Origin of the sequence: Pseudoalteromonas sp. G4 (assembly GCF_028875915.1) — a bacterium.
In the GTDB taxonomy this organism is placed as follows: domain Bacteria; phylum Pseudomonadota; class Gammaproteobacteria; order Enterobacterales; family Alteromonadaceae; genus Pseudoalteromonas.
Genome location: NZ_JAPEHW010000015.1, coordinates 1 through 57,671, shown reverse-complemented (window position 1 = coordinate 57,671; position 57,671 = coordinate 1). Strand labels below are relative to the sequence as shown.

Sequence of the window (57,671 nt, the reverse complement as noted above, 5' to 3'; positions counted from 1 at the left end):
GAAATATCGCAATCGCTAATGCAGCATTTGTACGAGAAAGTTTATTCGTCGTCGCTGCAAATAAGCTGCCTAACAGGGATAACACAGGTATCCACATTAATGACATAGTTTTATCCTTTGGCTTTTCCCTATTTTTACAACAAGGTTAAAGCATGAGTTATGCTAGCAAGTAAGTTGCGTAGCCGCGCATGATTGCGCTATGCATACATTCTTCTATTTATACTTTAGAAACGACTATCATGTCTAGATTAAGCGTATGTAATTGAACACAAAACGAGCCATTTCATGGTTTTAATAAATATAGTGTAAATAGTGAATAAAGACTATTGAAAAACCGTGTAAATCTATTAACTACAAGTTGTTACCGTTTAGCATTGCTTGTGTTAACCAGGTTTTATACAAATTCGGTAATGGTAAGTCTAACAACTCTAAATTTGACGTTATTGAAACGGGTTTATATGCCTGCCCTTTTGCATTATCGCAGGTATTTGTTTTATACCAATCTTGCCCATCAAAAGAAATTCGCTCTGCTGCATTATCTGGATTTGGCAATACCACAATGTTTTTGGCAATTCGCGTTTTCTTCTCAACATTACACACACGCTGAGCCAGCGCTTTTTTTAGCGGGTATTCGTCTATAAAGCCATATAAGTGCATTAATTCATGCAGTAATACACGCTCTGATTGCAAGTAACTCATATGCAGCTGATTTGCAAAGGCATTAGCAATCCCCTGTTTACTAAAGAAGGCTAATTTATCGTAAGAAAAACGCTCTAATACCATATTGTTGGTTAACACGCAGCGAATACGTGTTTTAGGGTTATTTGAGCATTTAATCTTTGTCGCATCAAAATAAACTGGTTCACTTAAACATATTGGTAAATCAAACGTTATCTCAAAGCGTTTTTTAAGCGCTTTAACGTGATTAAAACTGCTTAAATCGCTAACCACTAGCATTACTTTTTCAGCACAGTTTTTTGATGTGTAAATTAAGGATGCTTCACGCGCTGTGTCTCCAATCGCCTGTCTTAACGACATTGCTGCTTCAGTGTGTAATTGTTCGGGTAGTGACCAAGGAAGCTTCTGAATTTCTGGCCATTGGCCTGTTGATTTTAAGTAATCTTCAAGCTTTCGTTTTGCAAGCGTCGAGCTATTTTTACCCGCAGCTAATAAGGTGCTTTGGTAGAGGCTTGCATTTTCAATAAAGGCTTGTGCTAATAAAGCCTCTGCATCTGGGTTGTTAAAATTAGCATACACTCGAAGGTGATCAGTTGAGTCACGAAAGTTAACAACATCGGGCAAAATTGCAAAGTGAGCTAAGGTAGCATAAAGCTGGCTTGGATAAGCAGAAAACGCCTGTAATAGGCGTTTTTCATTAAAACAGTAACTTGATGAAAGTAAGCTACTTAAAACAACAACAATTAACCACTTCACTGGACTTCGTCAGGTGTTTGATCATCGCTATAAAGTAAACGTAATTCTAATCGTGCATATTTATATTCAACAAACTCATAAACGTTAGTAGCCATTGCTAAATTAAAATAGTCTTCAGCTTTTAAAGGCTTATTTTCAGATACCGCATCTTTAGCAAGGTAGAAATAAGCTTCGCAAAGACGCTCAAGGTATTCACGATGACTGGTTAAATCTTTTTGCAGATTAAGCAATAAATCACGCTCAGAAAGCTCGCCTAAAAAGTACTGCACCAATTGATAAGACCAACGCGTTTGATCAAGTTCAACTGCATGTTGCTTTAATTCATTATATGCACGCTCTGCATCTACTTTACGCGTTGCTAAATAAACCCATACTGCACGGTAAGAGTCGGTTTTATCTGCTGCGAGGAATTTCTTTAAATCATGTTCAGCGAGATCGGGACGCGAACCGTAATAAAGTGCAATACCACGGTTAAGATAGGCATATTGATGGTCGGGCAGCAATTCGATTACCGCATCAAAACTTTCATATGCTTGGTTATATTGCATGCTTAACGTGTAATAAATACCTGTAAAGTTATACACTTCAGCAAAATCAGGTTTTAGTTTTAAGGCGTAGTTAAAATCAAGGCGAGCTAGCGTTGATAAACCAACACTATCATATAAGGCGCCACGTTTATGATGCAAACCAGCTCGTTGCTCAGTGGTGATATCAACATTATTTAGTGCTTGATTGATACGGGCAATTTCCAACTCTTTACGAAAGTCATGTTGCAATGGGCCTGCAAATGGAACGTTTACAACCGGGTGATCTCCCGTTTCAGTCTCATTTGTTGCCTGACAACCAACAAGGCTTGCGCCTATCGCTAACGTTGCAAAAAACCGTTTCAATTTATTCACTAAAATCTATCCTTAAAATTTACCTCTTTGCTATTAGAGCATAAAAAAAGGGGCTATACAGCCCCTTTTTTATCGCTAAGTCTATTTAATCGACTTATTCTTCTGATGCTTTTTCTTCAGCATTTGCTTCAGTTGGTGCGTCGTCTTTCTTCATCGCTTCTTTGATGCTTAGACGTACACGGCCTTGGCGGTCAACTTCAAGTACTTTAACTTGTACTTCATCACCTACTTTCAGGTGATCAGCAACGTTGTTTACACGCTCTTCACTGATTTGTGAAATGTGTACTAGGCCATCTTTACCTGGTAATACATTTACAAACGCACCAAAATCAACGATACGAACAACTTTACCTGAGTAGATAGTACCTACTTCAAGTTCTGCTGTTAGTTGCTCAACACGTGCGATTGCAGCGCGTGCGCTTTCACCGTTCGTTGCAGCAATTTTAACTGTACCGTCATCTTCGATTTCGATAGTTGTACCAGTTTCTTCAGTAAGTGCACGGATTGTTGCACCACCTTTACCGATAACATCAGCAATTTTCTTAGGTGGAATGTTTACAACGTAGATACGCGGTGCAAACTCAGAAAGCTCTTCGCTTGGCTTGTCGATTGCTTGATCCATTACAGAAAGAATGTGCATACGAGCCGCTTTTGCTTGGTTAAGCGCGATTTGCATGATTTCTTTGTTGATACCTTCAATCTTGATATCCATTTGTAGTGCAGTTACACCTTCTGATGAACCAGCTACTTTAAAGTCCATATCACCTAAGTGATCTTCATCACCTAAGATGTCAGAAAGAACAACAAAGTCGTCGCCTTCTTTTACTAGACCCATTGCGATACCAGCAACAGATGCTTTAGTTGGTACACCTGCATTCATAAGCGCAAGTGATGTACCACAAACTGACGCCATTGAAGAAGAACCATTTGATTCAGTGATTTCAGAAACCACACGAACTGAGTACGGGAATTCTTCAAGGCTTGGCATTACTGCTGCAATACCACGCTTAGCTAGGTTACCGTGACCGATTTCACGACGCTTAGGTGAACCTACAAAACCAGTTTCACCAACACAGTATGGAGGGAAGTTGTAGTGAAGCATGAAACGATCAGTCTTAGTACCTGTTAGGTCGTCGATCATTTGTGCGTCACGCTCTGTACCAAGTGTTGCTGTTACAAGTGCTTGCGTTTCACCACGAGTGAAGATAGCTGAACCGTGAGTACGTGGAAGTACACCCGTCATTACGTCTAGTGCACGAACCATGTCTGGTTCACGACCATCGATACGCTTTTCGCCAGCAATGATGCGGCCACGTACTATTTTCTTCTCTAGAGAACCGAATAGTTTACCAACTTCTTGCTCGTCTAGTGATTCGTCTTCAGCTAATTCTGCAGTTAATTTTTCAACTACTTCAGCTTTAGCAGCTGAAATCGCTTCTTTACGCGCTACTTTGTCAGTGATTAAGTAAGCCGCGCCTACTTTTTCTTCTGCAATTGCTGCAATCTTATCAGCAAGTGTTACGTTCTTCTCTGGTGCTGTCCAATCCCATGCTGGCTTACCCGCTTCAGCTTGGAATTCTTTGATAGCTTGAATCGCCGCTTGTGATTGCTCGTGGCCGTATACAACCGCGCCAAGCATCACGTCTTCTGAAAGCACTTCAGCTTCTGACTCAACCATCAGTACTGCGTTTTCAGTACCTGCAACAACTAGGTCAAGTTTACTTGTTTCTAGCTCAGTTGCTGATGGGTTAAGTACGTACTGGTCATTGATATAACCAACGCGCGCTGCACCAAGCGGACCATTAAATGGAATACCTGAAATAGCAAGCGCTGCAGATGTACCGATTAATGTTACGATATCTGGCTTGATTTCTGGGTCAATTGAAACAACCGTTGCAATTACTTGTACTTCGTTTACGAAACCGTCTGGGAAAAGTGGGCGGATTGGACGGTCAATTAGACGTGCCGTTAGTGTTTCGCCATCGCTTGGACGACCTTCACGCTTAAGGAAACCACCAGGGATACGACCAGCAGCATACATACGCTCTTGGTAGTTAACTGTTAGTGGGAAGAAATCTTGACCAGGTGCCGCATCACGCTTACCTACTACTGATACAAGTACTGCTGTATCACCGATGCTCGCGATAACTGCAGCATCTGCTTGACGAGCAACTGCACCCGTCTCTAAAGTCACTTCGTGTTGACCAAACTGAAATTTTTTAATAATTGGTTGCATTAAAAAATCCTTTAAAATGTATAACTATTTGAATAACACCAATTACAGTAGGTAATCGTATTTGCAGTTTCAAATACAAAATCGATTAACTACTACAATTGGCATCAGTTTATTTAGTTAAAAAAGGCACAATAAATTCAATGTCTTTTATAACTCGTGCGCTAGTATACTGCATAGCGAGAAAGATGGTAGTCTCGTGTAACAAAAAAGCAGCCTATCGCTTGCTTTTTAACACTCTTAGTAAAAAGTTTTGATGTGTATTAATGAGTTTTAGGCACAAAAAAAGGAGCCGAGGCTCCTTCTTTAGAATCAAAGTGATTAGCGACGTAGGCCAAGCTCTTTGATTAGCGCTGAATAACGCTCAACGTCTTTACGCTTTAGGTAGTCAAGAAGGTTACGACGCTGACTTACTTTGCGAAGAAGACCACGACGTGAGTGGAAATCATGCTTGTGATCTTTGAAGTGACCTTGAAGCTTGTTGATATCAAAAGTTAAAAGTGCAACTTGTACTTCTGGTGAACCTGTATCGCCTTCAGCGCGTGCAAATTTAGCAACGATTTCAGCTTTTTCTTGAATGCTTAGCATTGTTAGACTCCAATAATTTAGTGAGTTAATTAAATAAACTTTAGCCGATCACTAATTCAGCCAAAGCGATTAAGCTGGCGTATTCTACCAGCATTTGAAATTACTACAAGTAATTGTTTACTCGTCAACGTTGGATAAACCCCGTTTCGATTTAAGTTGTCCATCGCTATTGCGTTCGCCAATGCCCATAAAGCGGTTGTCGCTTTGACGGATGACTTTAAACTCACCATCAGGTAGGTTTGGCATGGTTGCCGCTTGACCATGTCTAAACGCTTTCGCCTGACCATCGGTTACCAACACTTCTGTCATGCCATGTAATGCGGTATCCATTGGTAATAATAATGGATCAAGTTTTTCGCTTGGCGTGATGTCATTTGCTTTGGCGTCATCGAGAATCGCTTGTAATTCGTCAAGCGTCATCATTTGTTCAGCCGGATAATGACCCACAGCACTGCGATGAAGCATAATCACATGTGCGCCACAGCCTAGCTGTTCACCTAAATCGTCAACAATAGTGCGAATGTAAGTGCCTTTACTTACATGAGCGGTCATTTGAATTTCGTTATTGTCAAAATCAACTTCGTCTAAGGTTAAACTAAACACGTTAATTTTACGGCATTTACGTGGCACTTCGATGCCTTGTCTTGCGTAGTAATATAAAGGTTTGCCTTCATATTTCAGCGCCGAGTACATCGATGGGTATTGGTCCGATTCGCCTTCAAATGATTTCACCGCATCAACTAACTGCTGCTCAGTGATATTAACTGGCTTAGTTTCAACAATTTCGCCATCTGAATCTGACGTGTCAGTGCGTTCACCTAACTTAGCACGCACCACATAGGTTTTGTCAGTGTCTAACAAAAACTGTGAAAACTTAGTCGCTTCACCAAAACAAATTGGCAACATGCCTGTTGCCAGTGGATCAAGTGCACCGGTATGCCCTGCTTTTTGCGCAAAATAAATGCCTTTGGCAATTTGCAGAGCTTTACTTGATGAAATACCGGTTGGTTTGTTTAACAGTAAAATGCCGTCAATTGCACGACCTTTTTGCCTACGCCCCATTAGTCTTCTTGACCTTCTTGTGGTTCATCGCCACGCTTTTCGTTGTCGTCGCGAATTACTTGGTCAACTAAATTCGAAATGCGCATACCTTCTAATAATGAGGTATCCATTACAAACTTAATTTCAGGCACGATACGTGCGCGAATGCGTTTGCCAAGTAATGAACGAACAAAGCCTTGTGCTTCGCCTAAAATTTTCATGATCAGTTTTGACTTTTCTTCATCGTGATCATTAAGCGTTGTAACAAACACTTTGGCGTACGATAAATCACGTGATACTTCTACTGCGCTCACAGTGATCATACCAAGACGTGGATCTTTTATTTCACGTTGTAAAATAAGTGCCACTTCTTTTTGGATCTGTTGACCCACTCTATCTGTACGAGAAAATTCTCTCATAAACTTTTCTTATTCCTCTTAAATACTATTTGAGAAAATAGCATAAAGGGGGCATAAAGCCCCCAAAGAATTATCTAATTATTGAAGTGAAAGTTACAGGCTACGCTGAACTTCAACAACTTCAAATACTTCGATTTGGTCACCAACTTTAACGTCGTTGTAGTTCTTAACACCGATACCACATTCCATACCGTTACGAACTTCTTGAACGTCATCTTTAAAGCGGCGTAGTGATTCAAGTTCACCTTCGTAGATAACAACGTTATCACGTAGAACACGAATTGGGTTATTGCGCTTAACAAGACCTTCAGTAACCATACAACCAGCGATTGCACCAATTTTAGGAGACTTAAACACGTCTCGTACTTCAGCAAGACCAATGATCTCTTGCTTGAATTCTGGCGCAAGCATACCTGACATTGCTTGCTTAACTTCATCGATAAGGTCATAGATTACGCTGTAGTAACGTAAATCTAGGTTTTCGCTATCGATTACTTTACGTGCTGATACATCGGCACGTACGTTAAAGCCAACAACGATTGCGTTTGAAGCTGCAGCTAGTGTTGCATCAGTTTCAGTGATACCACCAACACCAGTACCAACAATCTTAACTTTAACTTCATCTGTAGAAAGCTTAACAAGTGCATCAGAGATTGCTTCTACTGAACCTTGTACGTCTGCTTTAAGTACTACGTTCACTTCAGACACATCACCTTCGGTCATGTTAGAGAACATGTTTTCAAGCTTCGCTTTTTGTTGACGTGCAAGTTTCACATCACGGAACTTACCTTGACGGTAAAGTGCAACTTCACGTGCTTTACGCTCGTCTTTAACAACTGTTGCTTCGTCACCAGCCGCAGGCACACCTGATAGACCTAAAATCTCAACAGGGATTGACGGACCCGCTTCTTTAATTTCTTTACCATCTTCATCGCGCATCGCACGAACACGGCCGTACTCTAAACCACACAGTACGATATCGCCTTGCTTAAGCGTACCTGATTGAACAAGTACAGAAGCAACAGGACCGCGACCTTTATCTAGACGTGATTCAATCACCACACCAGATGCCATGCCTTCATGAACAGCTGTTAACTCAAGAAGTTCAGCTTGCATTAGAATTGCTTCTAATAGTTCGTCAACACCAGTACCTACTTTCGCAGAGATATGAACAAACTGTACATCACCACCCCAGTCTTCTGGGATTACGTCGTGCTGAGAAAGCTCATTCTTAACGCGATCTGGATCTGCGCCTTCTTTATCGATTTTGTTCACTGCAACAATCAGTGGTACTTCAGCTGCTTTCGCGTGCTGTACCGCTTCGATTGTCTGTGGCATTACACCGTCGTCTGCTGCAACTACAAGTACTACGATATCCGTTGCTTTCGCACCACGTGCACGCATTGAAGTAAACGCTGCGTGACCCGGAGTATCTAGGAAAGTGATCATACCGTTGTCTGTTTCAACATGATATGCACCAATGTGCTGTGTAATACCACCGGCTTCACCGTCTACTACGTTCTTAGAACGGATGTAGTCAAGTGTTGATGTTTTACCATGGTCAACGTGACCCATAACAGTAACAACTGGTGCACGTGGCGCTTGCTCACCTTCTGCACCACGATCTGAAAGTACTTTCTCTTCCAGCTCGTTTTCTTTAACCAATACAACTTTATGACCCATTTCTTCAGCAACAAGTGATGCTGTTTCTTGGTCTAGTACTTGGTTAATTGTTACCATTTCGCCCATTTTCATCATGGTCTTGATAACTTCAGTACCTTTAACCGCCATACGAGAAGCAAGTTCAGCTACCGTGATTGTTTCGCTGATGCGAACGTCACGCGTTACTTCTTGTGTTGGTTTTTGGAAACCGTGCTGCAATGACTGAGGTGCTTTTAGCTTGCCTTTCTTAGCAGCTTTACCTTTACCACGAGGTGCAGGTACTTCCTCTTTTTTCTTTTTCTTCTTGCCTTGACGACGTGCAGTCTGCTCTTCTTTCATATCAGACTCGTCTTCAGCAAGACGTGCAGCTTCTGAAGAAGTGCTGTGGTAATCAGCCGTTTCTTCACGACGTTTACGCTCTTCTTCTTCCGCTTTCCAACGTGCTTCGTTTTCTTCCGCTAAGCGCTTAGCTTCTTCTTCAGCACGCTTTGCTTCTTCTTCCACTTTACGCTTCGCTGCTTCTTCCGCTTCACGCTTAAGACGCTCTTCTTCTGCTTTTTCTTCAGCAGTTAGTTTTGGTGCTGGTGCTTCAGCAGTTAGTTTTGGTGCTGGTGCTTCAGCTGGTTTCGCTTTCGCTTCAGTTGCCGCTTTTTGTTTCGCCGCTTCTTTTGCTTTTTGCTCAGCTTCTTGCTTTGCTTTAAGTTCAGCTTCTTGCTTCGCTTTTAACTCTGCTTCTTGCTGTGCTTTTTGCTCGGCTTCAATACGTGCCTGCTCTGCTGCTTGCTCAGCCGCTTGCTCTTCAAGTGCACTCTTCTTCACGTAAGTGCGCTTTTTACGTACTTCAACTTGTACAGATTTCGCTTTACCCGAACCACTTGGCACACTTAATGTGCTTTTGCTTTTACGTTGTAGCGTCATGCGCGTTGGTGCGCTTGTACCTTCGCCACCATGTGCACGGCTTAAATGATCTAATAACTGTGCTTTTTCATCTTCAGTTACTTGATCTGACGGAGATTTCTCAATTCCAGCGTCTTTAAACTGTTGTACTAGCTTATCAACAGTTGTACCTATGTCGCTGGCGAGTTTATCAATACTTACTTCTGCCATTATTTACCTTACCTCCGTCAATAATTATTCGTCGCCAAACCAGCAAATGTTACGTGCAGCCATGATTAGCTCACCCGCTTGTTCTTCGCTTAGTTCAGTAATGTCTACAAGTTCGTCCACACCTTGCTCTGCAAGATCTTCAAGGGTAACTACACCTTTGCTCGCCATTACAAATGCGAGGTGACGATCTAAGCCCTCTAGGCCTAGTAAGTCTTCTGCAGGTTCTGCACCTTCTAAAGACTCTTCTGTTTTAAGTGCTTGCGTAGTTAATGCCGCTTTAGCACGTTCGCGTAGTTCTTCCACTGTCGCTTCATCTAGACCTTGGATTTCAAGGAATTCAGCTACAGGTACGTAAGCAACTTCTTCAAGTGAAGAGAAGCCCTCTTGAATTAAGAACTGAGCGAAGTCATCATCAATATCCAGACCTTCAGTGAATAATGAGATCAGCTTGTCTGACTCTTCTTCACTTTTCTTCTGCATATCTTCAACAGTCATCACGTTTAGTTCCCAACCAGTTAGTTGGCTTGCTAAACGTACGTTTTGACCATTTCGACCAATCGCTTGCGCTAGGTTATCCGCTTCTACTGCGATATCCATTGAACGCGAATCTTCATCAACAACAATTGACGCTACTTCTGCAGGTGCCATTGCGTTAATTACATATTGCGCTGGGTTATCATCATAAAGCACGATATCAATACGTTCGTTTGAAAGCTCAGTTGATACGGCTTGTACTCGTGCACCACGCATACCCACACACGCACCTACTGGATCAATACGCTTGTCATTTGACTTAACCGCAATCTTTGCACGCGAACCTGGATCACGCGCAGCTGATTTGATTTCAATCATCTCTTCGCCAATCTCTGGCACTTCGATGCGGAAAAGTTCAATAAGCATGTCAGGCTTAGAACGTGTCACAAATAATTGTGCGCCACGTGCTTCTGGCTTAACTGAATATAATAAACCACGTACACGGTCACCCGGACGGTGATTTTCACGTGGTAGCATATCATCACGATAAATAACCGCTTCAGCGTTATTACCTAAATCAAGTACGATTGCATCACGTGTTGCTTTTTTAACAACACCTGTGATCATCTCACCTTCTTGATCTTTATATGCTTCAACTACAAGTGCGCGCTCAGCTTCACGTACCTTTTGTACAATTACTTGCTTCGCAGTTTGTGTTGTAATACGGTCAAATTTAACTGACTCAATTTGTTCTTCAACAAAATCACCAAGCTGGATTTCAGGTTCATCTACCTGCGCAGCTTCAAGTGTGATTTCACGGAATGGGTGCTCTAAGCTACCGTCTTCTTGAGGTTCAACTACCATCCAACGACGGAACGTGTCGTACTCACCTGTTTTTTGGTCGATACTTACACGTACATCAATATCACCTTCGTGCTTTTTCTTTGTCGCTGTCGCTAGTGCGAACTCTAGTGCTTCAAAAATTTTATCTCGTGGTACTGCTTTTTCATTCGAAACAGCTTCTGCCACCAAAAGTATTTCTTTTGCCATCTTCTTGCCTCGCTTGCCCTATTCCTTTCGCACGATTAAAACTTAGCGATGATGTTCGCTTTTTCAACATTCGAAAGCATGATCATAAATTCTGCACCATCGATGTTAAGCGTAATCATATCGCCATTAACCTGAGTTAAGTCGCCTTTGAAATTACGGCGACCATCTTGTGGAAGTTTGGTACGTAAGCGTACTTCTTCACCTGTGGCTTTAACAAAGTGTTCTGGTTTAAATAATGGTCTGTCAATGCCCGGAGAAGAAACTTCCAAGTTATATTCATTCGTTATCGGATCTTCAACGTCTAAGATAGCGCTAATTTGTCTGCTGACATCGGCACAGTTATCTACATTAACGCCGTTTTCATGATCGATATACACGCGCAGCGTCGAATTGCGGCCCGCTTGCGCTAACTCTAAGCCCAATAATTCAAAGCCCATATCCTCAATGGTAGGCTCAAACATCGCTATTAAATCTTGTTCGAGTTTAGTCACAACATCTCTCCATACAAACAAAAAAAGGGCATATGCCCCAACTTCTAGCGTTTCAGATACAACAACGCCCCGAACCAAGCGGGGCGTCACATCAAAAACTAATCTGTGTGGCCGTCGGCCAAGCTTGGTGCGGGTCGAAAACCAAATTAGGCAAATACACTTTGCCTAAACGCAAAACGCGCATTAAGTAATGCGCGCAAGTTACAAAAGTAACAGGGTGTTGGTTGCGGGAGCCGGATTTGAACCGACGACCTTCGGGTTATGAGCCCGACGAGCTACCAGGCTGCTCCATCCCGCGCCAATCAAGTAAAGTTTAATGTCGTTTACCTTCGACAGTGACATTGATAAAGAAAGTTTGTAATTCAAACAATCTGTGAATCGTCACATTTACTTGTGAGACGCGCTGAGCGCGACCAAAAATATGCAGAGGATTATAAGCCCCTATAAGGCAATAAGCAACCTCTTATCAAGCTTTTATTGTTGCGATAATGTTAAATAAAAAACAATTAAAAAAATCATTAAATTCACAATAAGCCATTTCAGCCATGGTACACTCGCGCTCCCCTGAAAAGACAATACGTAAAGACGTCAATATTACGCACAGCTTATAAAACATGAGCTGTTGTGCGTTTGGCTAATTTTGCGTGCTTCTACATTTTTAAGGGAAACTAAATATGATTAAAAAAGCACTTCTTCCTGCATTAGCACTTGGTTTTAGCGCAGCTGCAATCGCAGACACATGTGAAGGCTTTGGTCCACAAACGCCTCGTGACATTGATAACCTGCTTGGTGAGAACAAAGTTGTATTCAGCAAAGCGCCAACAAAAGAACAACTTAATTTATGTAATATCCACTTCCACAAAAATGCCGAACACAAAGCGAAGGATTTTTCAATGTTCGCAGGTGATGGTAAATATGGCGGTTACCAATGTAATATCTCTGAGTCATTAAGTGCGGCTGAATTAAAAGCACCAAAAGGGCCTATCTGTAAAGGTTTAAAACCAGGTGACACCATTGAAGTACACTGGGTACATACATCATGTGATGTTAAACCAGGTAAAGGGTTAGGCTCATGCTTAAGTGAAAAATGTGCAAACCCAGATTTGCGCGTAGAGACTCAAGTATTTACTTTAGTAAATGATAACGATGCGTTAGATTTTAACGACTTAAGCTACAACGGCAATGTAGTAAATGGTTATCATCAAGCAAAGCACATCCCAAATAACACAGGTGCACCGGTTGAGTTTTTAGGTTCAACTACAGGTCCAAGCTTTACTGAAAAATCATGTTCTCCACTTCAAGTTACATGGAATGTACGTCCACAGTGTGCAAAGCTAAACATTAATACTATTGGTAAATGGTGTGAAGCAAACGTATTTGAAGAAGACCATGCGCATGGCGTACGCCAGTTAGTAACTAACCCAAAGTTATTAGCGCCAATTAATTAGAAATCTTTACTTACATTTAAATCTTAAAGGGTAATTTAATTACCCTTTTTTCTGCTTGACTTCATACCCATTCCAAACGACTCTATAGTTTCTTTAATTAAAATTTATTTTATAGCAATGAACTCAATTAACTCGCTACAAGTATGGAACACATGGCAGGCCAATATGGTCAATGCCCTACTTCGTCGTACTTAACGCGGTTAAATGTATTAACCGCAGGTAAAAGCGGTTAGTCTCTCCCCCTCACTTCTTTTATCTGCCAAACTTAGGAACGCTATCATGCCTGTTAAGGTATCGTATTTTTTTGTCGTGCTAATTTGGTCAACCACACCACTTGGTATTGTTTGGAGCAGCGATTCTATTCCGCCAACCATGTCGGTATTTTTACGCATGTTAATCGCGCTTGTGCTTGGCGCATTTGTAATGGCAATTGCGAATATCCGTCTACCTTGGCATGGCAGGGCGATAAAATTATATACGTATTCTGCACTTGGGATTTATGGCGGTATGATGCTGAGTTATTTTGCCGCACAATCAGTGCCTTCAGGTGTTATTTCTCTGGTATTTGGTCTTGCGCCTATTTTGTCAGGATTACTGGCACAGCGTATTTTAAATGAAGCCAAGTTCAGCAAAATAAAAGTGGTCGCACTGGTAATGTCGGTGCTTGGTTTAGCACTGGTATGTAAAGATCAACTGGTAGGTAAATCGGTATTTAATGTTGGCCTGTTGTACGTACTTGCTGCGGTATGCTGTTTTAGTTTAAGCGGTGTCATGGTAAAAACCGTCAAATTGGCAATTCACCCAATGGCAACCACCTTTGGCGCGCTGGTGATTGTAACACCACTCTTTTTTGTCACTTGGTTGTTAGTAGATGGCACTTTTAATCCGAGTTTATGGAGTGAGCGCGCTATTGGCTCGATTATTTACCTTGGCGTCTTTGGGTCATTGCTTGGCTTTTTGGCGTATTTTCACGTACTGCAAAAGTTAGATGCCAGCACGGTTGCGCTTATCACGTTAATAACTCCGGGGTTTGCTATTGCGCTTGGTACATTACTCAATAATGAATCGTTGTCAGTGTCGTTAGTAGTAGGTGCAATCATTATTTTAGTCAGCCTTGGTTTATTTCAATTTGGCGATAAACTACTTAAAACCAAAAAAAGAAGTGCTTTAGGCTATGAATAACATTTTATACATCACGGGCGCGGGCGTAAGTAGCGCCAGTGGCATTCCAACATTTCGCGGTGAAGATGGTTACTGGACCATTGGCAGTAATAATTACACACCGCAGGAAATGGCTACCCGCGCCATGTATCAACATAATCCTGCTGAGTTTTTAGCGTGGTATTACAAACGATTTGTGACTTACCGAAACCATGGTCCTAACGGCGCGCACTATTGGCTTGCCGATAAAGACCTGATCACACAAAACATTGATGGCCTTGATGGCAAAGCGGGCAATGAAAATTACATTTCAATTCACGGGCGTATTGATGAAGTAACTTACTTTCATGAACAAGGGCCTGTGGTTGAGCGTTTTAAAGCGCCATGGCATGAAGTAGACGAGCAAAATCTTAAAACGTCGTTACTCGATATTTTTAAGATTTCAAAACACGGGCCTGAGCTTAATGTGTCATTAAAACCTTATGTTTTACTGTTTGATGAGTTTTATACCGAACTTTATCAAATAACCGAGGCGCAAAACCGCATGTTTAACGCCGATAAAATGGTGTTTATGGGTACATCTTTTAGCGTCAACATTACCCAAATGGCGCTCGAAATTGCACGGCAAAATCAAATTCCTATTGAGATTGTTGACCCAAATCCAACCCATGTAATGCATAGCGATGTCACTTATCACCAAATGACCGCGCTTGAATACATCGAAAAAATCGCTTAGCGATTTCGCGCTACTGCATTTTTAACGGCTTCAAATGGCACGCTATCGTACACCGCATACCCTGCCATTTTCGACGCCTTTACTTTAGTGAATACAGGTTGTGTTAGGCCTGTTAAAAATCGCGCTGCAAGGGTGTCGCTTAGTGCAAATCCTTGCCCATTAAGTGCAATATCTAACGGTGCTAAATAATCGTTAATTTGGCTTTCAACTAACTGTTTTTGCGTATCAATGTAATTCAACTGAGCAATTTGTCCACGGCACACACTGCAATGACCACACTGCTGTGGCGCACCTTGGTCATCGAAATAACGTGCTAAGTTGTAGCTTAAACAGGTGTCTAACTGAAAATAGCGCAGCATGGTATTAATTCGCGCAACTTCACTTTTTTCATTGTTTAAAAAATACGTGGCTAACTGCGATACCAACTCAGGGTTTTCAAGCTGCGAACTATCCACTTGATAAACATCGATAAGCTGTTTACTTTCAAGTTCGATATCGCCTTGCTCATGTAAATACTCAAGTGCCGATAACACCCGAGAGCGCTCAAGTCCCGATTGCAATGCAAATTCGTTTACATCAATACTGCCCCATTTTTTCTTAAAGTCGGTAGCATTAAAAAGCTGATTTAAAAAGGTTTGCCGTTCGCTATTAAACTTAGTCAAAATTGCTGCGCGGTCTAACTTAAAATAATAACGATACTCGGCGAAGTAACTGTATTTTGGCACCAATACACCAAGTAATTCGCACTGCACTAACAGAGTTTTTAGAGTGAGTTGGCGAATATTGGTAAATTGCGACAATGCATAAATTTGACACTGCCACTGGCTATCCTCGGTATTTTCACGAATATCTGCAAAAAATCGCTCTAAACTCGCTTGCTCTGGTGTGTCGCCATAAACAAAGTTTTCAAGCGTGGTGACATCATCTAAATTACCCAATACAAAACAGTTAGATGGCAAGCCATCGCGCCCTGCGCGGCCAATTTCTTGTGAATAGTTTTCGATTGATTTTGGTAAATCGTAATGCACCACAAAGCGAATATCACTTTTATCTATCCCCATACCAAAAGCAATCGTCGCAACTACCACTTGGTTATTGCTTTGCATAAACTGGTTTTGTAGTTGCTGGCGTACATCACTGCCAAGCCCTGCATGATAGGCCACTGCATTTACGCCTGCTTGCCTTAATTTTTCCGCAACACTTTCGGCCGTTTGTTGCAGCGTTACATACACAATGCCACAGCCATTTTGCGAGCGTACCAGCTCAATTAATTGCAACTCTTTTTGCCCTGCAAGCGCAGGAATAACCGATAAGTCTAAGTTCTGCCTGTAAAAACCGGTTTGCACAATATGCGACTCGTTTATGGCGAACTTATTCGCCATATCAAGTTTCACTTTTTTGGTTGCTGTTGCGGTGAGCAGCAATACCAAAGGAATCTTCAAGTCTTCACGATACTGAGGTAATTTTAAATAATCTGGCCTAAAGTTATGGCCCCATTCTGAAATACAATGGGCCTCATCAACCACCAGCATTGAAATGGCAACCGAGTTAATAAACTGTCGAAAGCGCTCGTTTTTAAAACGCTCTACCGACACCATAAGAATTTTTATTTCGCCTTGCCGTACACGATTAACCACATCAAAGTAGCTGTCTTTATTAAGGCTTGAATCTAAACTAGCTGCTTTGATGCCTTTGCTATTTAGAAAATCCACCTGATCTTTCATCAACGCAAGGAGCGGTGACACCACTAAGGTTAAATGCGGTAACAGAAGTGCTGTGAGCTGATAACACAATGACTTACCTGAGCCGGTAGGGAAAACAGCCAGGCTTGAATAGCCATTCAGCAATTGCGAAATGGTTTGCCCTTGCCCTTCACGAAATTCATCAAAGTTAAAATGGTGTTTAAGGGCTTGCTGCAATTGTGTTTGATTCATTTCGGCTCACTAATAATTGATATTGGATGACAGGTGAAAATTCATCGCAAAATCATATTTTGAAAGGTAAAACTTTACTACAATCGCCTTCTTTGGGCTAATACAGAATAGAAAATGACGCTTACGGAACAAGAAAAACAAACAATCGCAATTGTTGATAAACAACTGGATGCTTATAACAACCGCGATATAGATGCATTTGCTGCAACTTACCATGATGATGTTGAAATTCATGCGTTTCCTGGCGGATTACAATACCAAGGAAAAGACGAGCTAATTAAACGCTATGGCGCTAAATTTGCGTCGCTGGTTTATTTAAATGCCACTTCCCTAAGCCGCATTGTAAATGGCAATTTTTTAGTAGATAAAGAGCGTGCTTGCAGCGCATCAAGCAATCCAGAAAACATTGATAACGATGTAGTGGTGATTGCCAGCTACCAAATTGAAAACGGTTTAATCAAACGCGTAACTTTTATGCGTGACTAACTAAAACTGCAACGTGAGTGAATATTATGAATCGATTATTTATGGTGTGTTTAGGCGGTAAGGTCACAGGCTGTAATATTGAAATGCATGATATTCGCTTTGTGATTGGCGAAAGTATTGAGCACACATTTACAACGCTCAAGCAGCAGTGGTGCGGCGATAAAGCCAATGTTCACATGGATAGTTATTGTGAAATCAAGCATGTTGATGGCTTTGATATTACCTTAACGCGGCAACAGTCAGAGTCAAAGCAGAGGTTATACTTCGTCAACTTAGGTGCTTATTATCCTGAACATATTATGGAGCAGCATAGCTTTGAATTAATTGTTGCCAATTCACCAGAGCAAGCAAAACAAATCGCGCTCAGTCGCGCACCTACACAACTGCAAAAAACTCACAAAGACAGATTAATGGACGTTGACGACCTACTGCCCATTGATTTGGTAGACGGTTATTTTATTGAATTAACCTACTCAGGCAAAAGCCAAGATATAAAACCAGCCTGGTTTGGCTATCACCCACTATAACTACAACTATTTTCGTAACTAAAAACCATTATTGCTATTAAAGCAAAAATAACACTTCGAATTATCTTAATTTCACCTCATGGTTTTGTATTAATTACACTAAAACCGGACAAATGCCCTGTCGAACAATTCATAAACCATTGAAATATATCCATTAACATCCATTTACACTGTAAAAAGCAGCGCTGTGCAAGAGTTCCTCTCACTTATAACTATTTGCTATTAAGTTATTCGTTTTTAATAATTTATTTGTTTTGCTTTCACATTAAATTAACAATAGATCCCATTATGGGCACAAGATATTAAGCAACAAAATAACTTAGGGAATACTATGAATAATAATAAATTATTAAAAAAGAGTTTATTAGCAACGCTAATACCACTTGCGATAAGCGCTAATGCAAATACACTGGCAGAGCCAACACAACTTGCTGAAGTAAAAGCAAAACTTGTTGGTCAAACGCAATTATCAACACAGTTCATCATTAAATATAAAAATCAAAGCCCAGCACTAGCTGAATTTGACCATCAGGCCGACCAACAAACATTCGTGCCTCGTGTTTCTGCACAGTCATTTGTTTCTAACTTCAAAACAAAATTAAATAAGCAATCACGCTATGTTCGCCCAATGGCACTGGAAGGTCTTCACGTTGTAAAAGTAGACGGTAAGCTATCTGCTGAGCAAACTCAGCAATATATGCAAGACATGATTGCATCTGGCGATATTGAGTACATCGAAATCGACCAAATGTTAAAGCCATTTGCAACACCAAGCGACCCACAATACTCAGATCAGTGGCACTACTATGAGTCAACGGGTGGTTTGAATCTGCCTGGCGCTTGGGATAAAGCAACAGGTGCTGGTGTAACAGTTGCCGTACTTGATACAGGCTACCGCCCACATGCTGATTTAAGCGCTAACCTGCTACCTGGTTACGATATGATCTCTAACACTTTTGTGGCTAACGATGGTGGCGGTCGTGATAGCGATGCACGTGACCCAGGTGATGCAACAACCAGAGGTGAATGTGGTACAGACAGTTCAGGTCAACCAGTACCAAGCGCTGATCAAAACTCAAGCTGGCACGGTACTCACGTAGCAGGTACCGTCGCTGCAGTTGCTAACAATGGCGAAGGCGTTGTTGGTGTTGCTTATGGCGCTAAAGTTGTGCCTGTGCGTGTACTTGGTAAATGTGGTGGTTTAACTTCAGATATCGCTGACGGCATCATTTGGGCATCAGGTGGTTCAGTGTCTGGTACAACTGCAAATGCCAACCCTGCATCTGTAATTAACATGAGCTTAGGTGGTTCAGGTGCATGTAGCGCAACAACCCAAGCAGCGATTAATACAGCACGCTCAAATGGTGCGGTAGTCGTAATTGCAGCGGGTAACGACAATGACAACTCTGCAAATTACAACCCAGGTAACTGTTCAGGCGTTGTAAACGTAGCATCTGTTGGTCGTAACGGTGGCCGTGCATACTATTCTAACTATGGTGCAAACATCGATGTTGCAGCGCCAGGTGGTGCACAAAGTTTCGCTAACGACCCTGAAGGTGTGTTATCAACTTACAACTCAGGTGCAACTGGCCCAGGTAGCGACAGTTACGGTTACTCGCAAGGTACATCAATGGCTGCACCGCATGTTGCAGGTGTTGCTGCGCTAATTAAGCAAGCGAAACCAACGGCTACACCAGATGAAATTGAGCAAATCTTAAAATCAACGACGCGTTCATTCCCTGCAACGTGTACAAACTGCGGTACAGGTATTGTTGATGCACTTGCAGCCGTAAATGCGGCATCAGGTGATACGACTCCACCAACAGGTGACAATGTACTTGAAAATGGCGTTGCAAAAACAGGTCTATCAGGCGCTAAAAACGCACAGTCATTCTTCACGATGGAAATTCCATCAGGTGCTACGAATGTGACATTCAACTTAGCAGGTGGTACTGGGGATGCTGACTTATATGTGCGCTCTGCTAGCAAACCAACAACATCTAGCTTTGATTGTCGCTCTTGGAACTCAGGCAATGGCGAAACCTGCTCTATTGATAACCCAACAGCAGGCACGTACCACATTATGCTAAATGCCTACAGCGCATACTCAAGTGCTTCACTCACAGGTAACATCACAACATCAGGTGGCAACACGGGTGGTGGCGGCTCTGTAGATAATGTATCTGCTAGCCGTGGTACATGGGCTCGTTACACTATCGATGTGCCTGCAGGCATGTCTAGTTTTACAGTAACACTTGCTGGCGGCTCAGGCGATGCTGATCTTTACATTCGTAACGGTAGCCAACCTACAACATCAGCTTATGACTGCCGTTCTTGGAACAATGGTAATACTGAAACATGTACTATCACTAACCCAGCAGCAGGAAAATGGCACTTAGGTGCTTATGCTTACAGCACATTCTCTGGCGTAACGTTAGACGCGCAGTACAAACCTTAATTAGATCCCTCTCTGAAGACAAACAAAAGGCCGCAATTGCGGCCTTTTTTATATCTTAATTTTACTGCTGGCTAGCGAACCACTTCGCCCCAAAGGTCATATTCATCTGAATGCTTAATTTCAACATTCACAATATCACCTGGTTTTACATTAAATTCTTCATTTAAGTAAACTAAGCCATCAATTTCAGGTGCATCTGCATAAGTTCGGCCAATTGCGCCTTCTTCGTCAACTTCGTCGATAAGCACTTGCATGGTTTGACCAACACGTTTTGCTAGGCGCGCTTTACTGATTGCTTGTTGCTTGATCATAAAGCGCTCAAAACGATCTTGTTTTACATCTTCAGGTACTTGGCCTTCAATTTCATTGGCTTTTGCACCTTCAACTGGTGAGTATTTAAAACAGCCAACACGATCAAGTTGTGCTTCTTCAAGCCAATCTAACAGAATTTGGAAATCTTCTTCAGTTTCACCTGGGAAACCAACAATGAATGTAGAACGAATAACCAGCTCTGGGCACAGCTCACGCCATTTTTTAATGCGATCTAACGTGCGCTCAGCCTGGCCAGGACGCTTCATTAGTTTAAGCACTTTTGGGCTTGCATGTTGGAATGGAATATCTAAGTATGGCAATAATTTACCTTCTGCCATCAGTGGGATCACATTATCCACATGCGGATACGGATAAACGTAATGTAAACGCACCCAAATACCTAGTTTGTTAAGCGCCTGACATAGATTAAGCATATCGCTTTTCACTGGCATGCCGTTCCAAAAGCCCGTTTTATGTTTAACATCAACACCGTAAGCGCTGGTATCTTGACTGATTACCAATAGCTCTTTTACCCCAGCTTGTTTTAAACGCTCGGCTTCTGATAACACATCACCAATTGGGCGCGAGTCTAAATCACCACGCATTGATGGGATGATGCAGAAGGTACAACGGTGATTACAGCCTTCCGATATTTTTAAATACGCGTAGTGCTTAGGTGTTAACTTAACGCCTTGATCAGGAATTAAACTGGTGAACGGGTTCGCTTTTGGCTTGGTGGTAAATTCGTGTACATGTTCCATCACATTCTCATAAGAGTGTGGGCCTGTAATGCCTAAAACATTTGGGTGTACTTCACGAATTTCATCTTCGCGCGCGCCTAAACAGCCCGTCACAATTACTTTGCCGTTTTCTTTTAACGCTTCGCCAATAGTATCAAGCGATTCTTGAACTGCGCTGTCGATAAAGCCACAGGTATTTACAATCACCACGTCTGAATCATGGTAGCTATTTACCACTTCATAACCTTCGGTGCGAAGCTGAGTAAGAATACGCTCAGAATCAACTAAGTTCTTAGGACAGCCCAAAGAGACGAAACCGACCTTAGAGCCTTTATCGGCAGATTGCGACTGCGTATTCTCTTGTGCCGCAATGGTTTTTTTAGCCGTTTCTAGTGTCGTAGTTTTGTTTGGATCAAATTGTTCGACTGTCATAAAGCCCCTAGTCAGTAAACACGAAATTTAAGGGCGGGGATTATACCTCAAACTTAATTGAGAGGGAATCAACTAGGCTACGGCATCGATTTAACCATTTAGGTTGTTAATGATTTAACTAGTAAAAAAATACTTAAAAGTATGCAATGGGTTTTGCCGCAAAATAAAAAAGGCAGCGGTAGCTGCCTTTTTACTCATTTTGAAAACTTACTTTGCCCAAACAGCTGCAACGCCTGGCTCTTCGCCTTTGGTCCACCATTTAGCTGTGTATGTTTCGTTGTTGTGAGTTACCTTGTCACCTGAGTTGTAAACAAGGTCTGCACGCCATGCGCGGACTTGGCCGTCATTTGGGATCACTTCTTCCCAAGGGCCGCCAAGATCAGGGCGGTCACCTTGTGTCCACCACTTCGCTTTGTATTCAACACCGTTGTAAAGCACAGTATCGCCACCTGTGTAGATAGCATCGGCATTCCAAGTTGTAGTGCCACCAGCATCAACATTTGTCACTGTTACTGTAAAGCTTTCTGTAACTTCATCAGTACCATCCGACACAGTAACAGACACTGTGTAGTTGGTATCTGCTGTTACTTCACCAGCAGCAAGTGATACATTTGCGCCACTTCCTGAAAGTGTTAAACCAGTTGGTACATTCCAGCTATAGCTTAGAGTATCGCCGTCAGCATCGCTTGCCGATACGCTTACCGCTACCGATTTACCTTCTTCCACTGTTTCGTTAGCGATTGGCGAAACCACAGGCGGTTCGTTAATTACGACAACATCTGAAACCACACGAATAATCGCTGATTTAGTTACTGTGTCTGTACCGTCTGATACGGCCACTGTAACGGTGTAATCAGTATCTTGCGTTACCGTTGGCGCAGCAATTGATACTGTGTCTGTATTAACACCTGAAAGAGCTAAGGCTGCATCACCTGTCCAGCTGTACGTTAGTGGGTCGTTATCGCGGTCACTTGCCGTTGCTGAAAGTACAACACTTTCACCTGATTTAACCGTCGTTACACCCGGTACTGATACCACAGGTTTAGTATTGCCACCTACAACGCCTAAGCCTTCGTGCATTGCATTTAAAATATCGCCGTTATCTGCGTCAATTTCCCACGCGAATAAACCTGCAAGGCCTAAATTACGCGCATACTGGCCTTTGGCTTTTACTGAACGCGGGCTATCGTAAGTAATTAATTTACCTGTTGATTTATTCCAAACATAAGCACCTTCAGCCACTTCATCATAACCAACTTCAAAGCCGTTGATGCCAGTTTCAGCCGCGCCAATCATATGGGCTTTAATGCCTTTATAATCAATAACACCTGCTTCCCATACACCTTGTGCAGATGTACCAGTTAGCTTGCCGTTACCCGGTGCTGTCATTGGGTTAGTGCCATCGCTTGAGTTTGCTGGGTATACACCTTCCCAACCACGGCCATACATTGCTGTACCAAGTACAATTTTGCCTGGCTCTACACCTTGTTGTAGTAGCAGTTGAATGCCGTTATCAGCGGTATAAGCTGGGCCTTTACGCGGTTCGCCTTTATCATCAAGGCCTGTGCCATCACACTCACCAACACTCATATGGCTGCCACAATATAGCGCCGTTTGGTGGCCTGTTACATTGTTCCAACCACCATAGAAGTCGTAAGTCATAGCAAAGATGTAATCCATATACTGCGCCGCTTGCGGGTAGTTTACGTCTTCAATTTTGTCGTAACCCATGCCGATAGCCGAGGTTAATTGATACGGTTTGCCCACTTCCGCTTCTAGCTCATTTAGCATTGCGCGCAGCTCTTTCATTAAATCAATGTAAGCTTGGCCATCTTTTGCTGGGTCGCCAAGGTTTGGATTAGGGCCGCCACCACCTGGGAATTCCCAGTCAATATCCACACCATCGTAGAATTTCCATGTTTTTAAGAACTCTTTCATCGACGCCACAAACACATCGCGGTTTGCTTTTTCAGTGAAAGCATGGAAGGGGTCAGACAATGTCCAGCCACCTACTGATGGTAAGATTTTTAAGTCTGGGTAACGCTGTTTCAGCGCCATTAATTGCGAATAGGTACCACGAATAGGGTCTTTTGCATCAACACCTGGCAGTGACTTTTGAATTGCCGCCCATGGGTCGTGAATAACCACTTCATAATCTTGTGAGTCAGCACAGGCTTTTTGTAACGCGCGCCAGCTATTACCGTTTTCAATTTCTTTTAATGACTCGTTCGCGCCACAAATTGGAATGAAACCATACAAGATATGCGTTAAGTTTTGGCCTGGCACTTTGGTTACATCAAAGTCACGGCCATAAATGCCCCACTCTACAAAATACGCGCCGACAACTGTATCTGGCGATGTGCCATAGTTGCCATTGTTTGGATCAACATTCATTGGTAATGGATCTAAGTGACCACCGTCTGTGTCTGCAATCACAATCGCTTTTGGTGCACTTGCAGCACAGGTAGTGCCTTCACACAACTCCAAGGTCATTTGATGACGACCCGACTTAGTGTAAGGGAAAGTAATAGTGCCCGACTTAGTACCCGCAGGCAGACTGCCTTCGTTTACGACAACACCATCAAATTTTACCTTGTAGCCATCGCCACCATCACCACTCCACGAATTCCATTTAATCGCAATATCAACCACGTCTTTGCGGGTAACAAGCGACTTGTATGAACCTTGTCCGTCGATATTGACATCAACAAACGAATATTTTTGATCTTCCCAGCTAATGCTTGGAGCTGAAGGTGCAGCGAATGCTTGTCCTGAACAAAGCGCAGCTGCAACTGCTAGAGATAACTTTTTAATCATAATTATGTTCTCTTAAATTTATTAAAAAACCGCAACGACCGAAACCTAGCCGCCGTTGCGGCAAGGGGTAACGGGTTAAAGTTGTTGCCACACGGCAGCTGTGCCCGGCTCTTCGCCTTGCGTCCACCAGCGTGCTTGGTATTTTTGACTGTTGTGAGTTACGGTATCGCCTGCCGAATAAGCCTTACCCACTTGCCAAGCATCACCTTGAGAGGGTGTTTCTAGCTCCCATGCGCTGCTGGAATCAGGTGTTTCGCCTTTTACCCACCACTTGGCTTTATAAACCTTGCCTTGGTAGCTTGCTTTTTCACCTGCGTTATAGGCTTTGTTGGCATCCCATGCCGGCACATCAGGGTTAACAACCACATCGTTTACCGTCACAGTGAAGCTTGATGGCGTTGATAATTTGCCATCAGACACCGTTACATTTACGGTAAAGTTTGTGGCTGCCGTTACGCTTGGTGCAACCAGCGTTAAGTTCGGCCCATCAACAGAGTAGGTAAACTCACTTGGCACCGTAAATTGGTACGTAAGTGGGTCGTTTTCATCGTCAAACGCGTGCACGTGCACAAGTGTTTGCGTGCCTTCATCCATACTCACAGGTGAAACTTGGTGTACCTGAGGGGCTGTGTTTTCAGGCGCTGAAATGATTGATAATGCAAAACTGTGATCACTTGACGTCGCAAATACTTGGTTAGACGCTAAATTTGCATCATCAAATACAATTTCGCCTGCGCTGTTTTTAACACCTACTTGCATTTCGCTGGCGTAATCAAGGTTAAGCTTTTGTGCGAGATCGCTTTGCCAAGTAGCTTGGTTTTCAGCAGTTACAGCAAATAGCTGATTTACAACTTCGTTGCCGGTCGCATCAAATAAACGCACATGTACGCTATCGCCTGCGACTGCATCTTGCCCTTGGCGGACAAAGTAACCTAGCGCAAACCAATCAGTTGGGATTACAGTGTCGCGCTCAATAACAATATCGCTACAGTTATAAAAGCCTTCACCTACCACATCAACACGCTGCCAACGGCTGTAAAGCACGGCATCGCCACTACGATCAGCTGGAATAGCTACGCTCATTTCGTAATAGCGTTTACCATCTGGGTCTTTCACAAACTCAATATTGTCGTGGCTTTGAATAAGCTCAATATTTTGCCAAGTAAGGGTATCGGTAGCAGGGTTAAAACCCGGTTTGGTTAAGTAAAACTGCCAAAAGCTCGGGTTGTGTGGCGTAGTTGCACGGTAGCGAATTTGAATATCACCATTAGCATTTGGCGTAACCACGGTTTTTTGCCAATGGGGTGAAGGTAAATCCATACCGCGTTTTTCTGCACTGCCCGCGGCACACAAAGTGCCATTTGGCACATTGGCTTCAACCGCAGCTTGGTTTAGGTAATCAGGCGTATTTACAGCAAATTCATGCTCTTGAATAAACTGCACATGGCCTGATTCTAAAAATGCCGCGCGACACGCCAAATTTGGAATATTGCTGCCATCAGCTGGCCACCAATATCCGCCCTGCGCTTGGCAAAATGCCTGACGCGCTTTTGGGCTATCCATGTAGCCATGTGCACTTACATTTAGCGATGCCGTTGCGCACGCTAAAAGCACCGAGCCAGACAACACACTTAAAGTAAATTTAGTATTCATAATGTTCTCCAAACTGTGAGGCGCAAGGCCTCACATAGGCTGGTTTATAACGTACAAACGCTATCCCAATCGGCAGATTTGCCAGGCTCGGTTGATGTCCACCACTTGGCTTTGTAAACCGCAGTCGATGCGCCATCAATCATTAAGTCACCGCCTGAAGCGTGCGACGGGTTGCCCGCCCAATCAGTACGAGGGAAGTTTGGATACACTGGAATATCAGCTACTGCGACACCCTCACAGGTATCGGTATTACCACCGCCTGTGCCACCACCGTTACCTGGCGTTGCCTCTGGAAGGTGTGGGTATTCAAATTTAGCGGCGTATTGCTTGCCATCTTTTTCAAATACAAGGTTTACTGGGCCAGTAATTGGCATGTAATACATTACTTGCGCATTAATGGTTTCGCCCGGCGCAAACGATTTAGCTGCACCGCCCCATTCGTTAACAAATGAGATTGAGAAACGGTGGAACTCGTTTTCAAAGCCGCCAATGTTGTTGCCCGCAGCGTTCGAGCGATTAACCTCAACTGCCATGCCCAGCTTTTCTTGTGCATTCCAGTTTGATTTGAAAATAGCAGAGGTTGCTACTGGCACATCAAACGATACTTTTGCACCGCTCAAATCAATATTTGAGTTATTGGTAAAGCTAAAGGTTGGTGCAATTGGGTAGTTGTCGTCACCAATTGGGAAGTCTTTTACCACAAAGCTTACGTCAACTGCTTCAGCGGGTAATTGATGCGTTTTTTCACCTTTGTTGATGTCGTACTTAGAAGCCGCCTGTGCAAACTTGTTGTACGCAAGTGACGTCATGGTAGAGCCCATAAAGTACTCTTTTTTAACGCTATCGTAATCAAAGTCACCAGCCAGTTCCCAGAACATGATGCCGCCAAGCCCTTTGTTGATAACATAATCAACTTTAGTGCCCATTGACTCTTCATCTTCGATTGATAGGAACACGTTTTTATCAGCATTCCAAAGCCAAGGCGCTACTGCCACTGAGTCGTAATGACGAGTGTAAGTGCCTACTAGCTTATCAGTTGGATCGTTAGCTGGATCTAAACCATAGTCTGCTAAGTAGCTAGGTAAAATGCCATTTTGTAGGTTTTTAACATGCCATAACGGGTTGCTGCCTGCTGGCATTTCGTTACCGTTTTCGTCTAGGTCATGCCACATGTTGTCGATGCCAACTGCACCGTTACCACATTTGTTTTTCTCACCTACGCCAGTACCTTTGGCACAATCAGCTTGGTTCGGTAACGCAGCGCGCCCCCATAAACCGTTTTCGCCACCCGATACGTCTTTAAAACCACGGGTATAGTACGGCACACCAATGTTGATGCGACCTGCGCTTAAACCACCGCGGAAATACGTAACCGCCCAATCGGTATTTAAATAGCCAATACCTTCAAACTCTTTAGTGCCATACACATTCCACTGCGCAAGCTCTGAGTCTAGGCCAGTATCGTAAAGTGCTGCATTGTGACCAACGTGGTCGTTCCATGCACCGTGTAAGTCGTAAGACATGATGTTTACGTAATCGAGATATTTAGTAACTTGGAACGTTTCCATACCACGCAGTAAATAACCTGATGACGGTGATGCAATGGTAAGCATGTAGTGTTTACCTGCGAGTTCACCTGCTTTATCAAGCTCTTCACGCAATGTTTTCATTAACACTTGGTAAGAGGCATTTAACCCTGCACGGCGTGCATTTGAAATTGGGAAATCATCAGGGTGACCTGAATCATTCATTGATGATGGGTATTCGTAGTCAATATCAACACCATCGAAGCCATATTTTTCAATAAATTCAACGGCGCTTTTCGCAAATGCGTTAATGCCTGCCGTGTTAATTGAACCATCTGCGTTGGTTGTCATGGTGTAGAAACCACCGCTAGCAACACGGTTGCCGCTTACGTCAAAGTAACCACCTGTTTCTGCCCAACCACCCACAGAGATCAGTGTTTTAACGTCTGGATACAGTTTTTTGTATTTATTCAGTAAATTGAAGTGACCTTTGTATGGCAAGCTTGGATCAAGCTCGGCACCTTCAACACCAGGCCATTCCATATTGGTTGCCGCATTACCCGCAGCATTTGGATCGCCAATTGATACCTTGTTGTTTGCATCAACATGGGCAAACGCATAGTTAATATGAGTGATTTTATCCCATGGAATATCATCCACTAGGTAAGACGGCTGACCATTGGCACCATTTCGCCAACTAGTGAAATAACCAATTACACGACGTGGGTGATCGGCACCCATATCTTCACGGCCATCGGCATCGTAAATAGTACAGTAAGGCGTATTTACACCCGGTGTTTGGTAAAGCCCTTCTGGTTTACATGCATCGCGATCGTCTGGGCCTGTGGTGTTATCAACAACACGTAAACTTAATACTGCGGCTTGTGACACTGCGTCTTTATCATCGGTTGCTACTAGGCTAAATTGCGTATTGCCTAACGTAGTTGCATTAAACGTATAACTGCCACTTGCGCCAGCAACTTGTAGAACCGAAACTCCATCTTGAAATAGCTCTAGGCCTACAACAGTGCCGTCTTGATCGCTACTGGTTAAATTTAAGACAACGCTGTCATTCAAATTAACAGAATTAGAACCCGCATTGCTTGTAATACCTGCCGTTGGCGCATAGTTGTCTGGCACTACTTCTGCCACGCTGATGCTGGTTGCCGCAGATACAGTTTCAGCGCCTTTGTCATCGGTTGCGCGCACACTAATTTGATGCTGCCCTTTCACTGCTACCCAACTAGTTGTGTAAGGTGCTTGCGCTAGCGTTGCAATTGCAGCCCCATCAATCAACACTTCTAGTTTAGCCACTGTACCGTCGCTATCTGATGCTTGCGCCTCAATGACAACGCTGTCACCTTCAGTAAAAGAACTACCACTCATAGGTGATAAAACTTCAGCCAATGGCGCTTGGTTTTGTTGGCCATCGCTACATGCACCTAGGTTTTTCCATTCTTGGTATTGCCCAGAATGTGTTACAGGGTCTGCCTGTGTCCACCACTTTGCTTCATAAGCGGTATTGGCTTTTTGTACTTGCTGCCCGCCAGTATACGCCACGCCCGATTGCCATTCGGCAATATTGCTGCAATCAACCGCTGCTTGGGCTGCCCACCCAGAAACAGCTAACGACAAAACACTCATTTTAAATAAGCGCTTGCCGATTGTTTTGTTACTCATACTTCCCCCTAATGGAATTTAGCTAACTGTCTTTCGACCCCATTAGTGATAACACATGATTAACAATTAATGAAATTAGAGCAACAACACCACTCAAAAGCCAACAAAAACAAAATAACCACCATTAAACATAAGCTTAGGTTAATTTAAATACCTTTTTACTAGCACATTCAAACTAGGCAACAAGTATTAGGAACCCCAATCAGGTACATATGTAAACAATAGGTAAATTTAATTTATTCTCTTGCAAAGTAAGCAAACTCAAGCATATAACCAAAATAAAAAGGTCTATTCTTTTTAAATCTATCGTGTTTACGAATTTTCACAATTAAGTAATCATTTTGACTAATAACTGTAATAAAAGCAGGGTTATTTCACACAATAATTGCTCAATTTATGCAAAACAAAGAAATGAACAAGTGAGATAAAGGTAAGTTTTGAAAATTAGAACGCTAATTTTCAAAGTAAAAACAAGAAATAGTTACTTTAAATTAGCGTTAGGTAAAATTAATTGACTAAGGGCTTAGTTCTTGGAGAAAAAGCCGTATCTATATTTTAGTCTTCAGCAAGCAAACCATGAGTATATAAACCAAATAACACTTCAATTTGTGAATTGTGCTTTTTAGTGCTCACTGCGTTACAGAATTCACTACACCAATGCATTTGTGTAGAGCTCATCACTTTTTGTAGCGCCTCCATACTTGTTATAGTTCTTAAACTTCCTTATTCTTTTGATTAACTTATAAAACTGTAAATGGTTTATGGATAGCAAACAACAAGGCCAATGGCTAACCAGTAAAGAAACTAAAAAGCTTCTAAAGATAAGTGATTGCAAACTCATGCATAGGCGTGAACGTGGTGAACTAAAGTTTGAAAAGCGAGGTCGAGCCTACTTTTATTACTTTGAAAACATAACTAGCAAGGAAGATTAGTATGGTATTTAGTAAGCTACTTGCTCAAATGGAATCGGAAAATACAGAAATATCACTACCCATAAGTTTTCAAAACTATGCGGCGTCAGTAGGAAGCAAAGCACAGACAGCACCAAGCATATCAATTGATTCTTATTCTAAACTACCAAAAGAGTTAAAAGCATCGAATACTATGGCCTTGAGGCTGGGCTCTCGCAAAGGTTGCAAACAAACACGCTTTTCACTTATTAAAACAAACAATGTAAAGCAGTTTTTTTTCGATGATAATGCACTTTTTTCTTCTTTAACGCCTGAACTATATTTACCTAATGTTTCAATAAGAAGTTTATTTGCCTTTCAATTACTCCCAAAAGTAACAGAAACATCTGTGGTAAATTTAGCGCTTGCATCAGGCTTATTGGCTGAAGCTTTAAACTTTGAAAAAGACCAAAATATTATTGTCCCTGCAACTGGTCAAAGCATTTTTACCTTTAAATTTAAACCATTACTTCATAATGAAACTGTGTTAGAACACATAGATGGACAAGTTGAAATTGATGCAATATTTGTAGCGAAAAGAAACGGTAAAGAACATTTATTTGTTGTTGAAGCAAAACATGGTGACAAACTAGATACACTTGCAAAACACAAACTGTTATACCCCGCATTAAGTGTACTGCAAAAATTACCACCTAGTATGCCAATAGTACCTGTGTATCTGCGTAGCGTTAAAAAAGAGAATGGAATTGATTTTTACATTGCTGAATGCCCTGCTATTGTAAACAGAGACGATGAGCTTTATTGTTTAGAACAGCTTAATCCTTCGAAAGTCCATGCGCTCCACTTATCAAATTACTAACTATGAATGCAGAACAATTTAAAGAACTAGTCAAAAAAGTAAAAGTAGCCAAAAAATTACCAGATGCCATTTACTTCCATAAAGACGCATTCTCTCATGCACCATTAGAGTTAAAAAAGTTTGTCGATATTGTCGCAAAAGCACTTAAGATTCCCGATGATAAATGGAATCTCGTAAAGCTGTTTAAATCTGAATTCCGCTTATCGCTTTTACATTACCCTGAATTTTATAATGACTCTTACCCTGCCCTTCATCAAAGTGTGACTGTAGATCTTGTAAAGCTCACTCATAAAGTTACAAAGTACGACAGCTCTGAAAACCCGCCGATACTTCACCGTAAAGAAACTATGATAGGTGAAGAACACCCAAGTTATCAGTTATTTTGTGATATCACCGCAGAAGGCGAACAAGCAGGTTTATATGAAAATACACGGATGATCGGCTTTCAAAATTCATGGTTAAGACTCATAGCGAAAAAAGGCTATGAATTGGTAAACGGGCGCCTTTTTCGTACATCTGCACTGCCTGAACTGGAAAATGAACAAACCATCGATAGGCATTTAACTGCTATCGTTCGTTATGAACTTTCAGCTCCTATGAAAGCCCTTGCTAAAAATGGCTACCTAACTGGAGACTACTCTATATTCGATTATGGCTGTGGGCGTGGTGATGATTTAAGAGAATTAGAAGCACATGGTATAGATGCACTTGGATGGGATCCTAACTACCGACCCGATGCTGATAAGGTAAACTCTGATATCGTTAACATTGGATTTGTAATAAATGTGATAGAGGACAGGGATGAACGTATCGAAGCGATATTAGGTGCTTGGGAACTTAGTGATAAGTTACTTGTAGTTTCAGCCATGCTTGGAAATGAAAGCCTGATAAGTCAATTTCAACCCTATAAAGATGGCGTTATTACTAGCCGAAATACATTTCAAAAATACTATACACAAACAGAACTTAAAACCTTCATTGAAATGACACTTGATGAAACAGCCATTGCGGTTTCACCCGGTATCTTTTTTATATTCAAAGAAAAACAACTAGAACAACAGTTTTTACAAAACAGGCATAAACGTGCTTATCATTGGCAACACCTTACCGCCCCTGAACCTGTAAATGAAAACCAAGCACGCATACTATTTACACAGCATGAGAAACTTTTTGAATCTTTTTGGATTACTTGTTTAAGTTTAGGTAGGTGCCCTGCAAATGACGAATTTGACCAATCAAACAAAATAAAAGAAGTAATCGGCTCAAATAAGAAGGCACTGCAACTTGTATTAAAATGGTATAACAAAGAAGAGTTAACGCTTGCAGAGCAAATGCGAAAAGAAGACATATTACTTTACTTTGCACTCGCCCAATTTGAAAAACGCAAACCATACACACAACAGCCGGAAGATTTAAAACGCGATATCAAAGTTTTTTTTGACAATTACAAAATAGTACAAAACCAAGCAACCGAACTATTATATGAAATTGCTAATGTTGAGCTAATTAATCAACTTTGCTTAGACGCAAATAAAACATTGCCTGCCAGTAAACTTGATTATGAAAATGGGTTACCTCACGCCCTAACACTACATAAAGATTTTATTCCCCAACTACCACTAGTGCTTAGGGTATACATTGGCGCTGCTCTTCAAATGTTTGGTGACCTTGACGATATTCAACTGATTAAAATACACATTAACTCTGGCAAAGTAACATTACTCGGATTTGAAGGTTTTGACACAACCCCACTGCCACAACTTAAAGAACGCGTAAAAATAAAAATGGCAGAACAAGATGTCGATTTTTTCGATTACATAATAGAAGAAAAGCGTCCTCTACTACTCGATAAAATTAATTACATTGATGAAACGTTTGACGATTACAAAAAACAAAAGGCGTTTAATAAACGCCTTTTGAAAGAGTTTGAATTTACTGAAGTTACAAAGCTAAATATAAATCAAATTGAAAATTTACTTAAGCAGAAAGCGTTATCGATAAATGGTTACCGATTTTTCTCTGTCTAAAAACATACTTTGATGGTATTCCAGGTATTCAAACTGTTTATCACTGAAACAATACTGCCTAGTTAAATCAATCTGCCACTGTTCAAATAAATTAACATCCAAACTATTTGAATGCATCATTAGGCCCTTGTTATTAAATGAAATCAGTGCAATATCAAACAATTTATCAATATGCGGAGATAGCAACAAACCATTATGACCATCGTATTTTTCTCGGTGGTTTGATAAACGCCAAGGTTTAATATGGCTCGCAATCAATAAACGACTATCTTTAACACCTGTAACTAAGCACTCTCCATTATTAACATTTAAAACGTTACTTCTAAAGTAACTCTGCCCAATCCTTTGATTTGTAAATGCCTTATATTCCGTCACTCCATTTACATTTTCAAACGGTAAGATTGAATTTTCATATCGCTCACTTCTTGTATAAACATAAAACCTATTTGAATTAGCTATACATCTTTCAAACCACACTTCATCACCTATAGATATAGCCTTAAAAGCTGAATAACCTCGAGCTCTAGAAAATACGATCTTATGTCTACCATCATTTTTACGCTGTAACTGAATATCAAAAACACAGTTATCAACTACAAATTCAATTTGTTCACTTTTAGTACCGTGTTCAAGGTCATCGTCATAAAAGAAATAAACAATGTCTAGCGGCACACCAGTTTCTAAACTTTTGACAAAAGTTTTGTCTGCAGTCTTAATTGCTAAATTTGGTGACTCTAACAACCAAGAGTATGAGCTATAAGGGTATTTCATTAACTTGTAGAATCCTATATACCTATTGCTTTGAATAAGCATAAATGCATAAAAATTCTTATGCGACAGAAACTAAAAACTCAAGAGTTTCTTGAAACAAGACCTCTGAATAAATCGTTTCATCAATGTTTTTTGTCAACCAATCATCTATATGATGTAAGCCGCCATTACAATAACCCTCAAATATACCTATTGCATCCTTTAAGTTTTCGTCTTTAATAATATCTAGCATAGGTGTTTTGGCTAAGGCAATAAGATAAATATAAGCGTCGTGGTCTGTTGTCGCGTATGTTTCCATAGATATAGAAACGGCATTAGAGCGAGAATTCATTGGTTCAAACTTGTCTAATTGAAACCCAACTAAAGCAGCAAAAACCATAAGCTCTTTTACTGTTTTGAAGACTGCTTTTTGATTATGTGCATCTTTACTTGCGCACAACTTATTAACTAGTGGTTCAAACTTATTTTCTCGGTGAACCCTAAGCTTTTGCCAATCTATTTCATTATACATTTAACACCACCTCTTCGATTGTTACCTTATCGAATTCACTACCAAATTTAACAACATCATATTCCTTACCTAAAACTGATAACTTAGTAGGATATGTACCTTTAAACTGATCTTCAGTTAATATTGTATGTTGTACTAGGTTGTACTCTTTACCTATTTTGTGTCTGAAACCTTTGTCCGTATGTGACTCAGTCCATTGAGCTTGTGAGAACATAAAAATTGATTGCTCAACTGACTCAGAAATGTACTTGACTAGCTCTCTGCCATTATCAGGTCCTATAAACGCTAAAATGGAATCTGCGATAAAAGGGGCTATTGCACCGGGTGTTAACAAATGTTGTTTCGCATTTGCTCTGTCTTTAGAAAATTGTATTAGTGCTATGATGAACGAAATAGCTAACATGGCCTGATAGCCATTACCAGCAGCTACTTTTTTACCATCTTTATCAACAATGACCCAAGTATAACTTTCTTTATTGCCTTGCTCTTTCTTAATTGAATAACCATTAAATGCAACTCTTTCAAACAGTTCTCTCATTTTTGCAAGAATTTTTAAATCAACCCCGGTAGAGGCTGACTCTATTGCTTCCTTATATAAATCACTGATTTTTTCAGTTGAGGTAATTAAAGCTTGATAAAGTTTAGCCTTTGGTTGTGACAATCCAAGCTTTAAAAGTTTTTCATCTGTAACTTTTAAATCAATTGTGAGCCTTCTAACTTCACTCTCTAAATTTGTAACCTGTCTTAATAAGTCTTCATTTTTAGCCTTAGATTGAGCTCTTTGCTTTTCAACCTTTTTTATATCTTCAACATCTGATTCAACAATTGTGTGTGTTAACTCTTCGATATCTTTATTTAATCCGTGAATCTCATCCTGATATTTTTCAATCTCATCTAATACTGAAAGCATAATATCTCTAGGAGGCGATACTTTAACCAACTTAGAGTGGAGTGAAGTAACAGCTGACCAACGTCTCTTTAAATTCACATCTACGGCAGCTTGTTGTAAATCTGAGATAAGTTTAAAGGCATTACTTTCCTCAGGAACAGCAGTACCACAAATACATTCATGGTTTTTGAGAATTTCTGAGATTAACCTTTTATCAACTGTGTACTTATGAGAATTCTTTAACTCATCAATATTAATTTTATCCAGTTCAAATTGAGCTAACCTGCTACAAAAGCTGTCTGATAACCAAATTGGTAAATTTTTTAATTTCGCTTGTTTCTTTTCAATCAAACTACGTTCAGCAACTTTTAAAGCTGAATTCAATTTGCTTCTTGTATGTATTTTTTCTTCTAAAATGCTTTTATCAAAACGAGCGAGCGCTCTTTCGCTAGACTGATATTCAGATTCGGCTATTGCCTGCTCCTCTGTTCTTAACTTTAGGTTTTTTTTCGTAAGCTCAAGATTTGCTTGAAGCTTTTCTTTTAATGCTGACTGCTTTTCAGATTCGTTCGTTGTATCATAACTCGTAAGTTCTTTAATGTAGTCATTTCTTATTTTGGTGAGATGCATCAAAGTTTTTTCTGCAACAGTTAACCCTAAAACTTTGCTAATTGCCTCTTTAATATGATTAAAATCATTTTGACTACTAAGTGTGCCGGTACCTTCACCTTGATAGAAGAAATAGTCAGACATCTCTTTGGGTAAAATGCTATTGATAAAAGTATTTGGGTTCTTTTCTTCATTTGATGCGTAACAGCCATCTTCTCCAATCTCAAAAACTTTTAATTGATTCTTTCTCGGAGTATGTGTGCCCCTTCGCTGAACTTCAAAAATCTTATTGTCATGTGACAATAAGATTTTAACACTATAAGCATTTACATTTTTTGCCAAAGCATGTTTGTTAATCAAAAAGTTTTGGTCTTGTAGATTTTCTGTTGTCTCTTCATACAAGCACCACTTTAAAGCATTTAATAAAGCCGTTTTCCCTCCATTGTTCTCACCATGAATTAATGTGACTGAATGTTTATCGCCCGTTGCAAATTCAATTGTCTGCTTGCCATAAAATTGTCTAAAGTTATTAATTTCAAGCTTTATTATTTTCATTTATTATTTCTTCCGCATGAAAAGTAATTATGTCTTTTATTTTTTTTAAATGCTGAGACTGAGTTACATCGCCGTAGTGTAGCTCTTTTTCAATCTTCATAATCTTTAATGCAGCTCTATGAGCTGATGATTTTTTTGAATACTCCTCAAAAGCATTTTCTGCGTCTTGGTTTGCTTGAGCTAATAGCTGTTTTAGTTCATGAATATCCATCAACATAATCCTAATTTTTTAATTGCTATTTCTACATCTGATGGGTTAATAGATGTCATTTTAAAATCGGTGACACGTTCTAATTCTGCTTTTCTTAGGCTCTCTGCAGCAGAAGATTTTGCGCGCTTTGGTGGAAGTACTAAAAAATCAATTATCTTAGCTTCATTTTTCGAATGCGACTTTCTTAAAACGCGCCCTCTTCTTTGCACGTATTGTCGAGGGTTTCTTGAACTTGCAAGAATAAAGGCGGTTTTACAGACTGGTACATCAATCCCTTCATCTAAAACTTTCATTGCTACTAATGCATCTATAAATTGGTTTTTAAAATTCTCCATAATCGACTTTCTTTCAGAACCCGTTTCATAAGAAGTAAATTTGGCAACTTTTACACCAGAGGTGAATAAAGACTTCGTAACATCTTCAATATAAGGCTGCTCTTGCCCCTGTGCTTTTCCTTCACCTACATAAATCAATGAATGTGTTAGGTCCATAGTGGGATTTTGCTCTATATAGTTTATAAGAGCGGGTAATTTACCATTACATGTAGCTAGCAGCCGAGAACGTTCACCACATAAGCTACTTAATGCAAGTTTACTCTCAGGTGATAGTTTTTGATTTTTGGATTGATTTATTAAACGGCTAATTTTTTGGGTGATTTCTTCATAAAATTCATATTCTTCCTCTTCTAACTCTACGCCGACAATTTCATAATAATAAGGAGAAAGAATATTGTCTTTTATTGCGTCACTTAACGAATATTCACTAACAATACCTTGAAAATAATTAATTAAATTTTCTTTGTTTGTATTGGTGAACGGTGAAGTGTCGACTTCATCTTCATCCGAACGGAAAGGTGTTGCTGAGAGGCCTATGCGATGTTTACTGTTAGGTAAATGATCAAATAGCCCATTACTTCCTAAATGATGACATTCATCACCAATGAAAAGTATTTCATCATTTGGTAACTTTTCTATTTCAGCTTGAAAAGTATCAGTTACTAGTGTTCTATTTACCACAACTAAACAAGCAAAATTTGTTTTACCATTGAGATATAATAACAATTTTTTCTTAAGACTATTTGTCCAGTTCTTAGAGTTTTCATAACATCTAATGGCAGATATATTGAACTGAGTTAACTCATCAACCCATTGGTTTGCAAGTTCAATATAAGGAACACTGATAATTACAAATGTATTCAACTTCGCTTTACTTCTTTCTTTGTAAAGATCCACTATGCAAGTTATCGAGGTAATTGTTTTGCCTGCACCTGTGGCTAATTTGAATAAACCTTTATAATCAGCATTTTTCCAGCTTTTAATGGCTAACTTTTGATGCTCGAACAATTCAAAAACTCTTCCTTTCAGCATCAAAGGAAGAGCTGGTAGCCGCTCAGTAATTAATGCTTTTTTTACTGTTGTTTTTGACTTTTTAAAGCTATAAGAAAAAAAAGGACGGCGTTCTTCTACTTGATTGCTATCTAGTGGAAAAAATTGCTTTTTAAGCTCATATAAATCTGCGCCATTCTGAATAGATTTATAAAAGTCTGAAGTCAATGCTATAACTTTTGTTCTCGGGTTTTGGTCTTGCCAAAGCAGTTCAAACTTATTTATCTCGTCTTGACCATAATCACAAAACGAATCCCGCCAACTAAAATATACTGATATCTCTTCAGAATTATATTTAGTTAATCCAGCCAAAGTTTCGTTTGCAGAACCACTAAATACGATTTTTTCACTGCCTTTATAAAATATTCCAATTTTCTTGTGGAACATCCCTTTGTGAGTAAAGGCAAATTTTATTTTCAATTGTCCTTTAGCAATTAAGTAAGTCAACAGATCTAAGTGGTAGTTCTTTGAATTAAATAAAATATCGCTTAATTTAGCTATTCGAGACTCAACAGGGTTTTGCAAACCTCTCATGACAGCTTCATACTCTGAATCATCCAGTGGGTCGCCAATAACTAGTCTTATAGTTCCACCAGTTTCGACAAATACTTCTAGCCCTTCAGCTGCTGAAGCGAGTACTTCAGAACTAAAATAGCCGACAGATCTATCATAGTTTTCAGCCACCTTTAGAGCTGGTGTATAAAAACTCTGAAGTATATCATCAACTTCAGAGTCATATTTAGGTTTCAAATTCAAACTGGACAGAAGCATGATTGTTTAATTCAACCAACCATAAAGATTTACCCAAGCATTCTTCAGCAATAACTCGGTGCGTTCTTCAATTGCTACTTTATTCCACTCTTCAGCATAAGTGATATCGGCAAATTTACTTTCTAAAAGAACATTAGAGCAGTGTAATTTAGATTCATCTGATAAATCGCTGTAGTTATTCAGTAATGTATCAAGCTCTTTTATAGAGTCACTTGAAAGGGCTACTAGTAATGATTGCTTAATATCATCCCAAGAATCATCTTTTAAGATATTATCTCTCGGATCAATAAGCACATTACCTAGTTTATTAAATACTTCAGGATCGTTTATGTCAGTATCTTGCCAATGCCTTTCACCTGAGTAAACCTTCTTGACAACATCTTTTTTACTAATAATTTTCCACATTGCTGTAGTTAAAAATTGAGTAACAGGTTCTTCTATACGCTCAAAGTCATTTCCAATCAGCTTAACATTATGAAAACCAGCAAGTACTAACAGTTTTATACCTTTCACTTTAGTCAACAATGGTTGCTTTGAACAAATATCGAGCCATTGGTCTATGTCTGTTTCTTTTGGTGATTGTTTACTCTGTATTTTATATTCGAGTTGTTGTCTAAAGAATGACTTTAAATCCTCGACATTGAACTGTTCAGCACTCAAATTGTTCTCTTTTAATACGTATGGTGTATGGTAACTACCTGAAACATCAAACCCCTTCTCATGTAATTTTTTATAAACATTATCTATACCATCCGCTCCACCACTCATTGCTCGCCAAAGTACACTAAAAGCGGTTACAGCTTTAATAGCTTTATTAAAACTAAAATCATTAGAACCTGACTGAGCATAATGTTTATCTTGTAGAATAAACTGTATAAGAAGTGGTTGGACAATGTCGTGCTTTATATCTACTAAATAACGTAAGCATAAATTTGCTAAATCAAGATCGGTTTCATTAACTAGATTTGATGCATGTGGGTTTGCCGCTTGCCAATTATCAAATAAAAAGTCTGCAGATGTTGCTAGATAGTTAAGATAATCATCACGGTTTACACATTTAGTATTTTCATAACTATCAAGCATTGCCTTACGTTGATCACGGAGATGAGTAACCTTAACTTTCCCTTCGAATGCTCTTACGAAAGCTAAAATTAATGCTTTTGTTTTATCGTTCTTTTCTTTACTTGCTGTTATTTTCTCAAAGCGATCGGTAATAGAGTTTAGAGTTGCCAATTCTTCTTTTGCAGCTTGAGAATCTTCATCTCGTTTTCTTCCAATGTGTTCAATTACCTTAGGTACAAATGTTTCTATTGCAGTCAGCGGTTCTCCTGTAGTATTGAGCGCTTCGAACATATCAAATGCATATGATTCATTATTAACTTCTACGTAAGTTAAACAAACTCTGTGTAGTAAGAATTTAGTAAAAGCAGTGATAAAAATCATTGCAGGCACTTTCACTTGTTGTTGTGCCGCATTTATGAGCTCTTCATCAATGGGAAAATCAAGACAACTATCTAATGTTGAAACATTTAATAAATCTTCTAAGTTGAGCTTTTCTTGATCAGAACCTTTTAATTGGAAACCTTTTTCAATATCTCCTAGTAGTTTTTTAATTATCCGGTAATTCTCACTAACTCTTTTACTACCTTCACTTAATGAAGCTCTATCAAATTCAGCAAACTTTTCGGTACCTTCATGTTCTAAAACATGCTTTTCGTATGCTATGAGTATTTCTGCCATAGGGCTTTTATAACTAGCTTTGTTCTCTGTTTTACCCCAGCAATCTACTTGTGAGCGAATTATTTTAGGGTAGTTTTTATACAAAGGGTGTTCAGCAGCAGTTTTTACAACAGTAGCAGACGTATCGTTGATTAACTCTGAAATTGTTTCTTTCAATGCTTCTAATGAGTCTTTTATATTTTCATGACTTTCAGTCTCAATTAACCGCTTCAATTTCGGCAAATGTAGCCTAAGCCTCTCATTCAAAGCTACCAGTATTAATGTAAGTGTTGATAATCGCTGTTGTCCATCTATAACAAGTCTAATATCTTGAGGATGCTGTTTTCTATTTAGAGGAAAAATTGTCTTTGCATCATTATCTTCAACAGTTAGGATCGAGCCAAGAAAGATAATTGCATCAGGTGAATCTAATAAATTACGAAATACATTGTCACAGTCGATAAACAAGTCATTGATATGTACCTCTTCCCATGAGTATGGCCTCTGATAAGCAGGCATATAAAAACCCATTTTGTTTGTATCACATAAGACATCGTAAACTGACTTTGGTTCTGCCTTAAAAATGTCGAGGGACTTTTGCATCTAAGATTGGTTCCTTTATTAGATATCAGAGTTAATAAGTTCCTTTTTAATTAGATAACACTAGACCTTTATCAACCCTGAACAAAATTGCTATCTATCTGAATAATAATATAATTGCACAAAAAAAAATAAATTTACATAATTATTTAGTATAGTTACTCAGCAACTGTATAAATATACAAAAAGCACTTTCTCTTAGGTTTAATTCCATATAACATTACTGCTGTTGGACAAGTTCTCCAGGAGTAGTTATAAGCATGAAAGCTAAATTTACAGGGCACGATACCTTTCCCCTGCGCTATGGATGGTTATACAAAGCTGTTAATCATTTGAATTTAAAAGGTAAGTTTACTAGTACTGACGAAGAAGGCATACGTGAATCGATCGTACGTTTAGGTGTTGGTAAAAACATGGTCAAAGCAATACAGTATTGGGCAGAATCAAGCTGTGTAATTAATGCTTCGCGCGAGCAAAACTCTTACGTCCATCATATTACCCCGCAAGGTAAACGCTTATTTGGTGACGGTATCAGCCCTGGTGCTGATCCTTACCTTGAAAAAATTGGGTCAATTTGGCTTTTACATTTTTGGCTTAATTTCAATGACAAGCACTTAACGGCATATCGTTACTTCTTTAATTACGCAAATGTTCAGCATTTCGAAAAGTCAAAATTTGTTGATGACTGTTATAGCGCTGCAACTCAATTGATTCAATCTGAAGTAGGTAACATTTCTACAATTAAAAAAGACATTGACTGTTTTTTAAATACTTATTGTAAAAAAGCAAAATTGGCTAAATCAAAAACAAACATAAAGGTTGATGAAGATCATTTTACAAGCCCGTTATCAGAACTCAATTTATTACAAGACAATGGAGCTGGGTTTTATGTAAGCGCACTTGCTGAACGCCCGGAATTACCTATTGAAATATTTGCCTATGCATTGCTTGAGTTTTATAAGCTAGAAACTGTAGATTCTAATGTCACTACAATTGACTTTGATTCACTATTAACTAAGCCCTGTTCGCCTGGTCGTATATTCCGCCTTTCAGAGTCAGGTTTAGGTCAAAAACTAGATGAGTTACAAGAGTTTAGTGCTGGTGAAATATCATGGGTTGATTCTCTAGGCTTGCGTCAAGTTAACATTAACCAATCACCTGAAAACCAATCTGACAAGTATTTAGATATCTATTATGGCCAATAAAATGTCTGACTTATTAATTAATATAAACCAACGTTATAAAAGCTCAACACGTATTGATGTTGATACGTCAGATCTAAAACCTTTTATTGATGATTTTATTGTTCATGGTACCGCTGTTAACGTAATTGATACTATTAGCCGTGAATTTCAAAGCAGTACCCAGCGTGCCTACACTATTACAGGCCCTTATGGTTCAGGTAAATCAACTATTGCGTTGTTTTTAAGTTGTCTGTTAAGCCAACACTCAAATGAGCGTGATTACGCTCAAGCAAAATTAGATAATTCGCAATCAATTATTACTGACTTTAATTCACGCTTTAATATTAAAAATGGTTGGCAAACCATTAAACATGTGTGTGGTTTAGAAGCACCCAGCAATAGTATTTTAGTGAGCTTATTAAAAGCTTATAGTGTTGAATTTGATGAAGAAGTTATTAGCTCATATGATGATGAAGCTTGTTTAAAAGAAATTAAGAAACTTCTTGCGACACCTAATACTGATAAAGACGGTGTGATCATTTTACTCGACGAAATGGGTAAAGCGCTTGATTATCAATCAAGGTCAAACAAAGATCTGCACCTATTCCAATCATTAGCAGATATTGTACAAAACTCTAAAAGTCCAGTCGTTATCATTGGCTTTTTACATCAGGCATTTTCTGATTACGCAAAAAATAAAGACAGTAAAACTCAGCAAGAATGGGCAAAAGTGCAGGGTCGTTACCGTGACCTGAGTTTTAACCCATCCATTGATGAATCACTTATTCTTGTGGGTGATTCAATTGCCAAACACGCAAAAGTTTCGAACGCATTAACAGAACAACATAAATCTCTTGTTAATGTAGTCAGCGAGTCTTTTGTTAATCAAGCGAGAAATGCAAACGCACTTTTAAATACTCTTCCGCTTGATCCCGTTGTTAGTTTATTGCTTGGCCCTGTTTCTCGCAGACGTTTTTCTCAAAATGAAAGAAGTTTGTTTGGCTTTTTAGCATCCCATGAAAAGCTAGCATTTCGAGAATTTTTAGAGACAAACTATAACCAATTAAATGAATCACTTGCACTATATCAACCTGAAGCATATTGGGATTACTTGCATCATAACTTACATCATTTAATTGTTACATCTCATGATAGTAAGGCTTGGTTAGAAGGTTGTGATGCAATTCATAGGGCGAGTCAAAAAGGGGCTGAGCTTCACGTAGCTATTACTAAAGTAATTGCGTTATTAACCATTTTTGGCTTCCACCATCATTTACACGCTAAACGTGCATTTATCTCGAATTACTTTGTAACTCGCGGCTATTCTAAACAAGATGTAGATAACGCCATAAGTGACCTAGAAAATTGGACAGTAATTATTTACCGTCAAAAGCACGATGCTTTATTCGTATTTCAAGGCAGTGATATTGATATCAATACGCTTATCAATGAACGTATTGAGGCCATTAGCGAAGGTGTGGATTGGACACAGGTTTGTGATTTACCGCAAAATACGCTAGCAACAGCGCATTATCATGAAACAGGTACTATGCGTTGGGCATCCACTAAGCTTGTTAACAAGCTGGATAAAAACTTGATTGCTGCTCTTTCAAACACACCTGTTACAGGTGAAACGTTTTTACACTTTGTGTTACCTACAAATACGAGTGTTGCTAAAGAGTTAAACAATTCTCTTACAGACGATTCATATATTGCTATTGGTAATGTAGAAAGTTTTGATTCATTAAAGCTTGAAGCTATTGAATTAATTGCACTTAATCAAATTGCTAAAGAAGAAAGCAAAATAAATCATGATCTCATCGCTAAAAATGAGTTAGAAACGAGAATAACCCAAGCTAAGTACAAAGTTGCAGAAGAGTTACATCGTTTATTTAAAGATGCTAGTTGGAAATACAAAGGTAAAAAACTAGCTAATGCATCGCTAACAGTTTTAGCATCTCAGATTGCAAATATTATATTTGCCAAAGCTCCAAGCGTTATTAATGAATTAGTAAATCGCTCAAAACCTTCGGGAAGTGCAAATAGCGCCATAAGAAAGCTAATGAACGCAATGTTTGAATATGGTGATGAAAAAGATCTGGGATTTGATGAAAATAGCTTTCCTCCAGAAAAAGGGCTTTATCTCTCCTGCTTAAAGAGTAAAGGGTGGCATTTAGAAACAAGCGAGGGTTATCTGTTCCCAAACAATTGGGATAAACAAGCGATAAATAACAACCCTAAAATGCATACTCTTTGGCAAGATGGCGTAACATTTATTAAGCAACACTCTAAAAACCAGCATGTTACTCTTGCTGCACTTTATGATATGTGGATGAAACCACCTTACGGTTTAACTTCAGGTTTATGTTGTATTTATGGCCTTGCATTATTGAAGTCGTTAGAGGGCCAAGTAGCTTTTTATGATTTTGATTCAACTAAACAATTTGTATTTATCCCTGAATTAGATGAAGAACTTGTTAACAAGATTTACAAGTACCCACATGAAGCTGCTGTAAGGTATTTTGAGATATCTGAAATTCAAACACACTTATTGGATAACCTAGCAAAAGCAACTCTCGGTGAAACGCAACCAAATGGTGCGATACTCAACATCGCCAAACATATAGTTGGCATTGTTCATAAGTTGCCTTCATGGGTTAAGAAAACAAGTGGTGACAATTTTGGGGAAGAACATCAGCAAGGATTGTCTAAAGAAGCTAGGAATTTTAGAAATAAAGTAATTGGCGCAAACGATCCATTTAAGTTGATTTTAGATGATTTACCTACCGTTTTTGGTTTTAGTAAAGACGATCCGTCAGTAGAAAAACAATTGGCGACTAGCTTAAAACGGGCAATCGAAGAACTTACTGCGCAACATGACATTTTATTTAATGGTTTTAAACAAGTCATAACTTCAATGCTTGGTGAAGATTTTAATGAGCAACTTAAAGAACGATGTATTTTTGTCGACACAGTTGCAAAGCGACCAAATGTCAAAGAATTTGCCAAGCGTATCGCTGCCTATATAGATAATCAAGATCAGCCAATTGCTAAAACTAAATTCGAATTTATTATCAATTTAACTACTGGTACTCCAGAGCGTAACTGGACAGATAAACACTTACGCAATGGTTTTGATGAACTACAAAATTTATGCATTCAATTTAGACGCATAGAATCTTTTGGCAACATCCAAAACAAAGGTACGTCGAAACCATTAGCGTTAATGACATTGGATGACAATGGTAAGCACAAAGAATTTGGTAGTTTTATAAAACATGGTTTAACTGATGATACTCAAGTGCTTAAAGCCGTTAGTAATATTAAGTCTAACTTGTCTGATATTTCAAAAGAAAAACAGCTCGCAGCATTATCTAAGCTACTTGCTGATTTAATGGATGATGTCACTGAGGAGACTATTGATGACTGAAAAAGTTAAATATGTTCTTGGTCTTTCAGGAGGTAAAGACAGTAGTGCTCTTGCACTGTTTGTTAAGGAAATGTACCCCGAACTAGAAGTTGAATATTTTTTCACTGACACAGGGTATGAACTACCTGAAACGAATGATTTTATCGATAAGCTAGAAGAGAAATTAGGGTATATTCATCGCCTAAACGCACGTTCACTAAATAATATTGAAGGACGTGGTGAAAAAGATTTCGCCCATTTACTAAAAGAGCATGGTAACTATTTACCATCACAACGAGATCGTTGGTGTACTGTTCAAATGAAGCTAAAACCCTTTGAACAGTGGTTAGATGGTTTTATCAAAGACGGTTATAAAATTAAAAATTTTGTTGGCATACGCGCTGATGAACCAGAACGTACTGGATATATGACTATTGAAAAGCCCATTGAATCGGTTTTTCCGTTTCGTGAACATGGCATTGTGCGTAGTGATATTGAAAATATACTACAACGTAATGGTTTAGAACTGCCGGAATATTATAAATGGCGCTCTCGTTCAGGTTGTACGTTCTGCTTTTACCAACGTAAAATTGAGTGGGTGAAATTAATGCAAATGCACCCCGACTTATTTGAAGAAGCAAAAGCTTTTGAAAAAGGTGATGATACCAATACTACAGTTGGTGAACGTTTTTACTGGATGGGACAAGGTACCCCGCTAGAAACTTTAGAAGACCCTGAAGTACAAAAGCGCATAATTGAAAATCATGAGAAAAAAGTTGCTCGCTTCCAAAAGAAAAAGCGTAGAAATGCACTGCTAGGTGATATTGAAGGGTATTGTGAGTTCGGTGAACTCGACGATATTTACGATGAAGCTGAAGGCGGTGGAGCCTGTGTTACATGTTATAAATAAAAAAAGCAGCTTTTAAGCTGCTTTTTTTATGGCGTCAATTAAGAGGTCAATGTCCTTGATACTTATGTCGTACGAAAAGCTAATGCGAAATGTATTTTCAGCTTCTTCTCTAGTTAACCCAAGTGCAGTTAGTACATGAGATGCCTCGATTTCTTTTGAGGAGCAAGCTGAACCTTGTGCCAAGCACATTAAGCTCTCATTTTCTCTAATCAACAGACCCGTATTTACTTCTAATAAGCTTAATGACAAACAATGAGGTAAAGAGTCTAAATGTCCATTTATTTGATAATGTATATTTTGTTCTTCCAGCTGCTGCAATAAGTATTGTTTTATATTCTTTTCTTTAAACGCTTGGTAGTACTTTTCAAAGTATTCGATTGCAGTACCAAATCCCATAATCAGAGGGGTAGCAACTGTTCCACCTCTTAATCCATCTTCTTGTCCTGCTCCGTGTATTACTGGCTGTAAATTGTGTTTTCTTAAATCTCTGATGTAAATTGCACCAATACCTTTGGGGCCACCTATTTTATGGGCTGAGAATGACATAATATCTACATTCATATCATCAACATCAATCTCTATTTTGCCAAAACTCTGAGCTGCATCAGTATGAAATAAAACATTCTTTTCAAAGCAAACTTTGCCTATTTCAGATATCGGATTTATCGTTCCTAATTCATTATTTACATGCATTACAGATACTAAAGCAGTGTCTTCTCTTAACGCATCTCTAATAGATTCTGGTTCAATAATTCCTTGTAAATTAGGCTTCACAATTGTGAATTCATACCCTTGCTTCTCAAGAAAGTCACAGATTGAAAAAATACATTTATGCTCGATCGCTGAAATTACTATATGTTTTTTGTTTTCAGCAACATCACCACCGAATAATACACTCTTAAATGCGATGTTATTCGACTCAGTAGCTCCACTTGTAAAGACAATTTCGCTAGCAAACGCACCAATTTTTTCAGCAAGTTGCTCTCTTACTTTATTAACTTGCTCAAGAGATTGCTCACCTAAAAAGTGGTTCGATGCAGAATTTGCAAATGTATTTTCAAATGCTTCTTTTAAAGCTATTTGCACTTCAGGTAGAACTGGGTAGGACGCTGCGGTATCGAAATAAATCATAGCAAAATTCACAGTATAAATTTGTTTATTTATATCATTTTATAACGCTATTATCTAAACATAATGTACTAATAAATATAGGAATTGAAATATGGACATTGAAATTCTTCATCACGGGGCGGTTAATGGTGTTACCGGCTCGTGCCACCAGCTAAAAATTGATGACGCTGCGAGTCTGTTAATTGATTGCGGTTTGTTTCAGGGGGATGAGCAACGAACTGGTGGCGATAATGTCCTTGCCATCGCGTTTGATATTGCAACTGTTGCTGCGCTTATTGTTACCCATGTGCATATTGATCATGTAGGGCGCATTCCTTATTTACTTGCGGCGGGGTTTAAAGGCCCTATTTATTGCTCTAAGGCATCGGCGCAGTTGTTGCCATTAGTGATTGAAGATGCACTTAAAATTGGCGTTACCCGTGATGAGTCACTTATTAATACGTTCTTAAAACTACTTAAAAAGCAAATTTTTGCCCTTGATTTTAATTGCTGGCAGCCAATTACTTTGGCAAGTAAAACATCTAAAGCAAAGTTACGTTTACAGCGCGCTGGCCATATTTTAGGTAGCAGTTATGTTGAGATTGACATAACCCAAGGCAAGCAGAATCATCGTGTGGTTTTTAGTGGCGACTTAGGTGCACCTTACACACCGCTATTGCCCTCGCCTAAATCCCCTTATCGTGCCGACACCTTAATAATCGAATCAACCTACGGCGATAAAATACACCAAGGGCGTAAAACCCGCGCCAAAGTACTAAAACAAGTGATTGAAAAAGCGGTTGCCGACAAAGGCGTAGTAATTATTCCGGCCTTTAGTATTGGCCGCACACAAGAGCTACTATACGAGCTAGAACAATTTATTTATCAAGAACGCAAACACAACTCTATTTGGCAATCGCTTAATGTGATTGTAGATTCGCCCATGGCGGCTAACTTTACTGCCCATTATTTGCAGTTTAAAGCTTTGTGGGATGATGAAGCCAAACGCAAACTTAACGCCCATCGGCATCCGCTCGATTTTTCTCAGCTGATAACTGTAGATAGCCATAAAGAGCACCTCGCTATGGTCAGTGCCCTTGCCAATAATAAACAACCTGCCATTGTAATTGCCGCCAGCGGTATGTGTAGTGGTGGCCGCATTGTTAACTATTTAACCACCTTTTTACCCAACAAAACTGCCGATATTATATTTGTTGGCTATCAAGCCAGCGGCACACCGGGGCGCGATATTCAACAATATGGCCCAAACAATGGCTATGTAATACTTAACCACGAAAAAGTCACGATTAATGCTGGCGTGCACACCATTAGTGGCTATTCAGCCCACGCCGACAAAAACGATTTACTCAATTTTGTAAAACGCATTAAACGTAAGCCGCACACAATTAAAATTGTCCATGGCGATAACAGTGCAAAAAGTGCTTTAAAACAGGCTTTTTTAGAACTATTACCCTCATGTAATGTTGTGATTGCTGAGTAGATAAAGCCCTTGTAACTTAATGCTTGTTCTCGGCCAATATGGTTTCAATATAATCGGTTAGCTCACCTTTAAACTCAGCACGTTGAATGGCGTATTCTATATTGGCTTTAATAAAGCCAAGCTTATTGCCGCAATCGTGGGTTTTGCCCACCAGCTGGTAAGCCTCTAACCCTGTTTGGTCTAATAACGTATAAAGCGCATCGGTTAGTTGAATTTCATCGCCTGCACCCGGTGGGGTTTTGGCTAAAATTGGCCAAATGCTTTCAGAAAGTACATAACGGCCCGTAATGGCAAGGTTTGAAGGGGCTTCTTCGCGTGGTGGTTTTTCTACCATGCCAATAATTTTAGCGGTTTCGCCTGCACACAGGGTTTGGTTGTCTAAATCAACCACGCCATAGCTTTGCACCTGTGCCATTTCTACTGGGTTTACCATTATTTGATTAACGCCTGTTTCGTTGTAGTTACTAACCATTTTCGCGAGGTTTTCTACGCCTAAATCTGAGTGGTATTTATCAATGATTACATCGGGCAAAATTACCGCAAATGGCTCTTCGCCAATTACCGAACGCGCACATAAAATGGCATGGCCTAGTCCTTTTGCTTCAGCTTGGCGCACCGAAATCATAGTAATACCTTTGGGGTTAATGCTTTTAACCTCTTGTAAGAGCGAGCGTTTAACACGTGATTCTAGCTGCGCCTCTAACTCAAAACTGGTATCAAAGTGGTTTTCGATGGAGTTTTTACTGGCATGGGTTACTAACACAATTTCTTTAATGCCAGCAGCAGCCGCCTCTTCCACCACATATTGAATAAGTGGTTTATCTACCAGTGTTAGCATTTCTTTTGGAATGGCTTTGGTTGCTGGCAGCATACGTGTGCCAAGGCCTGCAACGGGGATCACCGCTTTGGTTACTTTTTTCATTGTTATACTCCCTTACGTTTATTGGTTAGCCAAATTGTTTGATATGGCAACAGCGCAAACTCGCTGTTTAAATCGTTAATTTGCTGATCTGTGAGTAAGTCGTACCAGTGTTCTGTTTCAATTAAATTAAGCTCGTTTAAACGAAGCGAGACTGGCTTATTAGTAATATTAGCAATACAAAAGATACTTTGACTGCGATTCATACATTGTCGCCACACACCAAACAGTTCTGGGCCAAGTTGCAACACAAATTGGGTGGCGTTGGGGTGAAAGGCATTTTGCTGTTTTCTTATTGCTAGCAAGGTTTTTAGGCCGCTTAATACTTTGCTGTGATGGCTGTACGGATTGGCAAGTTGATCATTTAACAATTCGCTTTGCCAGCGGTGGCGGTTAATCGCGCGGTTATGATGGGTGTTGTTGTATTTTTCATAGTCGTTTTCGGTGCCAAGCAAACTATGAATATAAATACCGGGAATGCCTTCTAGGCTCATCATAATGCTGTGGGCGCAAATAAACCGCTGGTACTGATGCTTATCGGGCCCATCTGTTGTGCCTTTAAGCGCATCATACAAAGCAATGTTCATTTCGTAAGGTTTTTGGCTGCCATCTTCCCCTGTTCGCCACGAAATAAGCCCGCCAAAATTTTGCATGGTGTTAACCATGGTGGCAATTTCGCTTTCGCTCAGTAAACCTTCGGCTGGCCTTAAGCCAATGCCATCGTGCGAAGCAATAAAGTTAAAATAGCAGGTACCATTTTGCGCGGGTGGCATGCGCATTAACCAGTGTTTTAACGCTTGGCAATCGCCTGAAATTAAGCTGTAAATAAGTAGCGGCGGCAGCGAAAAGTTATAAATGGCATGGGCTTCGTTGGCATTACCAAAATACGCTAAGTTTTGAATATTAGGGATGTTGGTTTCGGTAATTATTATGGCGTTTTCATTTGCGCATTCAATAAGCGTGCGTAACAGCCTTACTACTTCATGGGTTTGCGGTAAGTTAATGCAACTTGTGCCTATTTCTTTCCATAAAAAGGCGATGGCATCTAAACGAAATATCAACACGCCCGCATCTAGGTATTGTTTAATAATACCCACAAACGCAATAAGCACTTCTGGGTTTGAAAAGTCTAAATCGACTTGATCATGACTAAAGGTGCACCACACAAACTGCTCGCCTTGCTTGGTGGTTACTGGCTTTAATAAAGGTGATGTGCGCGGCCTAACCACTTTATCAAGCGGGTCGCTTTGCGATGCGGTAAAAAAGTAATTGTGGCCTGTGCCCTCGCCTTTTATAAAGTTTTCAAACCAAATGGAGCGCGCTGAGCAGTGGTTAATCACTAAATCGGCCATTAACTTATAGCTTTTGCTTATGGCGCTAATGTCTTGCCATTCTCCCAGTGATTCATTCACGCTGGAATAATCAAGCACTGAAAAACCATCGTCTGAGCTGTACGGGAAAAACGGCAAAATATGTACGCCGCTTAGCTCATTACTTAAATGGCTATCAATAAATTGTTTTAAAGTTACCAGCGGCTTTTCACTGTCGCATACTATGCTGTCGCCATAGGTGATCATCACAATATCCGATTCATTCCAGCGGTTTAAAAAAGGCGTTGGCCCTTGCGCGTTTTCACTTAACGCCATTTGGGTTAAAAGCTTATCGGCGATGGCATCCACTGAGTCCTTTATTGCGACCCCTTCATAAATAACTTGCAGTTGCTTAAGCAGTTTTTCTTTTAATGGATAGGTCATCAGCTTACCTTTTTGCGAAGTTTTGCTGAAAATTCGAGGTAATCTTCTTCTACCGCTTCTTCTAAGCGTGAAAGCACATCGGGCATGGCGCTAATTACTCGGTTCCACGATGGAATAAACGGAGTTTCCATAGGTTTTTCTAAAAATGATTGCCCTGCTGCCATAATGTTTTTAGCAAACATTTCTACTGATTTTTCTTCGGTGTGAATATCCACTTGCAGGCCATTGATAATCGCATCGTTTTTATAGGTTTCGATATAGTCGAGCGCAATGCGGTAATAGGTAGCTTTTATGGTGCGCATGGTTTCGGTGTTTAGGGTGTAACCTTGCGTGGCGAGCTTTCTAAAAAACGCTTTGGTTATGTCTATCGACATTTTAGATAAGCCACCTTCGCTATTATGAAGCGATAAGTCTTGGTGCTTGTGGTCGTACACGTTGGCAATATCCACCTGGCACAAGCGGTTGGCAGCATAGTTGCGCTGCATTTCTGAAAGTACGCCAATCTCTAACCCCCAATCGCTTGGAATACGAATATCGTTTAGCACATCACGTCTAAACGAAAACTCACCCGAGAGCGAATAACGGTAGCTATCCATATAATCTAGGTAGTCGTTATGGCCTATCACGCGTTTAAGTGCTTTTAATAATGGTGTAACAAGTAAACGCGCCACACGGCCATTAAGTTTGCCATCGGAATAACGGGCGTAATAGCCTTTGCAAAATTCGTAGTTAAATTGCGGGTGCGCTACAGGGTAAATTAAACGGGCAATTAAGCTGCGGTCGTAAGTTAAAATATCGCAGTCGTGCAGTGCGATAGACTCCGCCTCTTTAGTGGCTAGCGCATACCCCATGCAATACCACACGTTACGGCCTTTACCCATTTCGGTCGGTGCCACGCCTAGCGCTTGTAATTCGGCGTCGAGCTGCTTTAATCGTGGGCCATCATTCCATAAAATTTGATGTGGCTGGCCTAAATATTTAAAAAACTCAATGGCTTTACAAAACTCAGCTTCGGTGGCTCTGTCTAGGCCAATAATCACTTGCGATAAATATGGCACTTCACTTAAATGTTCAACAATTTTAGGCAGCGCTTCACCTTCTAGCTCGCTGTAAAGTGAGGGTAAAATTAAGCCCATTGGCCGCGTTTTAGAAAACTCAACCAGCTCGTTTTCTAGCTCTTCCACACCTCGATTAGTTAGATTATGTAGCGTGGTTACAATGCCATTTTGGTAAAAATCAGCCATAGTCTTTCTCCTTCAGAGGGTGGTTAATAATCGATTTAATGCGCTCAATATGATGGTTATCAAGCTCGCTAATAAGTTGCATCATCACTTCGTGCCAGCCTGTAGGCCCTGGCATAGTTGAGCGCATAACGCCTTTTTCACGCTGTAAATCAATAAACGGATGGGTCATTGATTTGATTTGTACTGCGATATCTGCTTGTTCTAGCATGGCGCTGTCGTTTTCGCTATCGCCGAGTGCCACACTCAGCCAATCACCCGGCAGTTCGCCTTTAATTAGGTTAAATAACCACTTAAGCGCTAGCCCTTTATTTTCAGTGCCACATACATGTAAAAAACGCCCACCTTCAATAATGATTGCGCCATGTTCGCGCATGCGTTTTATAAATGCGCTTTTTTGGCAGGCTTCCCCCCTCCAATGTAAAGGTTCGGAGTAATGGCGCAGTTTGGCTTTTTCCGCGTCTTTTTCACTTAAACCTGTAAGCTCCGCCAGCTCACTATTCGTCATTTGGGCAAAGCCTTTATAAAGATGTGCAAAATCGCTGGCGTGTTGTTTTAGCTGGCTTAACCAAAAGCTGCGTGGCTGGCCAAATTCTTTAATGTAGAATTCGCCAAATTCAATCAGATCTTTGGTTTCAATCACGTTTTCTTTTAACCATTTTTTGGGTAAAAAAACGGCGGCACCATTTTCCACAATAAACGGCGTGCCAAGCCCTAACTGTGCGCGAATTGCGATAATTTCTTTATAGGTTTTGCTAGTGCAAGGAATAATAGGAAAGTCCAATTCGTGGCATAAAAACACGCTGACTTTTGCAGGTTGAAACTCGTAGCTGTAATGATCAAGCAAGGTGCCATCAAGGTCGGTAAATACCGCGAGCTTTTCAGGAAAACACAACTGTTTAAAGCGCCCTGTTACCTCAACTATTTTGCGTGTTTCATTTAGGTGTAAGGTGATGTCGGTAGTTTGACAAAACTCGTTTAAAGCAACGCGGGTAAGCCTTTCAAAAAACAGCACAAAGCGCTCTATTTCTTGCTCACTCATAATTTTATTGGCTGGCAGTTTATCTTGTTGCAAACGCAGCTTGGCTTCTTGCTCTTTGCGCCATTGTGCCACTACATCAAAACTAGGTGCTTTTAGCATAATCCAACGGTCAACTCGCTCGAACACATTTTGGTAAACACCACTCAGCTGATTATTGACGTATTCACGCCATGTGCCGTTTTCATCTTCTATTGCTTCAAGCGCGTTTATAGGTGTTTTTAATGCGTCTTGAGGCTCTGCGTTAAGCCCAACGCACCACCCTTCTAGAATAATCACATCGGGTGCTGATGTAACTTTGGTCCATTTATCTGATGGGAATGGATTGTCAGTGGCTTTATTAAAACGGCGAATGAACAAAGGGCGTTTTAACGTTTTACGCGTAAGCGCAGCTAAGTCATGATCTAGCTGATCAATTTTGTGGGTACCCGGTACGCCGCGTGTGCCAAGCAGTGGGTGAATGTTTGTGGCGAGCTCTTCGCGCTCAGAGGCAGATAAGTAATAATCATCGAGCGAAATCGACACTACATTTAAACCAAAATACATGCGTAAATATTGGTTTAAAAAGTCTGTAAGTGTGCTTTTACCCGAACCTTGGCAACCGTTTATGCCAATCACCAGTGGCTGCTTTGTTCTATTTTGGTGCAGTGCAATTTGCTCTGCGATAGGTGCGTACCAAGTTTTTATTGTTTTTTTAACTTCCTGAGAAAGCGAATGTTTTTCTATAAAATGAGAGAGAAACTTGGCAGATAGCGCTTGCACCATAATAATGCATCCTTAGAACGATTTAACTAAATAGTATTTAACTAAATCAATATATGTGCCAAAGCACACCACCTGACAGTTTGCCTTAAATAATATAAAGGCTTTTATATTTAAAACTTCTACCTATTGGATAAATGCTTTTTTTAGCGATATTTTTATTGTTTATGTGCTTAATAACACAAACAAAGTGTTAAAAAGTGAGGTATTTGGTTAATGTTTAAATCACCTAATGCTTGATATTTAATGTAAGAATAAAATTCAGATAATAAAAACAATAGGCTGAAAATGAAGAATGTTATCGTAGCTGGTGTCGGTATGACACAGTTTTGTAAACCTGGCCAACAAGAGCCGTATCGCGTAATGGCTGCAAACGCTATTAGATTGGCGCTTACTGACGCTGGCGTTAATGTAAGCCACATCGAACAAGGCTATGCAGCTTATATTTATGGCGACAGTACCTGTGGGCAACATGCGTTTTATGATGTTGCTCAAACCGGTATTCCCATCATTAATGTTAATAATAATTGCTCTAGTGGTTCAACAGCGCTCTATGCTGCAAGGCAAGCCATATTGTCTGGTGAGGTTGAGTGTGCTGTAGCTTTTGGCTTTGAGGAAATGCAACCAGGTGCGCTGGGCTCACATTGGTCTGACAGGGAAAACCCGTTTGATAGAGCCAATGCTGTGTATGATAAATTTGGCATTCCAAAAGCGCCTATTGCACTACGCGCATTTGGTGCAGCCGGTAAACATTATATGGAAAAATATAATGTCACTAGCGAGCTTTATGCAAAAGTAGCCGTAAAATCACGAAGTCATGCCATACATAACCCTTATTCACTGTTTTCAAAACCACTTACCGTAGAAAGTGTGCTTAATGACAAAATAATTTTTGATAATTATATGACGCGCACTATGGCATGCCCGCCCACCTGCGGCGCTGCAGCTGTCATTCTGTGTAGTGATGCTTTCGCTAAAAAGCATAATATTAGACATGGGGTGAAAATTATTGGCCAAGCCATGGCAACTGATACCCAAGAGTCATGGCAAGATCCTATTCTTTCGGTTGGTGCCGGTATGACTAAACGCGCTGCCAATAAAGCCTTTAACCTCGCGGGTGTTTCTCCTCAAGATGTTGATGTAATTGAATTACATGATTGCTTTACCACCAATGAAGTAATTAATTATGAAGCGCTTGGGCTATGTGAAGAAGGTGAAGCAATAAAGCTGATTTCTGACGGTGATAATACTTACGGTGGTAAGTTTGTAATTGGACCCTCCGGTGGTTTGATGTCAAAAGGCCACCCCATTGGTGCAACTGGCATAGCGCAATGTGTTGAATTAAGCTGGCATTTACGAGGCCAAGCAGGAAAAAGACAAGTTGAGGGCGCGAGATTAGCATTACAGCATAATGTGGGCTTGGGGGGCGCTGTGGTAGTCACCCTGTATCAAAAGTAATTGTGAATTCTGGTAGATATAAAAATAGCGCCAAAAGGCGCTAATTTTTAAAACGTTAAAGCGTTCTAAATTAGAACGGCATTTTGAAGCCTGGAGGCATCTGCATACCGCCAGTTACTGCTTGCATGCGCTCTGCTGTTTGCTCTTCAACGCGGCGTACTGCATCGTTGATTGCTGCAGCTACTAGGTCTTCGATCATTTCTTTGTCGTCTTCCATTAGTGACTCATCAATGTCGATGCGACGCACATTATGACTACCTAGCATAGTTACTTTCACAAGGCCTGCGCCTGCTTCACCAACTACTTCCATATTTTTAATTTCTTCTTGGGCTTTTTGCATGCGCTCTTGCATTTGCTGCGCTTGCTTCATCATGTTACCCATTCCGCCTTTAAACATAATTTTTCTCTCTTTTAATGCATGGCAGCTAGGCTACCAACAAAATTATAATGCCTTTATTGTACCTTCATCTAGCTCTGCGTCAAAGTGTGTCATGAGTTGAGTGATGATTGGATCGTTTTTAATAGTATGCACGGCTTGTTGATGACGAAATGCATCAATCTTTTGCTGAATTTTAAACGGCGTATGTTCAACTACATCGTTAAATTCTATTGCGAGTTCAACCTGCATATTTTTTAATTGAGATAACGCTTGCTGTAATTGATCGCGAAGCATTGGCGAATCTAGGTGCTTTTGCTCAGAATCGACTAGCAAATTAACCTGTGCACCCTGCTCTTGATATATGCTGTGCAGTGCAAATTGTCGCACGCGACCACCAAGCCCCATTTCTTCAATTTTGTTTGCCCACTCGTCTTGCTGATGGGCAAAACGTTCTTGCGAAATTGGGCTTTCGAAGCCTTCAATTATTTGCGGTTCTGGGGCAGGTGCAACTTCTTGCTTTGGCTCTGGCGTTAATTGTTCAATTAACTCAGGTGCCACATGCTGAGTTTCACCGCGGTATTTTTCAAGAGGGCTTTGTTTTGGTTTTGCAAAATTTTCGCCCCTTTGCTGGGGCTCAGTCTTTTTTATCGACGTTTCGCTACCATCCGGCTGAATAAGTGAGCCAGACCCTGACACATTGCGGCGTGCTAAAATTTTAGCAATGGCTTCGGCTTCGTTATTAAAACTTTGCTCAAAGCTTGGCTGTGTTGATTCTTCAACTTGCGGCTCGGCCTCGATTAAAGGCTCTGGAGCTTGCTCTGGCACGGGCGCACTGTCAAACGACTGTTGCTGTTGCTGTTGCTGTTGCTGTTGCTGTTG

General features: G+C 40.3%; 42 protein-coding genes and 1 tRNA gene (1 of these 43 running past the window's edge). 13 read left to right on the top strand and 30 right to left on the bottom strand.

Annotation, left to right across the window (positions count from 1 at the left end; genetic code table 11):
• The 11 genes from ON073_RS07260 to ON073_RS07210 all read right to left on the bottom strand — a co-directional run.
• A protein-coding gene (locus ON073_RS07260) for a monovalent cation/H+ antiporter subunit A (RefSeq protein ID WP_274761208.1) crosses the window boundary here: on the bottom strand, nt 1-106 show its 5' end (the start). Its footprint begins 2,687 nt before the window's first position; the window shows 106 of its 2,793 coding nt (coding positions 1-106); its start codon is at nt 104-106; the stop codon falls past the left edge of the window.
• Nucleotides 107-351: 245 nt separating this feature from the next.
• On the bottom strand, nt 352-1,434 hold the full coding sequence (locus ON073_RS07255) for a hypothetical protein (RefSeq protein WP_274761207.1): 1,083 nt from the start codon (nt 1,432-1,434) through the stop codon (nt 352-354).
• On the bottom strand, nt 1,431-2,333 hold the full coding sequence (nlpI, locus tag ON073_RS07250) for a lipoprotein NlpI (RefSeq protein WP_274761205.1): 903 nt from the start codon (nt 2,331-2,333) through the stop codon (nt 1,431-1,433). Before nlpI ends, ON073_RS07255 begins: the two co-directional genes overlap by 4 nt.
• A 94-nt stretch (nt 2,334-2,427) precedes the next feature.
• The gene (gene pnp, locus ON073_RS07245) at nt 2,428-4,569 is read right to left on the bottom strand and encodes a polyribonucleotide nucleotidyltransferase (protein ID WP_274761204.1); all 2,142 of its coding nucleotides are present in this window, start codon (nt 4,567-4,569) and stop codon (nt 2,428-2,430) included.
• Nucleotides 4,570-4,887: 318 nt separating this feature from the next.
• On the bottom strand, nt 4,888-5,154 hold the full coding sequence (gene rpsO / locus ON073_RS07240; protein ID WP_274761203.1) for a 30S ribosomal protein S15: 267 nt from the start codon (nt 5,152-5,154) through the stop codon (nt 4,888-4,890).
• Nucleotides 5,155-5,271: 117 nt separating this feature from the next.
• Entirely contained in the window at nt 5,272-6,216 is a 945-nt protein-coding gene (gene truB, locus ON073_RS07235; RefSeq protein WP_274761202.1) for a tRNA pseudouridine(55) synthase TruB, read from the bottom strand.
• A complete protein-coding gene (rbfA, locus tag ON073_RS07230) occupies nt 6,216-6,614 on the bottom strand; it encodes a 30S ribosome-binding factor RbfA (RefSeq protein ID WP_010559789.1) in 399 nt (132 codons plus the stop codon). Before rbfA ends, truB begins: the two co-directional genes overlap by 1 nt.
• 93 nt (nt 6,615-6,707) lie before the next feature.
• Nucleotides 6,708-9,383, bottom strand: coding sequence for a translation initiation factor IF-2 (gene infB / locus ON073_RS07225; RefSeq protein ID WP_274761200.1), 2,676 nt, complete (start codon nt 9,381-9,383; stop codon nt 6,708-6,710).
• Nucleotides 9,384-9,407: 24 nt separating this feature from the next.
• Nucleotides 9,408-10,907, bottom strand: a complete 1,500-nt coding sequence (gene nusA / locus ON073_RS07220; RefSeq protein WP_274761199.1) for a transcription termination factor NusA — start codon at nt 10,905-10,907, stop codon at nt 9,408-9,410.
• Nucleotides 10,908-10,942: 35 nt separating this feature from the next.
• Nucleotides 10,943-11,398, bottom strand: a complete 456-nt coding sequence (rimP, locus tag ON073_RS07215) for a ribosome maturation factor RimP (RefSeq protein WP_274761198.1) — start codon at nt 11,396-11,398, stop codon at nt 10,943-10,945.
• Between the two features lie 221 nt (nt 11,399-11,619).
• Nucleotides 11,620-11,696 (bottom strand) — tRNA-Met (locus ON073_RS07210).
• A gap of 376 nt (nt 11,697-12,072) precedes the next feature.
• Between ON073_RS07210 and ON073_RS07205 the strand changes: the two genes are divergently transcribed.
• From ON073_RS07205 to ON073_RS07195, 3 genes are all read left to right on the top strand, one after another.
• Entirely contained in the window at nt 12,073-12,846 is a 774-nt protein-coding gene (locus ON073_RS07205) for a delta-class carbonic anhydrase (protein ID WP_274761197.1), read from the top strand.
• 279 nt (nt 12,847-13,125) lie between these two features.
• On the top strand, nt 13,126-14,028 hold the full coding sequence (locus tag ON073_RS07200; RefSeq protein ID WP_274761196.1) for a DMT family transporter: 903 nt from the start codon (nt 13,126-13,128) through the stop codon (nt 14,026-14,028).
• The gene (locus ON073_RS07195) at nt 14,021-14,743 is read left to right on the top strand and encodes an SIR2 family NAD-dependent protein deacylase (protein WP_274761195.1); all 723 of its coding nucleotides are present in this window, start codon (nt 14,021-14,023) and stop codon (nt 14,741-14,743) included. The genes ON073_RS07200 and ON073_RS07195 overlap by 8 nt, the downstream gene beginning before the upstream one ends.
• On the opposite strand, the gene ON073_RS07190 is transcribed toward ON073_RS07195, so the two are convergent.
• The gene (locus tag ON073_RS07190) at nt 14,740-16,677 is read right to left on the bottom strand and encodes a RecQ family ATP-dependent DNA helicase (RefSeq protein WP_274761194.1); all 1,938 of its coding nucleotides are present in this window, start codon (nt 16,675-16,677) and stop codon (nt 14,740-14,742) included. The genes ON073_RS07195 and ON073_RS07190 overlap by 4 nt on opposite strands.
• Before the next feature lie 114 nt (nt 16,678-16,791).
• Between ON073_RS07190 and ON073_RS07185 the strand changes: the two genes are divergently transcribed.
• The 3 genes from ON073_RS07185 to ON073_RS07175 all read left to right on the top strand — a co-directional run bounded on the left by ON073_RS07185 (nt 16,792) and on the right by ON073_RS07175 (nt 20,148).
• Nucleotides 16,792-17,163: a nuclear transport factor 2 family protein gene (locus ON073_RS07185; protein ID WP_274761193.1), complete on the top strand. Its 372-nt coding sequence runs from the start codon at nt 16,792-16,794 to the stop codon at nt 17,161-17,163.
• A 26-nt stretch (nt 17,164-17,189) separates the two neighbouring features.
• Nucleotides 17,190-17,690, top strand: coding sequence for a DUF1543 domain-containing protein (locus tag ON073_RS07180; RefSeq protein WP_274761192.1), 501 nt, complete (start codon nt 17,190-17,192; stop codon nt 17,688-17,690).
• Between the two features lie 331 nt (nt 17,691-18,021).
• The gene (locus ON073_RS07175) at nt 18,022-20,148 is read left to right on the top strand and encodes a S8 family peptidase (RefSeq protein ID WP_274761191.1); all 2,127 of its coding nucleotides are present in this window, start codon (nt 18,022-18,024) and stop codon (nt 20,146-20,148) included.
• Between the two features lie 71 nt (nt 20,149-20,219).
• Here the strand turns inward: ON073_RS07175 and rimO are convergent, their stop codons facing one another.
• From rimO to ON073_RS07150, 5 genes are all read right to left on the bottom strand, one after another.
• A complete protein-coding gene (gene rimO / locus ON073_RS07170) occupies nt 20,220-21,632 on the bottom strand; it encodes a 30S ribosomal protein S12 methylthiotransferase RimO (RefSeq protein WP_274761190.1) in 1,413 nt (470 codons plus the stop codon).
• Nucleotides 21,633-21,839: 207 nt separating this feature from the next.
• On the bottom strand, nt 21,840-24,449 hold the full coding sequence (locus ON073_RS07165; RefSeq protein WP_274761189.1) for a glycosyl hydrolase family 18 protein: 2,610 nt from the start codon (nt 24,447-24,449) through the stop codon (nt 21,840-21,842).
• Nucleotides 24,450-24,524: 75 nt separating this feature from the next.
• The gene (locus tag ON073_RS07160) at nt 24,525-26,102 is read right to left on the bottom strand and encodes a lytic polysaccharide monooxygenase (RefSeq protein ID WP_274761188.1); all 1,578 of its coding nucleotides are present in this window, start codon (nt 26,100-26,102) and stop codon (nt 24,525-24,527) included.
• A 44-nt stretch (nt 26,103-26,146) separates the two neighbouring features.
• A complete protein-coding gene (locus tag ON073_RS07155) occupies nt 26,147-29,308 on the bottom strand; it encodes a glycosyl hydrolase family 18 protein (protein ID WP_274761187.1) in 3,162 nt (1,053 codons plus the stop codon).
• Nucleotides 29,309-29,863: 555 nt separating this feature from the next.
• Nucleotides 29,864-29,989 carry a hypothetical protein gene (locus ON073_RS07150; protein WP_274761186.1) on the bottom strand — a complete coding sequence of 42 codons (126 nt, stop codon included), beginning with the start codon at nt 29,987-29,989 and terminating at the stop codon, nt 29,864-29,866.
• 252 nt (nt 29,990-30,241) lie between these two features.
• Here ON073_RS07150 and ON073_RS07145 point away from each other — a divergent pair, with 252 nt between their 5' ends.
• Together ON073_RS07145 and ON073_RS07140 are read left to right on the top strand one after the other, a co-directional pair.
• Nucleotides 30,242-31,078 (top strand): DUF6997 domain-containing protein, encoded by an 837-nt coding sequence (locus tag ON073_RS07145; RefSeq protein ID WP_274761185.1) that lies wholly within the window; start codon nt 30,242-30,244, stop codon nt 31,076-31,078.
• Between the two features lie 2 nt (nt 31,079-31,080).
• Nucleotides 31,081-33,105, top strand: a complete 2,025-nt coding sequence (locus ON073_RS07140; RefSeq protein WP_274761184.1) for a DNA phosphorothioation-associated putative methyltransferase — start codon at nt 31,081-31,083, stop codon at nt 33,103-33,105.
• Here the strand turns inward: ON073_RS07140 and ON073_RS07135 are convergent.
• The 6 genes from ON073_RS07135 to ON073_RS07110 are packed head-to-tail and all read right to left on the bottom strand — an operon-like array spanning nt 33,070 to nt 41,129.
• On the bottom strand, nt 33,070-33,876 hold the full coding sequence (locus tag ON073_RS07135) for an HNH endonuclease (protein WP_274761183.1): 807 nt from the start codon (nt 33,874-33,876) through the stop codon (nt 33,070-33,072). The two genes, ON073_RS07140 and ON073_RS07135, sit on opposite strands and share 36 nt — an antisense overlap.
• A gap of 58 nt (nt 33,877-33,934) precedes the next feature.
• A complete protein-coding gene (locus ON073_RS07130; protein ID WP_274761182.1) occupies nt 33,935-34,387 on the bottom strand; it encodes a hypothetical protein in 453 nt (150 codons plus the stop codon).
• Nucleotides 34,380-36,440 (bottom strand): AAA family ATPase, encoded by a 2,061-nt coding sequence (locus ON073_RS07125; RefSeq protein ID WP_274761181.1) that lies wholly within the window; start codon nt 36,438-36,440, stop codon nt 34,380-34,382. Before ON073_RS07125 ends, ON073_RS07130 begins: the two co-directional genes overlap by 8 nt.
• Nucleotides 36,421-36,651 carry a CxC ATPase DNA modification system associated small protein gene (locus ON073_RS07120; RefSeq protein ID WP_274761180.1) on the bottom strand — a complete coding sequence of 77 codons (231 nt, stop codon included), beginning with the start codon at nt 36,649-36,651 and terminating at the stop codon, nt 36,421-36,423. Before ON073_RS07120 ends, ON073_RS07125 begins: the two co-directional genes overlap by 20 nt.
• On the bottom strand, nt 36,651-38,786 hold the full coding sequence (locus tag ON073_RS07115) for a DEAD/DEAH box helicase family protein (protein ID WP_274761179.1): 2,136 nt from the start codon (nt 38,784-38,786) through the stop codon (nt 36,651-36,653). Before ON073_RS07115 ends, ON073_RS07120 begins: the two co-directional genes overlap by 1 nt.
• Before the next feature lie 27 nt (nt 38,787-38,813).
• Nucleotides 38,814-41,129 (bottom strand): DUF262 domain-containing protein, encoded by a 2,316-nt coding sequence (locus tag ON073_RS07110; RefSeq protein ID WP_274761178.1) that lies wholly within the window; start codon nt 41,127-41,129, stop codon nt 38,814-38,816.
• A 257-nt stretch (nt 41,130-41,386) separates the two neighbouring features.
• Between ON073_RS07110 and ON073_RS07105 the strand changes: the two genes are divergently transcribed.
• Genes ON073_RS07105 through ON073_RS07095 form a run of 3 tightly spaced genes read left to right on the top strand, consistent with a single transcriptional unit; the run spans nt 41,387 to nt 46,629 of the window.
• Nucleotides 41,387-42,331 (top strand): DUF4007 family protein, encoded by a 945-nt coding sequence (locus tag ON073_RS07105; RefSeq protein ID WP_274761177.1) that lies wholly within the window; start codon nt 41,387-41,389, stop codon nt 42,329-42,331.
• Nucleotide 42,332: 1 nt separating this feature from the next.
• Nucleotides 42,333-45,740 (top strand): hypothetical protein, encoded by a 3,408-nt coding sequence (locus tag ON073_RS07100; protein WP_274761176.1) that lies wholly within the window; start codon nt 42,333-42,335, stop codon nt 45,738-45,740.
• Nucleotides 45,733-46,629: a phosphoadenosine phosphosulfate reductase family protein gene (locus ON073_RS07095; RefSeq protein WP_274761175.1), complete on the top strand. Its 897-nt coding sequence runs from the start codon at nt 45,733-45,735 to the stop codon at nt 46,627-46,629. Before ON073_RS07100 ends, ON073_RS07095 begins: the two co-directional genes overlap by 8 nt.
• A 12-nt stretch (nt 46,630-46,641) precedes the next feature.
• On the opposite strand, the gene ON073_RS07090 is transcribed toward ON073_RS07095, so the two are convergent.
• A complete protein-coding gene (locus ON073_RS07090) occupies nt 46,642-47,760 on the bottom strand; it encodes a cysteine desulfurase family protein (RefSeq protein ID WP_274761174.1) in 1,119 nt (372 codons plus the stop codon).
• 97 nt (nt 47,761-47,857) lie between these two features.
• Between ON073_RS07090 and ON073_RS07085 the strand changes: the two genes are divergently transcribed.
• A complete protein-coding gene (locus ON073_RS07085; protein WP_274761216.1) occupies nt 47,858-49,240 on the top strand; it encodes an MBL fold metallo-hydrolase RNA specificity domain-containing protein in 1,383 nt (460 codons plus the stop codon).
• Nucleotides 49,241-49,256: 16 nt separating this feature from the next.
• Here ON073_RS07085 and galU read toward each other — a convergent pair whose 3' ends face one another.
• From galU to ON073_RS07065, 4 genes are read right to left on the bottom strand one after another with little or no spacing between them, the layout of a single operon-like run.
• Nucleotides 49,257-50,162 (bottom strand): UTP--glucose-1-phosphate uridylyltransferase GalU, encoded by a 906-nt coding sequence (gene galU / locus ON073_RS07080; RefSeq protein ID WP_274761173.1) that lies wholly within the window; start codon nt 50,160-50,162, stop codon nt 49,257-49,259.
• Nucleotides 50,163-50,164: 2 nt separating this feature from the next.
• Entirely contained in the window at nt 50,165-51,913 is a 1,749-nt protein-coding gene (locus ON073_RS07075) for a sugar phosphorylase (RefSeq protein ID WP_274761172.1), read from the bottom strand.
• On the bottom strand, nt 51,913-53,157 hold the full coding sequence (locus ON073_RS07070) for a glycosyl transferase (protein ID WP_274761171.1): 1,245 nt from the start codon (nt 53,155-53,157) through the stop codon (nt 51,913-51,915). Before ON073_RS07070 ends, ON073_RS07075 begins: the two co-directional genes overlap by 1 nt.
• On the bottom strand, nt 53,150-54,958 hold the full coding sequence (locus ON073_RS07065; protein WP_274761170.1) for an HAD-IIB family hydrolase: 1,809 nt from the start codon (nt 54,956-54,958) through the stop codon (nt 53,150-53,152). The genes ON073_RS07070 and ON073_RS07065 overlap by 8 nt, the downstream gene beginning before the upstream one ends.
• A gap of 285 nt (nt 54,959-55,243) precedes the next feature.
• Between ON073_RS07065 and ON073_RS07060 the strand changes: the two genes are divergently transcribed.
• Nucleotides 55,244-56,413: a lipid-transfer protein gene (locus ON073_RS07060; protein WP_274761169.1), complete on the top strand. Its 1,170-nt coding sequence runs from the start codon at nt 55,244-55,246 to the stop codon at nt 56,411-56,413.
• A gap of 70 nt (nt 56,414-56,483) precedes the next feature.
• On the opposite strand, the gene ON073_RS07055 is transcribed toward ON073_RS07060, so the two are convergent.
• Entirely contained in the window at nt 56,484-56,810 is a 327-nt protein-coding gene (locus ON073_RS07055; protein WP_274761168.1) for a YbaB/EbfC family nucleoid-associated protein, read from the bottom strand.
• Between the two features lie 45 nt (nt 56,811-56,855).
• Nucleotides 56,856-57,671 (bottom strand): DNA polymerase III subunit gamma/tau C-terminal domain-containing protein (locus tag ON073_RS07050; protein ID WP_274761167.1); only part of this gene is annotated, 816 nt, incomplete at its 5' end.

Bases quoted from the DNA above. Each gene is read 5' to 3' on its own strand.
- ON073_RS07130 (WP_274761182.1), bottom strand. From the start codon at position 34,387: ATGTATAATGAAATAGATTGGCAAAAGCTTAGGGTTCACCGAGAAAAT.
- ON073_RS07055 (WP_274761168.1), bottom strand. From the start codon at position 56,810: ATGTTTAAAGGCGGAATGGGTAACATGATGAAGCAAGCGCAGCAAATG.
- ON073_RS07060 (WP_274761169.1), top strand. From the start codon at position 55,244: ATGAAGAATGTTATCGTAGCTGGTGTCGGTATGACACAGTTTTGTAAA.
- ON073_RS07160 (WP_274761188.1), bottom strand. From the start codon at position 26,102: ATGAATACTAAATTTACTTTAAGTGTGTTGTCTGGCTCGGTGCTTTTA.
- rimO (WP_274761190.1), bottom strand. From the start codon at position 21,632: ATGACAGTCGAACAATTTGATCCAAACAAAACTACGACACTAGAAACG.
- truB (WP_274761202.1), bottom strand. From the start codon at position 6,216: ATGGGGCGTAGGCAAAAAGGTCGTGCAATTGACGGCATTTTACTGTTA.
- ON073_RS07095 (WP_274761175.1), top strand. From the start codon at position 45,733: ATGACTGAAAAAGTTAAATATGTTCTTGGTCTTTCAGGAGGTAAAGAC.
- ON073_RS07120 (WP_274761180.1), bottom strand. From the start codon at position 36,651: ATGGATATTCATGAACTAAAACAGCTATTAGCTCAAGCAAACCAAGAC.
- ON073_RS07140 (WP_274761184.1), top strand. From the start codon at position 31,081: ATGAATGCAGAACAATTTAAAGAACTAGTCAAAAAAGTAAAAGTAGCC.
- ON073_RS07110 (WP_274761178.1), bottom strand. From the start codon at position 41,129: ATGCAAAAGTCCCTCGACATTTTTAAGGCAGAACCAAAGTCAGTTTAC.
- ON073_RS07070 (WP_274761171.1), bottom strand. From the start codon at position 53,157: ATGGCTGATTTTTACCAAAATGGCATTGTAACCACGCTACATAATCTA.
- ON073_RS07145 (WP_274761185.1), top strand. From the start codon at position 30,242: ATGGTATTTAGTAAGCTACTTGCTCAAATGGAATCGGAAAATACAGAA.
- nusA (WP_274761199.1), bottom strand. From the start codon at position 10,907: ATGGCAAAAGAAATACTTTTGGTGGCAGAAGCTGTTTCGAATGAAAAA.
- ON073_RS07135 (WP_274761183.1), bottom strand. From the start codon at position 33,876: ATGAAATACCCTTATAGCTCATACTCTTGGTTGTTAGAGTCACCAAAT.
- ON073_RS07100 (WP_274761176.1), top strand. From the start codon at position 42,333: ATGTCTGACTTATTAATTAATATAAACCAACGTTATAAAAGCTCAACA.
- ON073_RS07185 (WP_274761193.1), top strand. From the start codon at position 16,792: ATGACGCTTACGGAACAAGAAAAACAAACAATCGCAATTGTTGATAAA.
- ON073_RS07125 (WP_274761181.1), bottom strand. From the start codon at position 36,440: ATGAAAATAATAAAGCTTGAAATTAATAACTTTAGACAATTTTATGGC.
- galU (WP_274761173.1), bottom strand. From the start codon at position 50,162: ATGAAAAAAGTAACCAAAGCGGTGATCCCCGTTGCAGGCCTTGGCACA.
- ON073_RS07205 (WP_274761197.1), top strand. From the start codon at position 12,073: ATGATTAAAAAAGCACTTCTTCCTGCATTAGCACTTGGTTTTAGCGCA.
- ON073_RS07165 (WP_274761189.1), bottom strand. From the start codon at position 24,449: ATGATTAAAAAGTTATCTCTAGCAGTTGCAGCTGCGCTTTGTTCAGGA.
- ON073_RS07190 (WP_274761194.1), bottom strand. From the start codon at position 16,677: ATGAATCAAACACAATTGCAGCAAGCCCTTAAACACCATTTTAACTTT.
- ON073_RS07180 (WP_274761192.1), top strand. From the start codon at position 17,190: ATGAATCGATTATTTATGGTGTGTTTAGGCGGTAAGGTCACAGGCTGT.
- infB (WP_274761200.1), bottom strand. From the start codon at position 9,383: ATGGCAGAAGTAAGTATTGATAAACTCGCCAGCGACATAGGTACAACT.
- ON073_RS07065 (WP_274761170.1), bottom strand. From the start codon at position 54,958: ATGGTGCAAGCGCTATCTGCCAAGTTTCTCTCTCATTTTATAGAAAAA.
- ON073_RS07155 (WP_274761187.1), bottom strand. From the start codon at position 29,308: ATGAGTAACAAAACAATCGGCAAGCGCTTATTTAAAATGAGTGTTTTG.
- ON073_RS07200 (WP_274761196.1), top strand. From the start codon at position 13,126: ATGCCTGTTAAGGTATCGTATTTTTTTGTCGTGCTAATTTGGTCAACC.
- rpsO (WP_274761203.1), bottom strand. From the start codon at position 5,154: ATGCTAAGCATTCAAGAAAAAGCTGAAATCGTTGCTAAATTTGCACGC.
- ON073_RS07175 (WP_274761191.1), top strand. From the start codon at position 18,022: ATGAATAATAATAAATTATTAAAAAAGAGTTTATTAGCAACGCTAATA.
- ON073_RS07195 (WP_274761195.1), top strand. From the start codon at position 14,021: ATGAATAACATTTTATACATCACGGGCGCGGGCGTAAGTAGCGCCAGT.
- ON073_RS07105 (WP_274761177.1), top strand. From the start codon at position 41,387: ATGAAAGCTAAATTTACAGGGCACGATACCTTTCCCCTGCGCTATGGA.
- pnp (WP_274761204.1), bottom strand. From the start codon at position 4,569: ATGCAACCAATTATTAAAAAATTTCAGTTTGGTCAACACGAAGTGACT.
- rbfA (WP_010559789.1), bottom strand. From the start codon at position 6,614: ATGAGAGAATTTTCTCGTACAGATAGAGTGGGTCAACAGATCCAAAAA.
- ON073_RS07075 (WP_274761172.1), bottom strand. From the start codon at position 51,913: ATGACCTATCCATTAAAAGAAAAACTGCTTAAGCAACTGCAAGTTATT.
- ON073_RS07090 (WP_274761174.1), bottom strand. From the start codon at position 47,760: ATGATTTATTTCGATACCGCAGCGTCCTACCCAGTTCTACCTGAAGTG.